48 protein-coding genes and 1 pseudogene (1 of these 49 cut by a window edge) are annotated in these 56,686 nt (G+C 68.2%); 7 read left to right on the forward strand and 42 right to left on the reverse strand.

Features of this window, described 5'->3' with window-relative positions; translation table 11 throughout:
• Nucleotides 1–157: 157 nt before the first annotated feature.
• The 4 genes from AC1RRW_RS06710 to AC1RRW_RS06725 are packed head-to-tail and all read right to left on the reverse strand — an operon-like array spanning nt 158 to nt 4,713.
• Nucleotides 158–1,273: an amino acid ABC transporter permease gene (locus tag AC1RRW_RS06710; RefSeq protein ID WP_492899853.1), complete on the reverse strand. Its 1,116-nt coding sequence runs from the start codon at nt 1,271–1,273 to the stop codon at nt 158–160.
• Nucleotides 1,270–2,409, reverse strand: a complete 1,140-nt coding sequence (locus tag AC1RRW_RS06715; protein WP_492899855.1) for an amino acid ABC transporter permease — start codon at nt 2,407–2,409, stop codon at nt 1,270–1,272. Before AC1RRW_RS06715 ends, AC1RRW_RS06710 begins: the two co-directional genes overlap by 4 nt.
• Nucleotides 2,410–2,464: 55 nt before the next feature.
• On the reverse strand, nt 2,465–3,502 hold the full coding sequence (locus AC1RRW_RS06720; protein ID WP_492899856.1) for an amino acid ABC transporter substrate-binding protein: 1,038 nt from the start codon (nt 3,500–3,502) through the stop codon (nt 2,465–2,467).
• Between the two features lie 29 nt (nt 3,503–3,531).
• Nucleotides 3,532–4,713 (reverse strand): trans-sulfuration enzyme family protein, encoded by a 1,182-nt coding sequence (locus AC1RRW_RS06725; RefSeq protein WP_492899857.1) that lies wholly within the window; start codon nt 4,711–4,713, stop codon nt 3,532–3,534.
• Between the two features lie 98 nt (nt 4,714–4,811).
• Here AC1RRW_RS06725 and AC1RRW_RS06730 point away from each other — a divergent pair, with 98 nt between their 5' ends.
• A complete protein-coding gene (locus AC1RRW_RS06730; RefSeq protein ID WP_492899858.1) occupies nt 4,812–5,696 on the forward strand; it encodes a LysR substrate-binding domain-containing protein in 885 nt (294 codons plus the stop codon).
• Between the two features lie 102 nt (nt 5,697–5,798).
• Here the strand turns inward: AC1RRW_RS06730 and AC1RRW_RS06735 are convergent, their stop codons facing one another.
• The 17 genes from AC1RRW_RS06735 to AC1RRW_RS06815 all read right to left on the reverse strand — a co-directional run bounded on the left by AC1RRW_RS06735 (nt 5,799) and on the right by AC1RRW_RS06815 (nt 23,614).
• Nucleotides 5,799–6,803: a DNA topoisomerase IB gene (locus AC1RRW_RS06735; protein WP_492899859.1), complete on the reverse strand. Its 1,005-nt coding sequence runs from the start codon at nt 6,801–6,803 to the stop codon at nt 5,799–5,801.
• 114 nt (nt 6,804–6,917) lie between these two features.
• Nucleotides 6,918–8,504, reverse strand: coding sequence for a sulfite reductase subunit alpha (locus AC1RRW_RS06740; protein ID WP_492899860.1), 1,587 nt, complete (start codon nt 8,502–8,504; stop codon nt 6,918–6,920).
• Entirely contained in the window at nt 8,501–10,297 is a 1,797-nt protein-coding gene (locus AC1RRW_RS06745; protein ID WP_492899861.1) for a NirA family protein, read from the reverse strand. The genes AC1RRW_RS06740 and AC1RRW_RS06745 overlap by 4 nt, the downstream gene beginning before the upstream one ends.
• Nucleotides 10,298–10,475: 178 nt before the next feature.
• Nucleotides 10,476–11,285, reverse strand: coding sequence for an ABC transporter ATP-binding protein (locus AC1RRW_RS06750; protein ID WP_492899862.1), 810 nt, complete (start codon nt 11,283–11,285; stop codon nt 10,476–10,478).
• Nucleotides 11,286–11,296: 11 nt separating this feature from the next.
• Nucleotides 11,297–12,205, reverse strand: coding sequence for a nitrate ABC transporter permease (ntrB, locus tag AC1RRW_RS06755; protein ID WP_492899864.1), 909 nt, complete (start codon nt 12,203–12,205; stop codon nt 11,297–11,299).
• A 38-nt stretch (nt 12,206–12,243) separates the two neighbouring features.
• The gene (locus AC1RRW_RS06760) at nt 12,244–14,952 is read right to left on the reverse strand and encodes a molybdopterin-dependent oxidoreductase (RefSeq protein ID WP_492899865.1); all 2,709 of its coding nucleotides are present in this window, start codon (nt 14,950–14,952) and stop codon (nt 12,244–12,246) included.
• A 1-nt stretch (nt 14,953) separates the two neighbouring features.
• Nucleotides 14,954–16,168, reverse strand: coding sequence for an NAD(P)/FAD-dependent oxidoreductase (locus AC1RRW_RS06765; protein ID WP_492899866.1), 1,215 nt, complete (start codon nt 16,166–16,168; stop codon nt 14,954–14,956).
• A gap of 183 nt (nt 16,169–16,351) precedes the next feature.
• On the reverse strand, nt 16,352–17,665 hold the full coding sequence (locus AC1RRW_RS06770; protein ID WP_492899867.1) for a CmpA/NrtA family ABC transporter substrate-binding protein: 1,314 nt from the start codon (nt 17,663–17,665) through the stop codon (nt 16,352–16,354).
• A gap of 300 nt (nt 17,666–17,965) precedes the next feature.
• Nucleotides 17,966–19,012, reverse strand: a complete 1,047-nt coding sequence (locus AC1RRW_RS06775) for a CmpA/NrtA family ABC transporter substrate-binding protein (protein WP_492899868.1) — start codon at nt 19,010–19,012, stop codon at nt 17,966–17,968.
• A 31-nt stretch (nt 19,013–19,043) separates the two neighbouring features.
• On the reverse strand, nt 19,044–19,628 hold the full coding sequence (locus AC1RRW_RS06780; protein WP_492899869.1) for an ANTAR domain-containing response regulator: 585 nt from the start codon (nt 19,626–19,628) through the stop codon (nt 19,044–19,046).
• A gap of 27 nt (nt 19,629–19,655) precedes the next feature.
• The gene (locus tag AC1RRW_RS06785; RefSeq protein WP_492899870.1) at nt 19,656–20,237 is read right to left on the reverse strand and encodes a HupE/UreJ family protein; all 582 of its coding nucleotides are present in this window, start codon (nt 20,235–20,237) and stop codon (nt 19,656–19,658) included.
• A 10-nt stretch (nt 20,238–20,247) separates the two neighbouring features.
• Entirely contained in the window at nt 20,248–20,883 is a 636-nt protein-coding gene (gene ureG / locus AC1RRW_RS06790) for an urease accessory protein UreG (RefSeq protein WP_492899871.1), read from the reverse strand.
• Nucleotides 20,880–21,551, reverse strand: a complete 672-nt coding sequence (locus tag AC1RRW_RS06795) for an urease accessory protein UreF (RefSeq protein WP_492899872.1) — start codon at nt 21,549–21,551, stop codon at nt 20,880–20,882. Before AC1RRW_RS06795 ends, ureG begins: the two co-directional genes overlap by 4 nt.
• 8 nt (nt 21,552–21,559) lie before the next feature.
• The gene (locus AC1RRW_RS06800; protein WP_492899873.1) at nt 21,560–22,141 is read right to left on the reverse strand and encodes an urease accessory protein UreE; all 582 of its coding nucleotides are present in this window, start codon (nt 22,139–22,141) and stop codon (nt 21,560–21,562) included.
• A 63-nt stretch (nt 22,142–22,204) separates the two neighbouring features.
• The gene (locus AC1RRW_RS06805; RefSeq protein ID WP_492899874.1) at nt 22,205–22,474 is read right to left on the reverse strand and encodes a putative quinol monooxygenase; all 270 of its coding nucleotides are present in this window, start codon (nt 22,472–22,474) and stop codon (nt 22,205–22,207) included.
• Nucleotides 22,475–22,609: 135 nt separating this feature from the next.
• Nucleotides 22,610–23,065 carry a hypothetical protein gene (locus tag AC1RRW_RS06810; protein WP_492899875.1) on the reverse strand — a complete coding sequence of 152 codons (456 nt, stop codon included), beginning with the start codon at nt 23,063–23,065 and terminating at the stop codon, nt 22,610–22,612.
• Nucleotides 23,066–23,155: 90 nt separating this feature from the next.
• Nucleotides 23,156–23,614: a winged helix-turn-helix transcriptional regulator gene (locus AC1RRW_RS06815; RefSeq protein WP_492899877.1), complete on the reverse strand. Its 459-nt coding sequence runs from the start codon at nt 23,612–23,614 to the stop codon at nt 23,156–23,158.
• A 34-nt stretch (nt 23,615–23,648) separates the two neighbouring features.
• On the opposite strand from AC1RRW_RS06815, the gene AC1RRW_RS06820 reads away from it, so the two are divergent.
• The gene (locus AC1RRW_RS06820; protein ID WP_492899878.1) at nt 23,649–24,272 is read left to right on the forward strand and encodes an FMN-dependent NADH-azoreductase; all 624 of its coding nucleotides are present in this window, start codon (nt 23,649–23,651) and stop codon (nt 24,270–24,272) included.
• Nucleotides 24,273–24,504: 232 nt separating this feature from the next.
• Here the strand turns inward: AC1RRW_RS06820 and AC1RRW_RS06825 are convergent, their stop codons facing one another.
• From AC1RRW_RS06825 to AC1RRW_RS06865, 9 genes are all read right to left on the reverse strand, one after another.
• Nucleotides 24,505–25,542, reverse strand: coding sequence for an ABC transporter substrate-binding protein (locus AC1RRW_RS06825; protein WP_492899879.1), 1,038 nt, complete (start codon nt 25,540–25,542; stop codon nt 24,505–24,507).
• Nucleotides 25,543–25,638: 96 nt separating this feature from the next.
• Nucleotides 25,639–27,375, reverse strand: a complete 1,737-nt coding sequence (gene ureC, locus AC1RRW_RS06830; RefSeq protein WP_492899881.1) for an urease subunit alpha — start codon at nt 27,373–27,375, stop codon at nt 25,639–25,641.
• 10 nt (nt 27,376–27,385) lie between these two features.
• Nucleotides 27,386–27,529, reverse strand: a complete 144-nt coding sequence (locus AC1RRW_RS06835) for a hypothetical protein (RefSeq protein ID WP_492899882.1) — start codon at nt 27,527–27,529, stop codon at nt 27,386–27,388.
• Nucleotides 27,530–27,542: 13 nt separating this feature from the next.
• The gene (locus AC1RRW_RS06840) at nt 27,543–28,433 is read right to left on the reverse strand and encodes a DUF1003 domain-containing protein (RefSeq protein WP_492899883.1); all 891 of its coding nucleotides are present in this window, start codon (nt 28,431–28,433) and stop codon (nt 27,543–27,545) included.
• The gene (locus AC1RRW_RS06845; RefSeq protein ID WP_492899884.1) at nt 28,430–29,050 is read right to left on the reverse strand and encodes an urease subunit gamma; all 621 of its coding nucleotides are present in this window, start codon (nt 29,048–29,050) and stop codon (nt 28,430–28,432) included. The genes AC1RRW_RS06840 and AC1RRW_RS06845 overlap by 4 nt, the downstream gene beginning before the upstream one ends.
• A gap of 82 nt (nt 29,051–29,132) precedes the next feature.
• Nucleotides 29,133–29,987, reverse strand: coding sequence for an urease accessory protein UreD (locus AC1RRW_RS06850; RefSeq protein WP_492899885.1), 855 nt, complete (start codon nt 29,985–29,987; stop codon nt 29,133–29,135).
• A gap of 115 nt (nt 29,988–30,102) precedes the next feature.
• Nucleotides 30,103–30,996 (reverse strand): PfkB family carbohydrate kinase, encoded by an 894-nt coding sequence (locus tag AC1RRW_RS06855; RefSeq protein ID WP_492899886.1) that lies wholly within the window; start codon nt 30,994–30,996, stop codon nt 30,103–30,105.
• Nucleotides 30,993–32,048, reverse strand: coding sequence for an aldose epimerase family protein (locus AC1RRW_RS06860; protein WP_492899887.1), 1,056 nt, complete (start codon nt 32,046–32,048; stop codon nt 30,993–30,995). Before AC1RRW_RS06860 ends, AC1RRW_RS06855 begins: the two co-directional genes overlap by 4 nt.
• Nucleotides 32,049–32,103: 55 nt before the next feature.
• On the reverse strand, nt 32,104–32,553 hold the full coding sequence (locus AC1RRW_RS06865; RefSeq protein ID WP_492899888.1) for a VOC family protein: 450 nt from the start codon (nt 32,551–32,553) through the stop codon (nt 32,104–32,106).
• A gap of 109 nt (nt 32,554–32,662) precedes the next feature.
• Here AC1RRW_RS06865 and AC1RRW_RS06870 point away from each other — a divergent pair, with 109 nt between their 5' ends.
• The 4 genes and pseudogenes from AC1RRW_RS06870 to AC1RRW_RS06885 form a co-directional block, all read left to right on the forward strand.
• On the forward strand, nt 32,663–34,096 hold the full coding sequence (locus AC1RRW_RS06870; protein WP_492899889.1) for a cation-efflux pump: 1,434 nt from the start codon (nt 32,663–32,665) through the stop codon (nt 34,094–34,096).
• A gap of 486 nt (nt 34,097–34,582) precedes the next feature.
• A complete protein-coding gene (locus AC1RRW_RS06875; protein WP_492899890.1) occupies nt 34,583–34,846 on the forward strand; it encodes a hypothetical protein in 264 nt (87 codons plus the stop codon).
• 165 nt (nt 34,847–35,011) lie between these two features.
• Nucleotides 35,012–37,657 carry an aminopeptidase N gene (pepN, locus tag AC1RRW_RS06880; RefSeq protein ID WP_492899891.1) on the forward strand — a complete coding sequence of 882 codons (2,646 nt, stop codon included), beginning with the start codon at nt 35,012–35,014 and terminating at the stop codon, nt 37,655–37,657.
• An 882-nt stretch (nt 37,658–38,539) separates the two neighbouring features.
• Nucleotides 38,540–40,126, forward strand: a pseudogene (locus AC1RRW_RS06885) (PAS domain-containing sensor histidine kinase); the annotation flags it as partial.
• 51 nt (nt 40,127–40,177) lie between these two features.
• Here the strand turns inward: AC1RRW_RS06885 and AC1RRW_RS06890 are convergent.
• The 4 genes from AC1RRW_RS06890 to AC1RRW_RS06905 all read right to left on the reverse strand — a co-directional run bounded on the left by AC1RRW_RS06890 (nt 40,178) and on the right by AC1RRW_RS06905 (nt 46,811).
• Nucleotides 40,178–43,129, reverse strand: coding sequence for a bifunctional [glutamine synthetase] adenylyltransferase/[glutamine synthetase]-adenylyl-L-tyrosine phosphorylase (locus AC1RRW_RS06890; protein WP_492899893.1), 2,952 nt, complete (start codon nt 43,127–43,129; stop codon nt 40,178–40,180).
• 92 nt (nt 43,130–43,221) lie between these two features.
• Complete coding sequence (locus AC1RRW_RS06895) at nt 43,222–44,739, reverse strand: sensor histidine kinase (protein ID WP_492899894.1); 1,518 nt, start codon at nt 44,737–44,739, stop codon at nt 43,222–43,224.
• Nucleotides 44,726–45,406, reverse strand: coding sequence for a winged helix-turn-helix domain-containing protein (locus tag AC1RRW_RS06900; protein ID WP_492899895.1), 681 nt, complete (start codon nt 45,404–45,406; stop codon nt 44,726–44,728). The genes AC1RRW_RS06895 and AC1RRW_RS06900 overlap by 14 nt, the downstream gene beginning before the upstream one ends.
• Before the next feature lie 226 nt (nt 45,407–45,632).
• The gene (locus AC1RRW_RS06905) at nt 45,633–46,811 is read right to left on the reverse strand and encodes a trypsin-like peptidase domain-containing protein (protein WP_492899896.1); all 1,179 of its coding nucleotides are present in this window, start codon (nt 46,809–46,811) and stop codon (nt 45,633–45,635) included.
• A 194-nt stretch (nt 46,812–47,005) separates the two neighbouring features.
• Here AC1RRW_RS06905 and AC1RRW_RS06910 point away from each other — a divergent pair, with 194 nt between their 5' ends.
• The gene (locus AC1RRW_RS06910; RefSeq protein WP_492899897.1) at nt 47,006–47,527 is read left to right on the forward strand and encodes a hypothetical protein; all 522 of its coding nucleotides are present in this window, start codon (nt 47,006–47,008) and stop codon (nt 47,525–47,527) included.
• A gap of 6 nt (nt 47,528–47,533) precedes the next feature.
• Here AC1RRW_RS06910 and AC1RRW_RS06915 read toward each other — a convergent pair whose 3' ends face one another.
• From AC1RRW_RS06915 to AC1RRW_RS06950, 8 genes are all read right to left on the reverse strand, one after another.
• Nucleotides 47,534–48,001, reverse strand: a complete 468-nt coding sequence (locus tag AC1RRW_RS06915) for a cytochrome c-type biogenesis protein (RefSeq protein WP_492899899.1) — start codon at nt 47,999–48,001, stop codon at nt 47,534–47,536.
• A gap of 2 nt (nt 48,002–48,003) precedes the next feature.
• Nucleotides 48,004–49,986 carry a heme lyase CcmF/NrfE family subunit gene (locus tag AC1RRW_RS06920; protein ID WP_492899900.1) on the reverse strand — a complete coding sequence of 661 codons (1,983 nt, stop codon included), beginning with the start codon at nt 49,984–49,986 and terminating at the stop codon, nt 48,004–48,006.
• Between the two features lie 10 nt (nt 49,987–49,996).
• On the reverse strand, nt 49,997–50,467 hold the full coding sequence (ccmE, locus tag AC1RRW_RS06925; protein ID WP_492900216.1) for a cytochrome c maturation protein CcmE: 471 nt from the start codon (nt 50,465–50,467) through the stop codon (nt 49,997–49,999).
• A 38-nt stretch (nt 50,468–50,505) separates the two neighbouring features.
• Nucleotides 50,506–51,609: a c-type cytochrome biogenesis protein CcmI gene (gene ccmI / locus AC1RRW_RS06930; protein WP_492899901.1), complete on the reverse strand. Its 1,104-nt coding sequence runs from the start codon at nt 51,607–51,609 to the stop codon at nt 50,506–50,508.
• Nucleotides 51,610–51,683: 74 nt separating this feature from the next.
• The gene (locus tag AC1RRW_RS06935) at nt 51,684–53,063 is read right to left on the reverse strand and encodes a sensor histidine kinase (RefSeq protein ID WP_492899902.1); all 1,380 of its coding nucleotides are present in this window, start codon (nt 53,061–53,063) and stop codon (nt 51,684–51,686) included.
• 39 nt (nt 53,064–53,102) lie between these two features.
• Nucleotides 53,103–53,771, reverse strand: coding sequence for a response regulator transcription factor (locus AC1RRW_RS06940; protein WP_492899903.1), 669 nt, complete (start codon nt 53,769–53,771; stop codon nt 53,103–53,105).
• Nucleotides 53,772–53,834: 63 nt separating this feature from the next.
• A complete protein-coding gene (locus tag AC1RRW_RS06945) occupies nt 53,835–54,155 on the reverse strand; it encodes a PepSY domain-containing protein (protein ID WP_492899904.1) in 321 nt (106 codons plus the stop codon).
• 80 nt (nt 54,156–54,235) lie between these two features.
• Nucleotides 54,236–56,686, reverse strand: partial view of a baseplate multidomain protein megatron gene (locus AC1RRW_RS06950; protein WP_492899905.1) — the 3' portion only. It continues 1,461 nt past the right edge of the window; 2,451 of the gene's 3,912 nt are visible here — the last part of the coding sequence; its start codon lies off the right edge, out of view; it ends in the stop codon at nt 54,236–54,238.

Raw genomic sequence — 56,686 nt, forward strand, 5'->3', positions numbered from 1 at the left:
TTCTCGCCGCGCGAGACCTTCAGATTGATGTCGCGCAGCACGTGGAACTCGCCATACCACTTGTTGACCCCGATCATTCCCACGACTTCGGGGCCCGTCGACCCGCATTCGCTCATGCTTGTGTTCATCAGAAAATCTCCTAACCGCTTTGCAGCTGTCAGCGTGCGACCCCGGCGCCCGCCCTTCGTTCCAGGAAGGCGCTGTATCGCGAGATCCCAAAGCACATCACGAAGTAGATCGCGGCGATGAAAAGGTAGGTTTCGGTGAAGGGGCTGGGCCAGGCCGGATCGGTGAGCGCCGCCTTGCCGGAGCTGAGCAGGTCGAAAAGTCCGACCACGAGAACCAGAGCGGTGTTCTTGACCATCACAATGATCGTATTGGTAAGGGGCGGGATCACCTTCTGAAGGGCTTGAGGCAGGACGATCAGGCGGATGGCCTGGCTCCAGTTCAACCCTAGCGCCCGGGATGCTTCTTCTTGCCCGGCAGGTACGGCTTGCAAGCCGCCACGCACGATCTCCGCGAGATAGGCCGCCGAGAAAATGGTGAGAGCCACGCCAGCCCGAGCGAGCTTGTCGATCGCCATCCCATCCGGAAGCATGATGGGCAGCATGATCGACGACATGAAGAGCAGGCTGACGAGTGGCAATCCGCGGATGATCTCGATCAGACCGGTTGAGAGGATGTGGGGAACGGCCATCGCAGAACGCCGGCCGAGCGCGAGCACGATGCCCAGCGGGAAGCCGATGCCGAGGGCGGAGACCGCTAGGATCAGCGTCACCGGCAAACCGCCCCAGTAAGCGCTGGGCACCGGAAGTAGACCGAACACCCCACCCTGCATCAGGATGAGGAAGGCCGCCATGGCAGTGGCCCAAAGGACGAGCAGGCTTCGCCCCCAATTGCGAGGCGGCAGACTCCACAGGATGCAAGCGAACAGCATGATCATCGCCAAGAGCGGACGCCATTGCTGATCGGGGGGATAGATCCCGAAGGTGATCTGCCGGAACTTGGCCCGCAGGAAGGCCCAGCACGCTCCCGTAGCTTCGCGGCAAGCCGCGCCGTCGTTTGCGCTCCAGACGCTGTCGATCACGCCCCATTGGATGATGCGTGGCAGCGCGATGATCAGGACCGCACCGAGGGCGATCGTCAGCGCCGCACTGCCGAAGCTGCCGAAGAGCACCGAAAGAGGCGACGCGCGCCGCTCCGGGGGCCTGGCCGACTTTTTGCCGGACCGCGCCGAAGAGGTTTGCTCCAAGGAGAAATCCGCAACCGTCATCGCGTCACCAGCATGACGCGGTTGTTGTATCCGTTCATCAGCACCGAGACCGACAGGCTGATCACCAGGTAGACCGCCATCAGTATCAGCACGCCCTCGATCGCCTGGCCGGTCTGGTTGATCGTCGTGGCCATGACGGAAGCAAAGTCGGGATAGCCCACGGCCAGCGCCAGGGTCGTGTTTTTTACAACATTCAGGAACTGGCTCGTCATCGGCGGCACCATCAGCCGCACGGCCTGAGGGAGAATGACCAGCCAGAGAATCCGCGGCTCCCGCAAGCCCAGCGATCGCGCGGCTTCCCATTGTCCTTTCGGAACGGCGTCGATGCCGCTCCGGACGATCTCGCCGATGAACGCGGATGTGTAGAGCACGAGTCCCAGCATCAACGCCATGAACTCCGGGGTCAGAGTCGCACCGCCAGTGAAGTTGAACCCCTGCAAAGCAGGCCGATCGAAACTCACGCTTGCTCCAACCGTCCAGCCGGAGGCCGCCGCCAGGCCCAATCCTCCGACGGCGATCAGCCGTGGAGGCGGAATCGGGATCCGACCGGCCGTCCGCCCGAAGCAAGCCGCGCAGACCGAGAGAGCGGCCGCAGCGAGCGCAATCCAGGCGGGAATCGCCCATCCGCTTAAAACGGGCCAAGGGAAGAAGAGCCCCCGCAGCGAAAGAAACAGTCCCGGGGCAGGCTCCAACGCCGCACGAGGCGACGGCAACCCGATCGTGAGGACCGCGTACCAGAACAGCAATTGAACCACGAGAGGCGTGTTTCGCATCGCTTCGACGAAGCTTGCGGCAACGCCGCGCACAAGCGGATTGAGGGAGCGACGCGCCAGTCCGATGACGAACCCGATCACCATTGCGGCGGCGATCGCGAGCACTGACACATAGATCGTGTTCAGGAGGCCGACCCCGAATGCCCGCAGATATGTCTGCGTGGGCTCATAAGCGAGAAAGCCTTCCGAAATCGGGAATCGCGCAGGCCTTGTCAGAAAGCCGAAGCCAGTCTGGATTCCACGGCGCGCCAAATTGTCGAGTGTGTTTGCCGTCAGCCAGGCGATCGCCGTCAGGAAAGCCGCAAGGATCGCGGCTTGCCAGACGGCAGAACGAACACGGCGATCGAACCAAAAACGAAGCATGACGCGCCCTCGCGCTCATCGGGAGAGGCGATGCCTCTCCCGATGTCCTGGTGGACTAGTTGAATACGAGCGGGAACATTAGCCCGCCGTCCTTGTGCAGCTTGTTCGGTCCGCGATCGAGCTTGATCGGGCTGTTCTGGCCAATGTGCCTGTCGAAGATCTCGCCGTAATTTCCGAGTTGCTTGACAATGTTGTAAGCCCATTTCTCATCCAGCCCCAGCGCCTGACCGTTCCCCGGCTCGACGCCGAGGAAGCGCTGAACCCGAGGATCGCTCGACTTGAGCTGTTCATCGACATTGGCTTGCGTGACGCCGAGATCCTCCGCCGCGATTAGAGCCTGGAATGACCACTTGACGATATCGTAGAAGCGATCGTCGCCATGCCTGACGGACGGCGCCAAGGCCTCGTAATGGCCGCTGGCCGGGATGATGACGTAATCATCCGGGTTCTTGGTTTGCGTCGCCCGAGCGGACGCGAGCGCCGAGGCATCGGAAATCAACGCATCGCAGCGCCCGCCGAAGAATGCCTGTCGGGTAGCGGGCACGTTGTCGAAGAGAATTGGCTTGAGATCGAGCTTAAATTCACGAGACAGGTCCGCAACGGTGACCTCAGTGGTCGAGCCCGATTGGAGACACACGGATGCGCCCTTCATCTGCTTCGTCTCGGTAACGCCGAGCTTCTTTGAAAGCAAGAACGCGTCGTACTCATAGTAGTTGGGGAACGAGAAGTTGAGGCCGTTCGCATCGCGCCGCAGCGTCCACGTCGTGGTGCGCGGCAACACGTCGATCTCGCCGGTCTGTAGGGCAGTGAGACGCTGGGAGCCCGACAAGGGCACAAAGCGTGCCTTTTCCTTGTCACCGAAGATCGCAACCGCGATTGCGCGGCAAGTATCGACGTCGAGGCCTTTCCAGGCGCCGTTCTGGTCCGGCGCGGAAAAGCCGACATTTCCTTGGCTCGCGCCACAGATTACGTACCCTCGCTGCTTGATCTGCTCGACGGTCTGCTGCGCGTGAGCCGCCGTCGCCATCGAGGTGAGCGAGCCAAGCGCGGCCGCCCAGGCCGCCCAGTTTCGAGCGCTATTCAAGAATTTCATGCTTCTTCCCCTTTTTTGGCGGTTGGTGTTTAGGCGACTTTTGCGTTGGGCAGTTCCAGCGCACCCAGAAGCTTCTCAAGGTCGCTCCAAAGCTCGTCCGGATCCTCGAGGCCGATGCTGATGCGAAGGACTGCTCCCTCGCTCGCCCACACGGTGGCGGTACGTTCGTCTTTGATCGCCGTCGGAGCCACGAGACTGCGCGTCCCACCCCACGAGGCGCCGAGGGCGAACACGCGCATCGCGCTCAGCCCTGTGTCCAGGTTATGCTCGACGCCAGGCTTAAGAACGATGCTGAACACAGCGCTGCCGCCCTTGAAGTCGCGCTTGAACACTTCGTGCCCAGGGCATGACGGCAGCGCGGGATGAAGCACGCGTTCCACGACAGGCTGAGTGTTGAGCCGGCGAGCAAACTCTTCAGCGACACGGCCGGTGTGGGCCATACGCAGACCCATGGTCTCGATGCCACGCAGCGCGAGAGATACCTCGTCGGGCGAAACGCCGATGCCAAGAAGACGCAGGGTATCCTTCAGCTTCAGGCGCAGCCCAAGGTCGGCGACCGTGACCGATCCAAGCAGGAGATCTGAATGACCGCCTACGTATTTGGTGAGGGCTTCGACAACGAAGTCAGCGCCATGAGCCAACGGCTTAAACAGGAGCGGGCTTGCCCAGGTGTTGTCGCAACCGACGAGGACGCCACTGGCCTTCGCCACCCGGCTGATCGCTGCGAGGTCTTGGATTTCCATCGTACCGGAACCCGGCGACTCGACCCAGATCAACCGCGTCTGATCGTCGATGACCGAGGCGATGCCCTCTCCGATGAGAGGATCGTACGCAGTGAACATGATGCCTCTTGGAGCTAGATAGCTGAGGCAAAAATCGCGGACAGGAGGGTAGACCGTGTCGGGGATAAGAACGCGATCGCCAGGCACGAGAACGGCCAACATGACCAGCGCCACAGCTCCTTGGCCCGACGGAGCCAGCACCGTGCGGGCACCGCCGTGCAGGGCAGTAATCTGGGCTTCCAGCGTTCGCGTCGTTGGCGTTCCCTGCAGGCCATAGCTGTAACCGTCGGGACCCCGCTGCTTTCTGCGCGCGAAGGACTCTGCGTCGTCGTAGACGATCGTGGACGCCCGGTACGTCGGAACTGCAAGGCTGGCAAAGCCTTCATGGGAGACGGCCGGGTGATGAACACAGAGCGTTAGATCGTGCATGGGCGTCCTCGAAGTTGGACAAACCGTAGGCGACGATCGTATGAAAACAACTGACTTCCAGACATAGTTCTATGCCTGAATCTGATAGGGTGTTTGCTATGAACTATCGCCAGTTGGAGACCTTCCGGGCGGTGATGTTGAGCGGCTCCGCATCCCGAGCCGCCGAATTGCTCGACATAACTCAGCCTGCCGTGAGCCGGACAATCGCAGAACTCGAAAAGGGAGTCGGCTTCGTCCTCTTCGAGCGGATCAAGGGGCGGCTTGTCCCCACGCCCGAAGCGCAGATGCTGCTAAATGAGGTCGAAAAGAGCTTCGTTGGCCTGGATCGAATCCGGGCAGAAGCGGCTCGCATCAGGGATTTCGGAGCTGGCTCACTCAGGATTGCCAGTTTGGCTGCGCTGGGGGCAACGCTGGTCCCCCGCGCGATTTACAAGTTTCACCAAAAGCAGCCCGAAATTGCCGTCAACCTTCAGATTCATGCCTCTTCGGTGGTCAGGGAACTCGTAAGCACCGGAGGGTTTGATATTGGACTTGCAGCTGACGAGGTCGACCTCACCGGACTCGAACACCAGGCTTTCGCGAGCGTTCGGGCGGTTTGCGCGTTGCCCCCCGGGCACGCGCTGGCAAGCAAATCTGCAATTTCACCGAAGGACTTGGATGGCGTTCGCTTCATCGCCCTAGCGCCAGAGGATCGCGCTCGTCGTCGCCTTGATACGATCCTTCAAGCCGAAGGAGTGGTGCCGAAAATCATCGCCGAGACACCTAGTTCTGGAACGCTGTGCGCGTTGGCTCTCAGCGGCGTCGGGATCGGGATCACAAATCCGGCAGCCGCAGAGGGCTTTGCAATTCGGGGCCTGGTATTTCGCCCCTTCGAACCAGCCGTGTACTTCAAGAGCATCCTTCTATTCCGACCTGACTCGCAGAAAACCAGGCTCGTCAAATCATTTGTCGCCGAAGTGATGCGAGCCCGGTCGTCAGAATAATCCGTCTTCACTCGATAAGAGGCGCCAACCTGAACCGCATCGACGGGATCGACCGCGCCGCGGTCGAGATTATCCCGTTCGACGGGCGCGCGCCGGCGCGCGTCAGGCGGTGAGCAGGCCGAGCGTCCGCTCGATGCGGGAGCAGTTGCCGCGCGCGCGGGCCTTCTCGAAGCAGCGCCTGAGCTTTCCGCTGGCGTAGGACGAGACGACGATGGCGTGGACATAGCTTTTCCGCACCACGGCAGGGGTGTTGACCAGCCGCTCCGAGATCGCGCGCATGATGTCGGCGAGCTGACGCTTGCGGCCCGTCTCGGTCGCGACGATCTCGCCGGCGAGCAGCAGTTCGGCCGCGGCCGCGTTCGCCGCCAGCATGCGCAGGTCCTTGCTGGTGACCGGCAGTCCGGCACAGCGGCCGATATAGGCGTTGATCTCGGCCGCGCGCAAAGCCGCGACCGAGCCGTCCTCGCGCCGGTGCTGGAACAGCCTGCGGCCGGGCAGCTCCTTCAGACGCGTGATCGTGCGCGCGAGCACCGGGTCCTTCGTCTCGCAGGTGATCTCTTTGCCGCTCTTGCCGCGAAACGACAGCGAGACCGTCGTTCCCGAGACCGAGACATGGCGTTTCAGCAAGGTCGAGGCGCCGTAGCTGCCATTGTCCTTCTGGTAGGTCTCGTTGCCGACCCGGATGTGGCAGCGGTCGATCAAGGCGACCGCGCAGGCCAGCGCCTTGTCGCGAGTCAGCCTGCGCCCCTTCAGGTCGCGCGCGACCCCCTCCCTGAGCCGCGGCAGGGCCCCGATCAGGCGGCCCAGTCGCTCGAGCTTGCGCTTCTCGCGAACGCGGTCCCATTCGGGATGATAGCGGTGCTGGACACGGCCGGCCTCGTCGTGGCCGAGCGCCTGGAGATGGGCGTTCGGCACGGCCGCGATGCGAACGTCGCGGTAGGCAGGCGGGATGGCGAGCGAGCGGATGCGGGCCAGCGTCGCCTCGTCGCGGATGGCGGCGCCCTTTTCGTCGAGGTATCGAAAGCCCTTGCCGCGCTTCTCGCGCCTTATCGTCAGATCTTGCGGCTTCGCGCGCTTCAGTCTCACCGCGGCAGCCGGCTTTTCCATCGAACGCACTCCCGTCTTCCGTCACCGTGAGAGAATGCGTATCGGCGCGAAGGGTTCCGGTCGAAAAAGCCGCAGGCCTCTTCGCGCAGATATCGGGATGTCGAACGCGCCTCGTCAGTACACATCCGCCTGATAGCGACCGGCCTTCTTCAAGGCCGCGACATAGGCGACCGCCTCGTCGGCCGAGCGCCTGCCGTGCGCGGCGACGACATCGACCATGACCCGCTCGACATCCTTGGCCATGCGCTTGGCGTCGCCGCAGACGTAGAAATGCGCGCCCTCCTCCAGCCAGGCGAAGAGTTCCGCGCCGCGCTCGCGCATCCGGTCCTGCACATAGATCTTCTCGCTGCCGTCGCGCGACCAGGCGAGGGTGAGGTTGGTCAGGACCCCCTCCTCCTTCATGGCCGCGAGCTCGTCTTCGTAGAAGAAATCGCTGGCGCGGCGCTGATGACCGAAGAAGAGCCAGTTCTTGCCCGGCGACTTCGTCGCCCTGCGGTCGTGCAGGAAGGCGCGGAAGGGCGCGACGCCCGTGCCGGGGCCGCACATGATGACGGCAGTCTCCGGCGTTGCGGGCAGGCAGAAGCCATGGGCGCGCTGGACATAGACCGGCACCTTGTCGCCGGGCCGGACGCGCTCGCCGAGGAATGTGGACGCAACGCCCCAGCGCGGGCGCGTGCCGACCTTGTAGCGCACCGCATCGACCGTCAGCGTGATCTTGCCGGGCGTCGCGACATGCGAGGAGGAGATCGAATAGAGCCGCGGCTGCAGCGGGTCGAGCGCCTCGACGAAGGCCTCGGCCGAGAGCCTGGCCTGCGAGAACTTGTGCAGACAGCCCAGCACGTCGAGCCGGTCGAGATCGCCGTCGGGATCCTCGCCCGCCGCCAGCCGCTTGGCCGTGGCGCGGGTCTCGCCGCCGGTGACGTATGAGACGAGCTGGAACAGCGCGTCCGGCGCCGGACCGAGCGCGCGATCCCTGACGAGGATGTCGCGCAGCGTCTTGCCGCCGATATCGGCATCGGGCCGCGCGCCGAGCAGCGCGATGACGGCGTCGGCGAGGCGCGGATCGTTCTGCGCGACGATGCCGAAGGCGTCGCCGACGATGTAGTCGAGCCCGCATTCCGACAGGTCGAACTCGATGTGCCAGGTCTCCTTCTCGGAGCCCGCGCCGTTGAGCCTGCGGCGCGACAGGAAGGTGGCGAGCGCCGGGTTCTCGCGGCAGCGGCCGAGCGGGCCGGCCGGCGCCGCGGGCGCGACCTCCGAAGAAGCCGCCGCGGGCTGCGCGCCGCTCGCCTCGATCAGCGCCTTGACCTGCCGCAGCGTGTCCTTGCCGCCCGGCGCGCAAAGATTGGGCCGACCTTCCGCACCCGAGGCGATCGCGGCCGCATAGGTCTCGCAGACATAGCCGCACTGGCCGCAATCCTGCTGCGCCATCGCCGCGAAGAGCTTGCGCGGCAGCGGCTTGCCCTCGGCCAGCTTCATGCGCTCCGGCAACTCCATCGCCGGGTCGTGCCAGGGCGCGCCGTCATCCTCGGCCTGCCCCATCACGGCGGCGTTCTCCTCGGCCGAGAGCGCCGTGACGCCGGCATTGTCGAGCGACAGCAGGCCGGCGAAGAAGCCGTTCAGCCAGGAGCGCTGCTCCTCGCTGAAGGGCGCGGTCTCGGGCAGAACCTGGACGAGCGGGGATGACGTCTGCACGGTCATGCCGCGCCTCCGGTGCTGGCGACCAGCGCCCTGAAAGCGTCCATGTCGTGCCGACGCACGAAGGCGACGAAGCTCTCATCGGGCGCGGCGCGATGCGTCGCCCAACTGCGCAGGATCGCCTCGACCAGCGCGGGAGCCTCCTCGGCCCTGACCTTCTCGCGGAAGGGCCGCGCCATGCCGCCCTCGACGCCATAGCCGCCGCCGACCAGCACGTCGTAACCCGGCACGGTGTCGCCATCCTCGTTGACCGGGACCTTCGCCCCGATCAGCCCGAGATCGCCAATATAGTGCTGGGCGCAGGAATGGTGGCAGCCGGTCAGGTGGATGTTGACCGGGGCGTCGAGCGCGATGCGCGGCTCGCAGTGGGCGGCGATGGCGAGCGCATCCTCCTTGGTGTGGGCGGCGGCGAACTTGCAGCCGGTCGCGCCGGTGCAGGCGATCAGCCCGGCGCGCAGGATCGAGGTCTCGGCCGAGAGCCCGATCGCCTGAAGGTTGGCGACGACGTCGTCGACCTTGGCGTCGGGCGCGCCCGAGATCAGCAAATTCTGCCAGACCGTCAGGCGGATATCGCCGTCGCCGCATTTTTGAGAGATCTCCGCGATGGTGCGCATCTGGCCAACGGTGAGCTTGCCCACGGGCAGCGCGACGCCAATCCAGTTCAGGCCCGGCTGCATCTGCGGATGCACGCCGATATGGGCGAGCCGGTCGTAGATCGGGCGCGGCTTGACGAAGCTCGCATCGAGCCGGATCAACTTGTGACCGAGCCTGTCCTCGACGGCGGCGAGGAATTTTTCGAATCCCCAGGCGTCGAGCACGTATTTGAGCCGCGACTTGTTGCGGTCGGTGCGGTTTCCGTTGGCGATGAAGACGCGCACGATCGCATCCGCCACCGAAACCGTATCCGAGGGCGCGACGATGACGCCGGTGTCGCGGGCGAGGTCGTGATGGCCGGTGATGCCGCCGAGCGCAAGGCGATACCAGATGCCGGGTGCGATCGCCTGCCCCGCGAAGGACGCTCCCTCCCCGACCTCGATTGCCTGAAAGCCGATGTCGTTGGTGTCCTCAAGCGTCGCGATCGAGCCGGCGCCGTCGAAGGCGACGTTGAATTTTCGCGGCAGCCCGTAGAGCGAGCGGTCGTTCAGGATGTGGTGGTGCCAGGCGCGGGCGTGCGGGCGCGTATCGAGCAGTTCGAGCGGGTCGATCCCGGCGGTCGCGGAGCCCGTGACGTTGCGGATGTTGTCGGCGCCGGAACCCTTCGCGGTCAGGCCGAGATCGGCCAGCCCCTCGATCAGCGCCGGCGCGTTCTCGGCGGGAATCTCACGGACCTGCAGGTTGGCGCGCGTGGTGACATGCGCGTAGGGGCCGCAAAGCCGCTCGGCGAGATCGGCGACGCCGGCGAACTGCCAGGCCTTGAGGATGCCGTTGGGAATGCGCAGCCGGCACATATAGCTGTTCTGGGCCGGGGCGACGTAGAACAGGCCATGATAGCGCCAGCGGAAATTGTCGTCGGGCTTGGGATAGGTCCCGGCCTCGGCCTGCGCCTTGAAGCGGGCATAGGCGTCGAAGGGGTGTCCGGCCGCCTTCCACTTCTCCTGGTCGACGAGCTTGCCCCCGGCCGCGACGGTCTTCGCCTGCGCCTCGGCATGTTCGCGATCCGGGCCTGACGGCACGGACGAGCCGCCACCCGAGGCGCCACCGAGCGGGCCGAGGCCACGCGCGACGCGCGCGGACTGCATGCCGCTCATGAAGCCTTCGAGATAGCGCTTCTGGTCGGGGGTGAAGTCGTCGCTCATGACGTGCTCCCCTTCTCCCCTCGGGGGAGAAGGTGGCCCGGCGCAGCCGGGTCGGATGAGGAAAGGACGGCGCAGGTCTCACCCGGTCGAGGCTCATCCGTCAGCGCTACGCGCTGCCACCGTCTCCCCCGAGGGAAGAAGGACGCGCGCCGCGCTTCGCCCTTCGCCAAGCCCGCCATTAGGCTGCCTCCACGAACCTGTGGCGCTCGTAGAGGAACTTCAGCACCGCCTCGCGGGCGGCGATGTAGGTCCGCTCGGCGACGAGATCGAGGCGCTTCCTCGGCCGCTCCAGGCGCACGTCGAGCACCTCGCCGATGCGGGCGGATGGGCCGTTCGTCATCATCACGATGCGGTCCGACAGCAGCACCGCCTCGTCGACGTCATGGGTGATCATGATCATGGTGTTTCCAAGCGTGGCGTGGATCTTCATGATCGAATCCTGCAGATGCGCGCGGGTCAGCGCGTCGAGCGCGCCGAAGGGCTCGTCGAGCAGCAGGATCTTCGGCTCCATGGCGAGGCCGCGCGCGATGCCGACGCGCTGCTTCATGCCGCCCGAGATCTCGGCCGGGCGCTTGTCCTTGGCGTGGCCCATCTGGACGAGGTCGAGATTGTGCATGATCCAGTCGTGCCGCTCGGCCTTGCTCTTGGTGGAGCCGAAGACCTTGTTCACGGCGAGCGCGACATTGCCGTAGACGGTCAGCCAGGGCAGCAGGGAGTGGTTCTGGAAGACCACGGCGCGCTCCGGACCGGGCTCGGAGACCTCGCGGTTCTCCAGCAGCACCGCGCCGGCGCTGACCGGGGTCAGCCCCGCGACGATGTTGAGCAAGGTCGACTTGCCGCAGCCGGAATGGCCGATGACCGAGACGTATTCGCCCTTGTCGATGACGAGGCTGACATCCTTCAGGACATGCGTGGTCGAGCCGCCGCGCCGGAAGGTTTTGTCGACATGGTCGATCTTGAGATAGGCGTCGGAGGATGGGGTGGACATGAGCGAGCTCCTCAGTTGACCACCGTGCCGCGGGTGACGACGGCGCCGAGGAAGGCGACGAACTTGTCGAGCACGAAGCCGACGACGCCGATGTAGACGAGCGCCACGATGATGTCGGACAGGCGCGACGAGTTCCACGCGTCCCAGATGAAGAAGCCGATGCCGACGCCGCCGGTCAGCATCTCGGCCGCGACGATGGCGAGCCAGGACAGGCCGACCCCGATGCGAAGCCCGGTGAAGATATAGGGCGCGGCCGAGGGCACCATCACCTTGAAGAAGAACTCGACCTGGTTCAGCCGCAGCACCTGCGCGACGTTGCGGTAGTCCTGCGGGATGTTGCGGATGCCGACCGCCGTGTTGATGATCACCGGCCAGATCGCGGTGATGAAGATCACGAAGATCGCCGAGGGCTGGCTGTCGCGGAAGGCGGCGAGCGAGAGCGGCAGCCAGGCAAGCGGCGGCACGGTGCGCAGCACCTGGAAGACCGGATCGAGACCGCGCATCGCCCAGACCGACTGGCCGATCACCGCGCCGATCAGCACGCCGACGATCGCCGCGAGGCTGAAGCCGATGGCGACGCGCTGAAGCGAGACCAGGATGCGCCAGCCGAGCCCGATATCCTGCGAGCCGGCCCAGAAGAACGGCTCGACGATCAGGTCCTTCGCCTCGGTCCAGATCTTGGACGGCGGCGGCAGCGAGGACTTCGGACCAGACGCCGCGATCTCCCAGAACAGGAGCATCAGCGCGACCGTCACCAGAGGCGGCAGGACGTTGACGAGGATCTCCCGCGGCCAGGGCGCGAGCTTCGCCGCGACGGGCTTGGCGGCCGCGGCCGGCAACGCGACCACCTCGGCGTTGATCGCCGGCAGGGCGACGACCTTGGCGCCCGCCGTCGATGTCTTCAGGACAGCCTGACCCATCTCGGATCTCCTCTGGTTGGCATCGTCGAAGGCGATGCTCATGCCGCCACCGTCTCGCGGGCCTGAGCGCCGAGCCGCCGGATTTCCGGCAGGCAGGAACCACAATTCGTGCCAGCCCTGAGCTGGCGGCCGATGTCTTCCGCACTCAAAGCGCCGCCGCTCGCGAAGGCCGCGCGGATGACGTTGAGGCCGACGCCGAAGCAGGCGCAGACGGTCGGACCGGGATCGGCGGCGCCGTCGAGAGCCCGGCCGGCGAGCAGCGTCAGCCGGCTCTCCGGCATCGCCGCCCCGTCGGCGAAGCCCGCCTTGACCGTGTCCCAGAGCGGCGCGCGGCCGGCCGGCGCGAGGAAAAGCGCGGCGATCAGTCGGCCGCCCTGCGTCACCGCGCAGCGATAGAGCCCGGCCCTCCTGTCGATCATCTCGGCGAGGCCGTCCGTGCCGAAGGCAGCGCGGACCTGCTCCATCCAGCGTTCAATCGATGTGTCGGCGGCGAAAAGCCGGCCCTCGCCGCCCTCGATCGCGACCCTGGCCCACCAGCTATCCTCAGGCAGGGCGAAGCTCCCGCGCGAGATGACGAAGCCCTGAAAGGCATAGGTCACGGGCGCGATCGCGGACGGCGTCGCCTTCATCTCGGGCTGGCCCGAGAACGGATCGCAGGCCGGCTGCACGGCCGCGCCCACGCGTGCATGCGAGGCCGTTTCGGCCGACCAGTGGATCGGCGCGAAGAGCGAGCCGGGCTGGAGGCCGGCGTCCAGCGCGACCTTGAGCACGACCGCGCCATGGACGTTCGAGACGCGGGCGAACCCGCCCTCGACCAGATCGAAGCGGGCGGCATCGGTGGGATGCAGATGGACGGTCGGCTCGCTGACATGCGCCGAGAGGCGCGGGCTCAGGCCGGTGCGCGTCATGCTGTGCCAGTGGTCGCGGACACGGCCGGTGTTGAGCAGCAGCGGGAAGGCCTCGCTGGTCGCGGCCGCCAGCGCCGGCATGGCGAGCGGCTTCATCCGGGCCCGGGCGTCGGCGGTGAAGAAGCCGCCATCGGCGAAGAGGCGCGGCGTGCCGGCCGGACGGCCGGACGGGACCGGCCATTGCACGGGCTTCAGCGAGTCGTAGGACCGCTTCGGCAAGGCGGCATGGGCGCCGATGTCGAAATCGCGGGTTCCGGCGTTCTCGAAGGCCGAGAGCGCGGCATGCTCGGCATAGATCTGCGAGGCGTGCGCATAGCCGAAGCCCTGCCCGAAGCCGAGGCGACGGGCGACCTCGCTGACGATCCACCAATCCGGCCTGACCTCACCGGGCAGCGGCAGGAAGGCGCGCTGGCGCGAGATGCGACGCTCGGAATTGGTGACGGTGCCGTCCTTCTCGCCCCACGCCGCAGCCGGGAGGATGACGTCCGGGCCGGCTGCGAGCGTATCGTTGGAGAGCACGTTCTCCGAGACGACGAAGAGTTCGAGCCCGCGCAGCGCCGCCTTGACGTGATCGGCGCGCGGCAAAGAGACCGCCGGATTCGTCGCCATCACCCAGAACGCCTTGACGCGCTTATCGGCCACGGCATCGAGCATGGCGACGGCCTTGAGGCCTTCGCTTCGCGCCATGTTGGGCGCGTTCCAGAAGCGGCGCACGCGGTCGATCTCGCTGGCCGAATAGCCCATATGGGCGGCGAGCATGTTGGCGAGCCCCCCGACCTCGCGCCCTCCCATCGCGTTGGGCTGGCCGGTCAGCGAGAACGGCCCGAGGCCCGGCCGGCCGATGCGGCCGGTGGCGAGGTGGCAATGCAGTATCGCCGCGACCTTGTCGGTGCCCTGCGCCGACTGGTTGACGCCCTGGCTCCAGGCCGTGACGACATTGGGCGTGCCGGCCCAGAGCGCGTAGAAGGCCGTGATCTCGGCGGTGGTGAGCCCGGTGCGCCGCGCGATGGTGGCTGGGTCGGGCGCGATGGCGCGGGCGTTGGCCAGCGTCTCGTCGAAGCCTGCGACATGGCGGGCGAGATAGGTCTGGTCGGTCAGGCCGGCTTCGGTCAGATGCACCAGCAGCCCGGCGAAGAGCACGCTGTCCGAACCCGGCTTCAGCGGCAGCACCATGTCGGCGTCCTCGGCGGTGGCCGTGACGCGCGGATCGATGACGACGAGTTTTGCGCCGCGCTCGGTCCTGTTCCGCCGCATGCGGCGAAACAGCACCGGGTGGCACCAGGCGGTGTTGGAGCCGACCAGCACGATCAGGTCGGCGCAATCAAGGTCTTGATAACTGCCGGGCACGGTGTCGGAGCCGAGCACGCGCCTGTGGCCCGCGACCGTGGACGACATGCACAGCCGCGAATTGGTGTCGACATGGGGCGAGCCGATGAAACCCTTCATCAGCTTGTTGGCGACGTAGTAGTCCTCGGTCAGGAGCTGGCCCGAAAGGTAGAAGGCGACCGCCTCGGGGCCGTCCTTCGCGATGATCGCCTTCAAGCCATCGGCGACGGCGTCGAGCGCGACATCCCAGGACACGCGGTCGTAGGCGCCCGCCGCGTTGCGCATCAGCGGGTGCAGCACGCGCGCGCCGAGGCCGAGCGTCTCGCCCAGCGCCGAACCCTTGGAGCAAAGTCTTCCGAAATTGGCCGGGTGGGCCGGATCGCCCGCGATCGCGGCGCCGCCCTTGCCGTCGGGCGTCGCCAGCACGCCGCAGCCGACCCCGCAATAGGGGCAGGTCGTGCGGACGGCGGCGTCGGGCATGCCGGGGCCGGGGAGCGCGCCGTCGATGCGCATGTCAGGCGGCCTCCCTGATGCACCAGGGCTCGCCGAAGGGCAGGTCGGCGCGGATCGCCGAGATGTCCTGGCCGGAGCGGATCAGGCCGAGATAGAACAGCGCGCCGCGGGTATCGCCGACGAGCACGCAGCCGGCGAGCCGGCCGTCGCGGAGCACGAACTTGCGGTAGACGCCGCCGGCGGGGTCGCGCAGGAGGACCGTCTCGGCGTCCTCGCCGGCCTCGAACTCGCCGGCCGAGAAGACGCCGACGCCGGAGACCTTCAGGTTGGTCGAGAGCAGCGAGCCTTGATAGGAAGCGGGCTTGCCGGCGAGCCGCGTCGCCAGCACGCGGGCCTGCTCATAGGCCGGCTCGACCAGCCCGTAGACGCTGCCGCGATGCTCGGCGCATTCGCCGATCGCGAAGATGTCGGGATCGGCGCTCGCCATGCCGTCATCGACGACGATGCCGCGATCCACTGCGACGCCGGCTGCCTTGGCCAGCCCGGCGTTCGGCCGGACGCCGATGGCGATGACGACGAGGTCGGCCGCGACGATCGCGCCGTCGGCGAGTTCGACACCCTCGACCTTGTCCGTGCCGACGAAGCCCTTGGTGGCGCTGTTCAGCCGCACCGCGATGCCGCGTTCGGCCATCGCGGAAGCGAGCAGGCCCGCGCCCTCGGCGTCGAGCTGGCGCTCCATCAGGCGATCGACGAGGTGCAGCAGCGTCACTTTCCCGCCGGCCCGGGAGAGCCCGTAGGCCGCTTCCAGCCCGAGCAGGCCGCCGCCGATGACGACGATGCGCGCGCCGCGATCGGCGTAGGATCGCATCGTCTCGACATCGCGCGTATCGCGGAAGGTCGCGACGCCTTGCAGGTCGCCGCCGGGGAAAGGCGGCTTCAGCGGCCTCGAGCCGGTGGCGAGGACGAGCTTGCCGTAAGGCAGGCTCAGGCCGTCGCTGAGCGTGACCGTCCTGGCGGCGCGGTCGATGCTCTCGACCGCGCGGCCGTATATCGTCGAGACGCCGCGCGCCTTCCACCAGGCGGCGGGCTTCAGCTCGATCTCGGTCGCTGCGATCTCGCCGGCCAGAAGCGGCGAGAGCAGCACGCGGTTATAGGCGAGCCTGCCCTCCTCGCCGATCACCGCGACGGAATAGCGGCCGAGCGCGCGCTGGCTGAGTTCGTCGACCAGCCGCGTCGCGGCCATGCCCTTCCCGACGATGATCAGCGGCTCGGCCACTACTCCCTCCCCCCGGTTGCGGGGAGGGTCGGGGTGGGGAAGAGAGTGCAGGACGTTTCGAGCCGGTCGCAGGTCGAGCCTCTTCCTGCACGCCCCCCCATCCCTAACCCTTCCCCACCGCAAGCGGGGGGAAGGGGACAGGGGCGGCGCTGCCTGAGATCGCTGGAGCGAGCGAGCATCGCCTTACGACACCCGCTTGATCTTGAGCGCCTTGAGGTAGTCCATCGGGGCCGCCGGATCGAACTTCACGCCGTCGAAGAAGGTCTCGACGCCGCGGGAGTCGCCGGTGGGAGCGCCCGCGACGCCGAGCGTCTTGGCCGCCTCGCGCCAGAGATCGGCGCGGTTGGTCTTGTCGACCAGCGCCTTGATGTCGGTCGAGGTGTCGAACTTGCCCCAGCGGATGTTCTCGGTGACGAACCAGGTGTCGAGCGATTTCCAGGGATATGAGGTCGAACCGCCTTCGCCCCAGAACTTCATTTGGAGATTTGTGCCTTTCACCTCACGGCCATTGCCGTAGTTAATGTCGCCGAGCAGGCGCTTGTTGATGTCGCTCGTCGGAACGTTGAACCACTGCCGCTTGCCGACGATCTCGGCCAGCTCCTGCCGGTTCTCGCGCTTTTCGGCCCACATCTGCGCCTCCATCACGGCCATCAGGATGGCCTGGGTCGCCTTCGGGTTGGCGTCGACGAAATCGGCGCGCATGCCGAGGATCTTTTCGGGATGTCGCGACCAGAGCTCGCCGGTGGTCAGGGCGGTGTAGCCGATGTTCTGGTTGACGAGCTGCTCGTTCCAGGGCTCGCCGACGCAGAAGCAGTCCATGTTGCCGACCTTCATGTTCGCCACCATCTGCGGCGGCGGCACGACGATGACCTTGATGTCGGTATCTGGGTCGATGCCGCCGGCGGCGAGCCAATAGCGGATCCAGAGGTCGTGGGTGCCGCCCGGGAAGGTCATCGCGGCGGTCAATTCCTTGCCGGCGGCCTTCTTGCGTTCGAAGGCCTGCTTCAGCGGCGAGGCGTCCTTCTGGACGTCGAGGTCCTTGTATTCGTTGGAGACCGAGATCGCCTGCCCGTCCTCGTTGAGATTGAGGAGCGTGTACATCGGCAGCGGCTGGCTGTTCTGCATGACCTTGCCGGTGGAGTAGAGATGCGTCTTCGGGCGCAGGATGTGGCCGCCGTCGATGCCGTTGGCCTTGAAGCCGAGCGCCATGTTGTCGCGCGTCGCGCCCCAGGACGCCTGCTTGGCGATGTCCATGTCGGGCAGGCCGTATTTGGCGAAGAGGCCCTTTTCCCTGGCGATGACCAGCGGAGCGGCGTCGGTGAGCGCGATGTAGCCGAGGCGCGTGCCCTTGACCTCGGGACCGGGAGCTTGCGCGAAAGCCCCGGCGGGGAGCGCCATCTTCGCCGCCTGGAACAGGGCGGCAGCGCCTGAAAGCCGCAACAGCCGGCGGCGGCTCGCGCCCATCTTCGTGGCCCCGGTCTCGATAGCCTGCGTCATCGATGCCTCTCGCTCAGTTGAAGTCCGGCCGCCCGCCGAAACAAAAACGCCGCGCGAAACGCGCCCGGAGGCGCCTTTCGACAGCGACGTTGCTGTGATTGTCGGTTCGGAAAATGGCGCGGGCAGCGTTGGCCGCGCTGCAACAATCCTTACAAGGATCGTGCCAACGGCCGGCTTTTCCTCGGATCGTGGAATTGCAACAGCTTGGATGAGAACGGGACGGCGGACATTGGAGGCGAATCCGATGCTGCGGCGCACAAATCGGCCGCATCCGCTTAAAAAATGCGCAACTTCCGATGTTCAGGCGTCGCCGCCCGGAAATAAGGCAGGACGGAAGACCGCCCTCGCCTGCTCCGTCATCCCGGCGGTCCGGACGAGCTGCCCCGCCTGCTCCATCCCAGCCAGGATCCACTCGGCATGGTCGGGGTCGGGCCGCAAAGCGGCGCGGTCGAAGCGGATGAAGCGATCGACCTGACGCGGCGGGCGGCCCGCGCCCTGGCGCAGTTCGAAGCGCAGGACGGGTTCGACAATCCCGACGGGAAGCGCGAGACGGCCGGGCGAGGCGAGATGCCGGGCGAAGCGTTCGGTGTTCGCCGGATCGCAAGCCCAGTCGCTCGCGCGCAGGATCGCGGCGTTGAGCTTGCCAACGGCGGTCATCCGATTCTCGGCGTCGTCGGCGCGCCAGGCCAGGACCTTGTCGGGGCGGCCGCTACCCAGATCGAGGCTCGTCAGAACCATGGCGCCGACGCCGGCGGCGACCGCGGCCGCGTTCCAGGGCGCGCCGGCGCAGAAGCCGTCGACCCGGCCGCTGCTCAGCGCCTCGACCGTCTGCGGCGGCGGCACGACCTCGAAGCGCACGTCCTCGCCGAGCCTGAGGCCGCCCTTGGCCAGCCATTCGCAGAGCAGATAGGTGTGGCTGGAGAAGGGGAACACGGCGGCGAAGGTCAGTGGCGGCAGGCCCGACGCCCTGCGGCGCGCGACCATCGCCGCCAGCGCCTGCGCCGAGACGGTGGCGTCGGCCATGTCGCCATGGCTAAGTCGCGCCATCTCCTCGAAGCGCCGGACCGAGACCGTGATCGCCGCGCCGTCGAGATTGAGCGCGATCGGCGCCGCCATCGGCGCGCGCACGCCGCCGATGCCGAGCGTGGCCGCGACCGCGGCGGGTCCCAGCATATGGGCGGCGTCGAGCAGGCGGACATTGAGCTTGTCGCGCAGGTTCGACCAGGAGACCTCGCGCACGAGTTCGAGATCGAGCCCCTCGGCCTCGGCGAAACCCTCGTCCCTGGCCAGGACGACGAGGGCGCAGTCGATCAGCGGCATGAAGCCGACCCGGAGGCGCAACGTCATCTGACGACCTTTGTCGGATCAGACCATCGGGTCATTTCAACACCTCGGCGGCCGTGATGATGGAGCGGGCGATATCGGCGAGCTTGCGCTTCTCGTTCATGGCGGTGCGCCGCATCAGGGCGTAGGCCTCGCCCTCCGGCAGGTCCTTCAGCCGCATCACGATCGCCTTGGCGCGGTCGATCGTCACGCGGTCGTCGAGGCGCGAGCGGGCGTCGTCGAGTTCCTCGCGCAGCTTGCGGAAGGCGTTGAAGCGGCTGATGCAGGTCTGCAGAATCGGCTGCATGCGCTCCTTCTTCAGCCCGTCGACGATGTAGGCCGAGACGCCAGCCTCGACCGCGGCCTCGATCGAGGCGGAATCCGACTGGTCGACGAACATCGTGATCGGCCGCCTGACATGCCGGCTGACCAGGAACATGTCGGCGAGCGCGTCGCGGCTCGGATCCTCGAGGTCGATCACGACGACATCGGGATCATGCCGCTCGATTTCGGCGACGAGCCCATGCGTCGCGCCGATGCGCACGAGATCGGTGAAGCCGGCCTCGCGCAGGCCCTCGTCGATGATGGCCGCCCGCACCGGATTGGCGTCGACGATCAGGATCTTCAGGTCCGACCTCATAGGCGGCCGCGGCGCCCCTCCGCCACGTCATCCGGCCAGGATGGCGACGCCGGCCAGCACCAGCCCGCCGCCCGCCGCGCGGGCGACCAGCGGGGCGTGACGGGCAAGCTGCGTCGCCAGAAGCAGGCCCGCGAGGTGGAGGCCGGCAGTGGTGATGACGAAGCCCGCCGCATAGCCGAACGCGCTGGCGCCAACGGGGAGTTCAGCGCCATGGGCATGGCCGTGGAAGATCGCGAAGATGGCGCAGGCCGCCGCGCCGGCCGCGAGCGGCGGCGTCGCGCGGAAGGCGATGGCGAGGCCGAGGATGACGATCGACACGGCGATGCCGGTCTCGACGCCGGGCAGGCTCGCGCCCGTCATGCCCCACCAGCCGGCGACGAGCATCATCGCGACGAAAGCGGCGGGCCAGGCGAACCGGGCCTGGCCGCCGACGAGCCCGGCCCAGAGGCCGACCGCGACCATGGCGAGCAGATGGTCGAGCCCGGTCAGGGGATGCAGCAGCCCGGCGCCGAGGCCCTGCACGGCGCCCACGCCAGTATGAGCAAGCGCCGGGCCGGCCAGCGTCAGGCCCGCAAGCGCCAATCCGGCCGGCATCGCCTTCGTCGTCATCGCCATCTCCTCAGGCCGCGGGGCGCGCGGACTTCAGTCCGCCCGTCGTCTCGATGAAGTCCACCACCACGTCGACGCCGTCGCCTTCCCGCGTATTGGCGAAGACGAAGGGACGCTTGCCGCGCATCAGCTTCGAATCCCTGTCCATCACTGCAAGATCCGCGCCGACATAGGGGGCAAGATCGGTCTTGTTGATGACCAGAAGGTCGGAACGGGTGATGCCGGGCCCGCCCTTGCGCGGGATCTTTTCGCCGGCCGCGACGTCGATGACGTAGATCGTCAGGTCGGCGAGTTCGGGCGAGAAGGTCGCGGCGAGGTTGTCGCCGCCGGATTCGATCAGGATCAGGTCGAGATCGGGGAATTTGCCGCGCATCTCCTCGACGGCGGCGAGGTTGATCGAGCAGTCCTCGCGGATCGCGGTGTGCGGACAGCCGCCGGTCTCGACGCCCATGATCCGCTCCTGCGGCAGCGCGCCGGCGACCGTCAGCAGCCGCGCATCCTCCTTGGTGTAGATGTCGTTGGTGATGGCGCAGAGGTCGTAGCGCTCGCGCATGCGCTTGCAGAGCGCCTCCATCAGCGCGGTCTTGCCGGAGCCGACCGGGCCGCCGATGCCGACGCGGAGCGGGCCGTGGGGAGAATGCGTCATGAGCGGAACAGCCTCGAATACTGGGTTTCGTGCCGCAGCGCGGCGATGTCGGAACGCAGGCAGCAGCCGCCGAGATCGTCCAGCGTCGCTGTCTCGGCGGCCAGGGCGGCCGCATGCAAGGCCGGCACCAACCCCGCCGTGATGCGCTGTCCATCGGTCTGGCCGACGATCCCTAGCCTGACCGAGGCCGAGACCAGATTGGCGACGAAGGCAAGGCCATAGGCCTCCAGAGACGGCCGCAGCGGCAGTCCGTGGCCGGCGCTGGCGACGCCGACGGCGAGCGGATAGGCGACATCGCCCGGCCAGACAGCGCGCAGCCGCTCGATCGCCTCGCAGGGCCAGGCGGCGCGCAGGGCGGCGACGAAGGCGTTGCCCTGCGTGACCGTCTCGAGCCGCCGCTCGGCCGAGTTGGCGAGCGCCAGCGCGAGCTCGGCGATCTCCGGCAGGTCGGCCCTGCCCTCGGCAACCGAACGATGGGCGCAGGCGAACAGGATCAGGTCGTTGCGCAGTGAGCCGTGGCCCACCAGCGCATCGAGCCAGTCCTGAAGCGTAGCGGCATCGGTCAGGTCGCCGGCCTCGAAGCCCCATTCGAGACCGTGCGAATAGGCGAAGGCGCCGACCGGGAAGGACGGCGACAGCCAGACCATCAGGGGCAGATGGGCGGCCATCGCCCGGCTCAGTGATCGTGCGTGTGGCCCTTATGGCCGTGGGCCGCGCCATGCTTGTGGCCGTGGTCATGCGCGTGATGATCGTGACCGCAGCCGCAGTCGTCGCCATGGGCGTGGTGGTCATGCGCGTGGCGGTCGTGACCGGCATGGTCGTGGCCGTGATCATAGGCGCCGCGCTCGGGCTGGAACGGCCGTTCGACAACCGTCATGGCACAGCCCTGGCCGCGCACCATTTCGGCCAGGACATGGTCGTTCTCGATATAGATCGCGTCGGCCGTGATCTCGGCCGGGGTGTGGCGGTTGCCGATATGCCAGGCGACGCGCATCAGCCGCAACGGGTTGTCGGACCTGATCTCGAGCAGGCTCTGCGCGGCCGCCCTGATCAGCACGAGCCGGCCGTCCTCCAGCTTGACCGCATCGCCATCGTTCAGCGCCGTCGGCTTGTCGAGATCGAGCAGGATCTCGAGCCCGGCGTCGCCCTTCAGCGCGAGGCGGCGGCGGCCGCGATCCTCATGGTCGAGGGTCAGGGTCTCGATGACGCGGTCCGCCTTGACCGCGGCTTTGCGAAGGACGGAGGTGGCGCGCAGCATGATGGTGCAACCCGGATGTCTGTGACCAGAGGCGATCGACCGATCGCGGCTCGATCACTTCGATCACCGGAGGCGCCGTGACGCAAGCCCCGCGACCTTCGGGAAGGCGGGAAGATGCGGCTTGCGCATATGAGTATCGGCACGCCCGCGCTGCTCACAGCTTGCGACGGAGACGAAATGGCCGGGCTGGCTGACGCTCTCATGCATGTCGCAGGCGAGGCAGCCATGCTCGCGGCGGATCTCGGCGACGCTATCCTGGGCGGCGGCGCGGAAGAGGGCGCGGGCGTCCGGTCGCATTTGCGCGCGGGCGATGACGAGAAGCGGATCTGACATGAGGCAGCCGTCTCCTGGCAATCGGGGATTCAGGTAACCCCCGATTACAGGGCGAGAGCCCTTCGGATGCGATGCGCCGTCCCGGCCGGTTCAAGGATCGTCGACGCGATCCGCTGATCCGGCAGGTTCGGGCGCTCAGATGCGCCTGCGCAACTGTTCGTAGATCAGGCCGAGGCCGAGCCCGAATGCGCCCGCGATCAGCGCGCTGATCAGCATGCGCTGCGGCGCGAAACCGGCGAAGTAAGCGCCGCCCTTGATCAACGGGATCAGGATCCAGTTGCCGAGCAGCATCGGGCCGAGCCAGCCGAAAACCAGGCCCCTGAGCCAGAAATCGCGCCCCGGCAGATATGGCCAGACGAGCGAGAACAATGCCCCCCAAAGCCCGCCCCAGAACATCTGGTTGATCAGGGTCGGCACGCCGAGCGGCCCGGTGGGCGCAAGGTTCCATGGCCTGGCCGACAGCAGGTTGAGCAGATTCAGGATCAGGAACATGCCCTGGTGAAAGACGACCACGGAGATCGCGGCGGCGATGAAGCCGGCGAGCAGGCCTTTCGCCGAGAGGCCGGAATCGACGGATTTGAAGGTCGCCATGGAGTGCTTTCGCTACAGGGGGTCGTCGCGTCCGCGAGACTTGCACGGTTCCGGAGACTTGCACGCGGCTCTCACCGCGGCAATCGGCGATCAGCGCCGTTCCATGCCGACGGCCGCGATGAGGCGCGGCGGCGCATCGGCGGCCTGCTTCCGGTCGAAGGCGGCCTGCGCCTTGCCGATCGCCTCGCGATGCTTGAAGGCCCAGATACCGAGCGCCTGCACCGGCTCCCAGAGCGAGCGGCCGAGATCGGTGAGCTCATAGTCGACGCGGGGCGGGACCGTCGGGAAGACGGTGCGCGTGACCAGCCCGTCACGCTCCAGCCCGCGCAAGGTCAGCGTCAGCATGCGCTGCGAGATGCCGTCGACCATGCGCTTGATCTCGTTGAAGCGGCGCGGGCCGTCGCCGAGCAGGCGCACGATCTGGATGCTCCATTTGTCGCCGACGCGGGCGAGGACCGGCGACACCACACGGCAGCTCTCGGTCACATGGCTGTGCCTCTGTTCCAAAATTGTGCCTCCTTGCAGGGCGTTAGATGGGCTTATATCCATCCTTGGTATCAAATGTATACCAAGGAAACCAGCCATGAAACTGCTTCATCTCGATTCCAGCATCCTCGCCGACAACTCCGCCAGCCGCGAGGTCTCGGCTGCGGTCGTGGCCCGGCTGCGCGAAGCCGACCCGACGGCGCAGGTGATCTATCGTGACCTTGCCGCCGATCCGCTTCCGCATCTTTCGGGCGCGCACCTCGCCGCCGCCGCCGGCGCTCCCGTCGGCGAGACGGCCAAGGCCGAGACCGCAGCGAGCGCCGCGGTTCTGGATGAGTTTCTCTCCGCCGACATCGTCGTCATAGGCGCGCCCATGTATAATTTCTCGATCCCGACGCAGCTCAAGGCCTGGATCGACCGCATCTGCGTCGCCGGCAAGACCTTCCGCTACACCGAGACGGGGCCGGAGGGCCTGGCCGGCGGCAAACGCCTGATCGTCGCGATCGCGCGCGGCAACGTCTATTCGGCGGGCGCGCCCGCGGCGCCGAACGATTTTCAGGAGCCCTATCTGCGCGCCGTCTTCGGATTTCTCGGGATCACGGCCATCGAGTTCGTCCGGGCCGAGGGCATCACCTTCGGGCCGGAGCAACGCGATGCGGCGCTGAAGGGCGCACGCGAGGCCGCGTCCGGCTTGTCGGCTATCCTGCCCAAGGCGGCCTGACCAGCCGTTGCGGACCTTTCCCGCCGATCGCTCCGGAAACGCTCGCGGCGGCCTGCCCTGCTCGACGTGCGGCAAGATAAACTTGCGCGGGGGGCAGGCTTGCTGCGGCGATTGGGTCGGGACTGATCGTGAAGCCGGCTCAACGGATCGGCGAACGGAACGGGGGAACTCCCCGATGCGTAACTCCAAGGCAGTTCCGATCCGTTGAACAACCGGCGCGGCGCGCCGCCGCTCAGCGCGGCAGCGCCTTGACCTCGACGTCGAAGCGCTTGAGCAGGCGCGACCGCTCGGCCGGACTGCCCCATTTCGGCGTGTCGTAGTCGATCAGCCTGATCTCCTCGAATTTCGGCGCGTCCGGCGAGAGCTTGGCGGTCCGGTTCGAGGGGATCGAGTTGATCCTGAGCTTGGCGTTGATGTCCTGCGCCTCGGGCGACAGCGTGAAATCGACGAAGCGGCGCGCGGCCTCGCCATTCTTGCCGCCCTTGATCACCGAGACCGAGCCGGTCTCGTAGCCGGTGCCCTCGCAGGGCGCGACCGTCTTGATCGGCGCGCCCTGCAACTGCTGCGTCAGCATGTCGTGGATGAAGGCGATGCCGACCGTCGTCTCGCCGAGCGCGGTCGCCTTCACCGGCGCGATGCCGGATTTGGTGTACTGGTTGATGTTCTTGTGCAGGGCCTTGAGATAGTCGAAGCCCTTCTCCTCGCCGAGCCGCTGCACGGTCGTCGCGAGGAAGACATAGGCCGTGCCCGACGAGTTGGGGTCGGCGATCTGGACCTCGTCGCGATATTTCGCGTCGAGCAGATCGGCCCAGCATTTCGGCTCGGGCAGGCCCTTCTTCTTCAGCAGTTCGGTGTTGTAGCCGACCCCGAGCGCGCCGAGATAGATTCCCGAGGTGCGGAATTTCGACTGCTCGGCGTGGCGGCGGGCCCAGTCATGAAGCTCGGGCAGCCTCGGCGAGCGATACTCGTCGAGCAGGCCCTCCTCGGCCGCCTGCAGATGCGGCTCGCCGGGACCGCCCCACCAGACATCGCCGCGCGGATTGCCGGCCTCGGCCTTGACCTGGGCATAGACCTCGCCGGTGCTCTTGCGCACCATCGAAACCTTGATGCCGGTCGCCTTCTCGAACATCGTCGCGCCCTCGCGGCACTGCTCCTCGAGGATCGAGCAGTAGACCGTGACCTGGCCCTGGGCCGAGGCCGGCATGGCGGCGAGGAGCGCCGCGCCTGTGAGAAGCGCGGAGGCGGACAAGCGGACCAGAGTGGACGGCATCGGCTTCCTCCCGGAACGATTTTTATTTGCCGGCAAGGAAATCGGAGGGCGCGAGGCGTGTCAATGTCGGTCGGCGAAGAGTTGCCTCAGCAGCGATCAGAACAGAAAATACCGCTGCGCCAGCGGCAGTTCCTTCGCCGGTTCGCAGACCAGCAATTCGCCATCGGCCACCACCGCATAGGTCTCCGGATCGATCCGGATATCGGGCGTGGCGTCGTTGTGGATCATGCTCTTCTTCGAGATGCCGCCACGGGTGTTCTCGACCGCGACCATCTCCTTCTCCGTGCCGAGCCGGTTCTTGAGCCCGTTCGCCATCGCCGCCTGCGAGACGAAGACGAGCGAGGTCGAGGTCACGGCCTTGCCGAAGGCGCCGAACATCGGCCGGTAATGCACCGGCTGCGGCGTCGGGATCGAGGCGTTGGGATCGCCCATCGGGGCTGCCGCGATCATGCCGCCCTTGATCACGAGATCGGGCTTGGCGGCGAAGAAGGCCGGCGACCAGATCACGAGATCGGCGAGCTTGCCGATCTCGACCGATCCGATATGGCGCGAGACGCCGTGCGCGATCGCCGGATTGATCGTGTATTTCGCGACATAGCGCCTGGCGCGGAAATTGTCGGCGCCGGTGCCGGCGTCCCGCGCCAGCGAGCCGCGCTGGACCTTCATCTTGTGCGCGGTCTGCCAGGTGCGGGTGATCACCTCGCCGATGCGGCCCATGGCTTGGGAATCCGACGACATCATCGAGAGCGCGCCGAGATCGTGCAGGATGTCCTCGGCCGCGATCGTCTCCTTGCGGATGCGGCTCTCGGCGAAGGCGAGATCCTCCGGGATCGAGGGCGACAGGTGATGGCAGACCATCAGCATGTCGAGATGCTCGTCGAGCGTGTTGACGGTGAAGGGCCGGGTCGGGTTGGTCGAGGACGGCAGCACGTTCGGGAGCCCCGCCACCTTCATGATGTCGGGCGCATGGCCGCCGCCGGCGCCCTCCGTATGGAAGGCGTGGATGGTGCGGTTCCTGAAGGCCGCGATCGTGTCCTCGACGAAGCCCGACTCGTTCAGCGTGTCGGTGTGGATCATCACCTGGACGTCGTAGTCGTCGGCGACGGAGAGGCAGTTGTCGATCGCGGCCGGCGTCGTGCCCCAGTCCTCGTGCAGCTTCATCGCGCAGGCGCCGGCTTCGATCATCTCGATCAGCGCGCCGGGCAGCGCGGCATTGCCCTTGCCGGCGAAGGCGAGGTTCATCGGGAAGGCGTCGGCGGCCTTGATCATCTGGCCGATATGCCAGGGGCCGGGCGTGCAGGTCGTCGCCAGCGTGCCATGGGCCGGGCCGGTGCCGCCGCCCAGCATGGTGGTCAACCCGCTCATCAGCGCGTCCTCGATCTGCTGCGGGCAGATGTAGTGGATGTGGCTGTCGAAGCCGCCGGCGGTGACGATCTTGCCCTCGCCGGCGATGACCTCGGTGCCGGGGCCGACGATGATCGTCTCGGACGGGTCGAAATTGCCGAAGCCCGACTGGATGTCGGGGTTGCCGGCCTTGCCGATGGCGACGATGCGCCCGCCGACGATGCCGATATCGGCTTTCACGATCCCCCAATGGTCGAGGATCAGCGCATTGGTGATGACGGTGTCGACCGCGCCTTCGCCGTTCCTGACCTGCGACTGGCCCATGCCGTCGCGGATGACCTTTCCGCCGCCGAACTTCACCTCCTCGCCATAGGTGGTGAAATCGCGCTCGACCTTGATGACGAGATCGGTGTCGCCGAGGCGCACCGTGTCGCCGGTGGTGGGGCCGAACATCGCGGCATAGGCGTTGCGGGGGTAGTTGAAGGGCATGGGCGGGGCCTCAGGTCGACAAGGGTGTGAAACCGGCTTCGGCTGGAGCCGCCCGGTCAAATGTGAAGGTCTCACGCCAGCCGGCGCGGCCATTCAACAAGCCGAGGAGCGCGTCGGCGAATCCGGATCGACCGTCCTCCGCGATCGCCAGCACGAATAAGAATTCTTCAGCTCTCGCCGCCTCGCGCCGCATCGTCAGTCGACGCCTCGCCGCCAGCGGCGCCCGCAACCGATTTCGCCTTCGGCTTGGGTTTCTTCTTGGCCTTCCGGACCACGACCTTGGGCCGCTTCGGCTTGGTCGCCTGCTGATCCTGGAGAAGCTCGAGCTGGACCTGCTGGATTTCGGCCAGGCGCTGCCATTGCCGGGTGATGAGATGGTCGATCTTCTCATGGAGATGCCTGATCTCGAGCTCGGCCTTGAGGTTGACCTGGTAGTCGTTCGATGAGCGCAGGCGATCCTTCGCCTCCAGGCGTTTCTGGCTCATCATGATGATCGGCGCCTGGATCGCGGCGAGGCAGGACAGGACGAGGTTGAGCAGGATGAAGGGATAGGGATCGAAGGCCTTCGGCTCGCCGACGAACGCGTTGATCGCCATCCAGACGGTCAGCACGAGGAAGAAGCTGAGCAGGAAGGCCCAGGAGCCGCCGAAGCTCGCGAGCCCGTCGGACAGCCGCTCGCCGAGCGTCCTGTGCTCGGCGAAATCGTCCTCGATGTTCTCGGCGATCGTCTCTTGCCGGGCGATGCTCTCGGCGACCTCGCGGTCGAGGTCGGAGTATTCGCCGTGCTCCTCGCGCAGGATCTCCTCGACATAGCGGGTGCGGTAGCGCGCCAGCTCCTTCACGCTGATCAGCGCGTCGTCCTCGATGTCGGGAAAATCGCGCCGGATGTGCTCGACCAGGGTCGGGCGCAGGCTGTCGAGCACGACGAGGTTCTTGCGCGCCATCTCCTGGCCCGAGAGGGCGCAGACCCCCCGCTTCTTACGCAGCTGGGCGGCGGTCTCGGCCGGGCTCGCGCCACCCTCGCCGATCGATTCCGTGATCGTTGTCGCCTCGCTCACAGCTTGCCCATCACGTCCTGGCGGAAGCCGTAGACCTCGCGCTTGCCGGCGAGCGCGACGAGGCGGACCTCCCGCGTCTGGCCGGGCTCGAAGCGCACCGCCGTGCCTGCGGGTATGTCGAGGCGGAAGCCCCGCGCCCGGTCGCGCTCGAAGGCGAGCGCCGGGTTGGCTTCGCAGAAATGATAATGCGAGCCGATCTGGATCGGCCGGTCGCCGGTATTGGCGACGGTGAGCGTCAGGCTCTCGCGCCCCTCGTTCATGATCAGGTCGCCAGGCAGCGTCGTGACCTCGCCCGGCCTCATCGCGTCCGACGCCCCCCGGATCGGCTCGTGCACGGTGACGAGCTTGGTGCCGTCGGGAAAGGTCGCCTCGACCTGGACGTCGTGGATCAACGCGGCGATGCCGTCCATGACCTGGCCGGCGGAAACGACATGAGCGCCCGCCTCCATCAGATCGGCGACGGACCTGCCGTCGCGCGCGCCCTCGACGACGAAGTCGGTGATCAGCGCGACGGCCTCCGGGTAATTGAGCTTGACGCCGCGCTCGAGCCGTCTGCGCGCCACCATGGCGGCCATGGCGACGAGCAGCTTGTCCTTTTCGCGCGGCGTCAGATTCATGCGTGCACCTTCCTGTCGTCCTCGCCCCGCGGGGCTTCATGAGTGTAGGCCGAACCTCGGATCGCCACCACCGCACTCTTTTTCAAGTCGACCAGGTGCGCGGCAGCGCACGGCCGGTCACTTGCCCGATCAGCGTGACGAGGGCGCGACGAAGCGCCTGCGCCTCGGGGGAGAGGAGACGGATGACGAGGAGTTCCGACACGATGCCGGCGCCGGCCCCGACATCGGAAAAGGCCGGAGTGGCGATGGTCTCGCGGATTCCGTCGAGCTTTTCGAGCGTCTCCGGACCCGTCGCGACAAGCGTGGCGGCGGCACGCGCCCCCGCGCCGATGGCGGGCCGTGCGAGATGGCTGGCGATCGCGCCTTCCAGCCGCAGATCGTCCGCGAAGACCAGCCTGCCGTCGCGGCGGATTCGCCAGCGGTCGCGCAGCGAGCCGCGCCGCAGGCTCTCGCCCATGGCGGAGCGGCCGAAGAACACGCTTTCGCAGGCGACCAGCGTGGCGGAGGGCGCAAGATCGATCGTCAGGCCGCGGGCGAGCCGCGCGCCCGAGAACAGGATGCTCTCCTGCGGCAGCCAGTGCAGCGTCGCGCCCGTCCCAACCGAGAGCGTCGTCTCGATGCGGGTGTCGGCGCCCTGGCTGCGATAGATTTTCTCCGCCGCCTGCGTGGTGATGACGGCATGGCCGGCGGCGTCGAGCGCGGCCTCGACACGCATCGCATCGCCGCCGGCCATGCCCCCGCCGGTGTTGATCAGAACCGCCTCGCAGGTCTGGTCGTAAGCCGTCGGGAAGCGGACGCGATAGCCGCCGGACTCGGCGACCTCCCGGCGGTGCGTCCTCCCGTCCCCGACGCCGAAGCGCAGGCGCACGCCGCCCGCGGCCCGGATCGAGACGGGCAGGAGCGGATCATGGGTTGCCGGAATGGGCGGCGCGAACATCGGCGCTCCGGACGAAAGCAAGCCGACAATCTTCCGCGCGCAACTGTGCCGGGCAAGGGGGTGGGCGGAAAAAGCCGCCTCAATTTTAGGCAGCGCCGGTCGCGCGGCGAGGCGCTCACGCGCTGGCGGCCAGAAAGCGCTCGATCTCGTCGCGGCGCGGCGCGCCGAGGCGTCCGCCGAATCTCGTGCATTTCAGCGCGGCGGCCGCCGAGGCGAAGCGGATCGCGGCTTGCTCGCCTTGCCCTTCCGCCAGCGCAAGCGCGAAAGCGCCATGCCAGACATCGCCGGCGCCGAGCGTATCGACGGTCTCGACCATGAAGGCCGGGATATGGACGACCGCACCGTCCTCGACGAACAGCACGCCCTCCTTGCCGAGCGTCACGGCGAGCCAGGTCGAAGCGCCCCGCGCGACCCTGGCCAGGCCGGCGCGGGGATCCTCCTCGCCGGACACCTCGCGCAGGGCCTGCTGGCTGAAGGCGACATGGCTCGCGGTCGCGACGAGATCGGGATGCGGCGGCTTGCGGTCCGCGTCGAGCACGCCCGCAACGCCGGCCTCGCGCGCAAGCCGCAGGGCGGCCAGCGTGCCCTCGCCCCAGCGCGTATCGGCGAGAACCGCGTCGGCTCCCTTCGGCAGCTCCCGCGGCAGCCAGCCCGCTTCCTCCGGCATGGCCGGGTCGGAATAGGACACCACCATGCGCTCGCCATCCGCGTCGACCAGGATGGCCGAGACCGGCGAGCGCAGGCCGGGCGCGCGCAGGGACAGCGAGGCGTCGACGCTTTCGGCCGCGAGGTCGGCGACGATCCTGTCGCCCGTCAGGTCGTCGGCAAGCCGCGTCGCCAGCCAGGAGCGGGCGCCGAGGCGGGCGATCGCGACCGAGGCGTTGCCGGCGCAGCCGCCGCCGACCACGACGAGATCGCGCGAGCGGTATTTCTCGCCGCGCGTCGGCAAGGTTTCGACGCTGTAGACATAGTCGAGCGTCGCGATTCCGAGGCAGAAGACGCCGCTCACGTTGCATCGGCTCCGAAACGATACTCGCTGACCTGCCGGTAGACCTCGCCCGGCCGCAGCACGGTCGACGGGAAATGCGGCAGGTTCGGCGAATCCGGCACGTGCTGCGGCTCCAGCGCGATGCCGGCATTGGAGCCATAGGGCGCGCCGTCGAGACCGGGCACGGGCGTGCTCAACTTGGCGCCGTCATAGATTTGCAAGGCCGGCTCCGTGGTCCAGAGCTGCATCGCAAGCCCGCTCTTGCCCGAGCGCAGCGTCGCGGCATGCGCCAGTTGGAGGCCTCCAGCGGCGCCCGGCTCGCAGCGATCGCGCCGCAGCATGTAGTTGTGATCGTAGCGGATGCGCGCGCCGTCGGGCCCCGCCAGCCGGATCGGGCGCATCTTGCGGAAATCAAAGGCGGTGCCTTCGACATCGGCGAGCGAGCCGTCCGGAATCAGATCGGCGTCGACAGGCGTCATCAGATGGCTGCGGACTTCCAGCTCGTGGGCGAGGATGTCGGGGCTTCCATCCAGATTGAAATAGGAGTGATGCGCGAGATTGACCACGGTCGCCGCATCGGTCGTCGCCGAGAGCTCGATACGCAAAGCGGCCTCGGCTCGCAGGCTGTAGCGGCACCAGACGCGGAGCGTGCCGGGATAGCCGGCGTCGCCATCGGGAGAGACCAGCGCCAGCGTGACGCTCGCCTCGTCGTGATCGACGATCGTCCAGGGCCGCACGCCAAAACCCTTGCCGCCGCCATGCAGCGAATGACGGCCGTTCTGGTTCAGCGGCAGCTGATAGCTCATGCCGTCGAGCGTGAAGCGCCCCGCGCCGATCCGGTTGGCATAGCGCCCCGCGATCGCGCCCATATGCTGCGAATGGGCGACATAGTCGGCGAGATCGCCGAAGCCGAGCACGACGCGCCGCTGGCCGCCGCCGGGCGTGGGAACGACGAGATCGCGCAGCACCGCGCCCCATTCCATGATCGTCGCCCGCGCGCCGGAGGCTGAGCGCAGGGCGACTTCGTGGATCGTCGTGCGGTCGGCGAGCACGCCGAGGATCGATTTGGTCAAAGGCCTGCCGTCCCTAGCCTGTCATCCGCCGAGCCATAGTCCGGCCAGCCTCCGCTCACCACTCTCCGGTGTTCGCCATGCTCGCCCAGGGCTCGGCCGGAGCCTTCGGTTCGCCCTTCTGCAGCAATTCGATCGAGATGTTGTCGGGCGAGCGGATGAAGGCCATGTTGCCGTCGCGCGGCGGGCGGTTGATGGTGACGCCGGCCTTCATCAGCGTGTCGCAGGTGGCGTAGATGTCGTCGACCTCATAGGCGAGATGGCCGAAATTCCGGCCGCCCGTATAGACCTCCGGATCCCAGTTCCAGGTCAGCTCCAGCGTCGGGCGGCCACGAGACCCGGTCGCCTTGACGGCGTCGAGGTCATCCGGCGCGGCGAGGAAGACCAGGGTGAAGCGGCCCTTCTCGCTCTCGATGCGGCGCGTCTCGACCAGGCCGAACCTGGTCACGTAGAAATCCAGCGCGGCGTCCAGATCGGTCACGCGGACCATGGTGTGGAGATAGCGCATCGGGTCTTGCCTCTTGTTTCGAGCGGCGACGGGTTGATCTCGCCACTAGATCGGGCGACACCCTGTCCATTCAAGGGGGCCCGTCCAAGAGGGCCGGCGAGAGAGAACCATGACACACTTCCATGACGGCGGGCCTTCGCGCCTCGATGCGGCGACAATCTCCGGCATGAAGCAGCGCGCCGCCATCCTCTCGGTGATGGCGACGCTGCTCTTGACGCTCGCCAAGGGGGTCGCCGCCGTGCTCTCGGGCTCGCTCGCGCTACTGGCCGACGCGCTGCAGGGGCTGATCGACATCGGCTCGACGCTGTTCACCTGGTTCGCGGTGCGCGCCGCCGACAAGCCGGCCGACGACGGGCATCACTACGGCCATGGCAAAGTCGAGGCGCTGGCCGCGCTGGTCGAGACCGCGATCCTGTGCACGCTCGGGGGCGCGATCCTGTGGGAGGCCGGCTCGCGGCTATGGACCGGCGCGCTCAGCGCGGTTTCGGTGACGCCGGTGGTGGTCGGCGTGATCCTGCTCTCGATGGTGGTCGACGCGGTGCGCTGGCGCTCGCTGACCCTGGTGGGGCGAGAGACCGGCAGCGAGGCGCTCGCCGCCGAGTCGACGCATTTCTCGGCCGATTTCGTCGGCTCCGCGCTGGTGCTGGCCGGGCTCGTCGCCTCCTGGCTCGGCTTCGCCCGGGCCGACACGGTCGCCGCGCTCGCCATCGCCGCCTTCATGGCGCTGTCGGCTTTCAAGCTCGGGCGGCGCACCATCGACACGCTGCTCGACGCCGCGCCGGAAGGGGTCACCGAGCGGCTGCGCAACGCCGTCTCCCAGGTCTCGGGCGTGGTCGCGGTCGACTCGATCAAGGTCAGGCCCGCGGGCGGGCGCGTTTTCGGCGAGATCAGCATCCTGGTCTCGCGCACCTTGCCGCTCGACCGCGTCGTGGCGATCAAGCAGGCGCTGCTCGACGCCGTCGAGAAGGAGCAGCCCGGCGCCGATATGACCATCGCCGCCAACCCGATCCAGGTCGACGACGAGACGGCGCTGGAGCGCGTGCTGCTGATCGCGCTGAAGCTCAGGATCCCGGTCCACCATGTCAGCGTCCATTCGATCGGAGAGCGGCTCTCGGTCAGCCTCGACATGGAGGTCGACGCGAAACTGCCGCTCGGCGAGGCGCATGACGTGGCGACGCGGCTCGAAAGCGCGATCCGGGCCGAGTTCGGCGGTGAAACCGAGGTCGAGACCCATATCGAGCCGATGGAGACCGGCCTGCCCGCCAGCCACAACGTCGCCTGGGAGACGGTCGAGGACATCGGCAAGGCGCTCGCCGGAGAAGCCGCGGGCCTGGGCGGCCCGGTCCACGACATCCACAGCGTGCGCGTGCGCCAGACCGTCAACGGGCTGGTGGTGAACTACCATTGCCGCGTCGATCCGGCGCTCGACGTCGCGGCCGTGCATGCGGCGGTCGATGCGATCGAGCGCGCGGTCAGGCTGGCGCGGCCGCAGGTCTGCCGGCTGGTCAGCCATGCCGAGCCGGGGCGGCTGGCGGTCTCGTGACGATCCGGCTCAAGGATCGCGACCAGGGTCCGTGCGAAATTGTCAGGCCGGACCAGCCATTCATAGGGCGGTATCCGGAGATGGCCCCCGGGCCTGGCCTCCCCACGGCTCCTGGCGTCCGCGCGCGGTGACGTCGCGATAGCTCCAGGGGTTTCCATCCGCTCATCGCCGCGGCCGGCGACGAAACAGGTCCGAAACGCGTTGCCGCCGTCCCGGATGAAGGCGTGGGGCCGCGCCATACGCTCGAACTGGCGTCGATCCGGTCGTCGGCCCATGCGCCCGTTGGCGAGCCGGATGCGCGCATGGATCGCGGTTTACCGCCATAGGCCGGACGGCAGCCACGGCTTCCGCATCCGTCCTGGCGGATCCCGCTTGGGTGCGGATCGCGGTTCACGCGCGGCTCACGCGCTGTCCATGCGGTGGTGAGAGCGTGCGCCGCATGCCGCCTAAGCCATCTCGGCGGCGTTCGCCTTGGGGGATAAGACGATGAAGACAATCCTGTTCGCGACCGCCTGCATGGTCGCCCTGCTGGCCGGGCCTGCCGCGCGCGCCCAGTCCGCCGACGACGCCAAATGGGTCGGCCAGTGCCTGATCGACAATGCCGGCGGCGCTGCCGAGCCGGTCGTGCGCAAATATTGCGTCTGCATGAACAACAAGATGAGCGACAACGAGACCCGCTCGATCACGCAATGGGAGAAGAGCAACCCGCAGGCGCGCGCCGCCTGCGACAAGGAAGCCGGCTGGCGCTGAGCGCTGCCGGCGCGGGGGCAATCGACCAGGCCCGCGCCGGCGCTCTTCCGGCAGGGGAACGCCAAGCAAGCATCGGGCGGGCATGGCTGCGCCCGAAAGCGGGTTCCCACTTTTCGGCGCCATGCCTTACAGACGAGGCGAGAGACCACTCGCCTCAGGGTTCCCATGCGCGCCGAAGACACCCCTCTGATCCGCCTCGAGGATTATCGCCCGTCCGACTGGCTGATCGACACGGTCGACCTCGACATCGCGCTCGACGCCCACAAGACGCGGGTGCGGGCGCTGCTCGCACTCAGGCCGAACCCCGCCGGACGGCCGGGCGCGCCTCTGGTGCTCGACGGCGACGAACTGGTCCTGAGCGGGATCGCGCTCGACGGCGCGCCGCTTCCGGCCGCGGCCTACGACGCCACGGCGCAGGCGCTGACGATCCCCGCCCCGCCGCGACGGCCTTTCACGCTGACGCTGGAGACGGTGCTCGACCCCTCCGCCAACACAAGGCTGATGGGGCTATACCGCTCCTCCAACGTCTACTGCACGCAGTGCGAGGCGGACGGCTTCCGCCGGATCAGCTATTTCCTCGACCGGCCCGACGTGATGAGCGTCTATACTGTCAGGCTGGAGGCCGCGAAGGCCGAGGCTCCGGTGCTGCTCTCAAACGGCAATCTGGCGGCGGCCGGCGAAGTGCCCGGAACGGACAGGCATTTCGCGGTCTGGCACGATCCGCATCCCAAGCCCGCCTATCTCTTCGCGCTGGTCGGCGGCGCGCTCGACCATGTCCGCGAAGCCTATGTCACGACAGACGGGCGCAAGGTCGAGCTCGCCGTCCATGTCGAGCCCGGCAAGGCGGGACGGGCCGGCTGGGCGCTGGATTCGCTCAAGCGCTGCATGCGCTGGGACGAGCGCGTCTTCGGGCGCAACTACGATCTCGACGTGTTCAACGTCGTCGCCGTGTCGGATTTCAACATGGGCGCGATGGAGAACAAGGGCCTCAACATCTTCAACGACAAATATATCCTCGCCGATCCGCAGACCGCGAGCGACGGCGACTACGCCTCGATCGAGGCGATCATCGCGCATGAGTACTTCCACAACTGGACCGGCAACCGCATCACCTGCCGCGACTGGTTCCAGCTCTGTCTCAAGGAGGGCCTGACCGTCTTCCGCGACCAGGAGTTCTCCTCCGACGAGCGCTCGCGTCCGGTGAAGCGTATCGCCGACGTGCGGACGTTGCGCGCGACGCAGTTCTCCGAGGATGCCGGGCCGCTCGCCCATCCGGTCAGGCCGCGCGCCTACAGGGAGATCAACAACTTCTACACGCCCACGGTCTACGAGAAAGGCGCGGAGGTGATCCGCATGCTCAAGGTCCTGATCGGCGACGAGGCCTTCAAGGCCGGCATGGATTTGTATTTCTCGCGCTGCGACGGCACGGCCGCGACGATCGAGGATTTCCTCGCCTGCTTCGCCGAGAGCTCCGGCCGCGACCTGAGCCATTTCGCGCGCTGGTACGAGCAGGCCGGCACGCCGACCATCGTGGCGTCCGGCCGCCACGATGCCGAGGCAAAGCGTTACACGCTCGACCTCGCCCAGACCACGCCGCCGACGCCCGGCCAGCCCGACAAGCAGCCGGTCGTGCTGCCCGTGGCGCTCGGGCTCGTCGGCAAAAGCGGCGATATCGCGCTCGTCACCGACGCGCCCGCCTATGCCGGCGATGGCGTGGTCGTGCTCGACCGGGCATCGCTCTCGGTGACGTTCGACGATGTCGACGAACCGCCGATTCCCTCGCTGCTGCGCGGCTTCTCGGCACCGGCGCGGCTCGAGCTCGATCTCGGTGACGCCGAGCTGCTGCGGCTGTTCGCGGCCGACAGCGATTCCTTCAATCGCTGGCAGGCGCTGCAGAGCGTTGCGACGCGCGCGCTCGTCGCGGCGGGACAGTCGAAAGGCGGTGACGCCGCGCTGGCCAGCCGGATCGGCGAGATCGCGGCCGCGCTCGACGGCTTCCTGGCCGAGCGGGCCTTGGCCGATCCGGCCTTCGCGGCGCAGGTGCTGCGCCTGCCGCCGCCGGCCGACATCGCCCGCGAGATCGGCCGCGACGTCGACCCCGACGCGATCCATGGAGCCCACCGGGCGCTGGCGACCGGGCTCGGCCAGGCCCTGCAGCCCCGCTTGCTGAGTCTGCGCGACGCGCTCGTCCAGACCGGGGCCTATTCGCCGGACGCCGATGCGGCCGGCCGGCGCTCCTTGCGCAACGAGGCGCTCGGGCTCATCGCAATGGCCGATCCTGACGCCGCGACGGGGCTTTGCGCCGCCCAGTTCGAAAATGGCGACAATCTGACCGACCGGCTCGCGGCGCTGGCCGCCATGACCCTGGTCCCCGGCGCGGCCCGCGAGGGGCTGATCGAGCGTTTCGCGGCGAGCTATTCCGAAGAGCCGCTCGTGCTCGACAAATGGCTGATGGCGCAGGCGCTGATCGCCGAACCCGGCACGCTCGACCGGGTCAAGGAGCTGATGCGCCACAAGGCCTTCTCGCTCGGCAACCCCAACCGCGTGCGCGCGCTGATCGGCGGCTTCGCGGCGAACCTGACGCAGTTCAACCGGCCGGACGGCGCGGGCTACGGTTTCGTCGCCGACATCGTGATCGCGCTCGACCGGACCAATCCGCAGGTCGCCTCCAGGCTGATGGGCGCCTTCAAGAGCTGGCGCATGCTGGAGCCGGCGCGGCGCGGTTTCGCGGAGAACGCGCTCGGCATGGTGGCGAATACGCCGAACCTCTCCCGCGACGTCGCCGACATCGCGGAACGGGCGCTGGCGTGAACCGCCCCAGCCGTCGCCATAGAGATTAACGAGGCATTACGCGCGCAGGATTCATCCCACGGGACAACGCAACCCCAAGATGAATTCCGACGTCTTGATTCAACTCAGGGCTGGACAAATCGATTCACTGGGATTCAACTCGAAGTGATTCGAGGGGATGCGGCACGTCTCCCGATCTTGCTGACGGTACTGATTTTCCGAAGGGGGACGGGTATGACGCGTGCGAACGCGGGCTGCGCCACCATGCGCGCGGCTCCGATTCTGGGGGTCGCGAGATCGCTGACACACCCGCTCTATCGCAGATTTGAAAGGCTGGAGCCTACCTTTCGCAAAGTCATCCCCGCGCTCGTCGGGCTCTTCATCGCCATCCTCGGCGCCGGCGCGTTCGTCCAGACCATGAACCTGCGCGACGATGCCTTGAAAGATGCGGTCGGCGATCTCGAAACTCTCGCATCCCTGATCGCGCTCGAACTGGACAATGCCTCGCGGGCCGAAATCGGGCCTTCGGCCGTTCTTTCCAGCCTGGCGGCGCGCAATCTCGCAGCCTATGGCCGCATCGTCCACGTCGCCACCGCGACCGGCGACGTCATCGCCAGCGAGCCCGCGGTCGGCAAGGCTGCCGAAAGCACCCTGGTCGACCTGCTGGGCCAGACCCAGTTGCTCACGACCTTCGGCGACAAGGCCGGCGTGATGCGCATCACGCTGCCGAGCAACGAAGAGGCGCTGGCGACCGTTCGCAACCTCGCGGCGCCTCTCGGCCAGATCGCCCTGATCCAGCCGACGGCGCGCGTGCTCTGGGGCTGGCAGCAGCGTCGCGGCGCGCTGCTGGCGCTGTTTGCGGCGGCCGGCGTCGTGCTCGGCGCGATCACGCTCGCCTTCCTGATGCAGTCGCGACGTGCGCGCGCCGCCGACGACGATTGCGACTGCGTTCGCGAGCGCATCGACACCGCGCTGAACCGGGGGCATTGCGGCCTGTGGGACTGGGATCTGGCGCGCGGACGGATCTACTGGTCGGACTCGATGTACGCCATGCTGGGCTACGACCGCGCCGGCGACTACATGTCCTTCGGCGAGGTTTCGAGCTTCATCAATCCAGAGGACGCCGATCTCTATGCGCTCGCCGACGCGATCAGCCGCGGCGAGGCCAACCATCTCGACCAGGAGTTCCGTGTCCGTGACGCCAAGGGCGAATGGGTCTGGCTCAAGGCCCGCGCCGAGCTGGTGATCGACCGGCGCACCGGCTCGCAGCATCTCGTCGGGATCGCGGCCGACATCTCGGAGCAGCGCAGCATGGCCGAGCGCACCGCGACGGCCGACGCCCGCCTGCGCGACGCCGTCGAGGCTATCTCGGAGGCCTTCGTGCTCTGGGACGCGTCGAACCGCCTCGTGCTCTGCAACGCTAAATATCAGCAACTGCATCAGCTTCCGGCCGAGGCGCTTCGCGACGGCATCACCCACGAGGAGGTCATGGCGCTCAGCGCCCAGCCGAACATCGACCGCGAGCCGCTTCGCTCGACGCGCGGCACGGTCGGCGCGACCTCCTACGAGGCCAAGCTGTCCGACGGGCGCTGGCTCCAGATCAACGGCCGCCGCACCAAGGACGGAGGCTCGGTCTCGGTCGGCACCGACATCACCACGCTGAAGCAGCAGGAGGAGCGGCTGACGCAATCCGAGCATCAGCTCCTGATGAACGTCACCGATCTCAAGGCTTCGCGTCAGGAGCTGGAGGCGCAGGCCCAGCAGCTCGCCGACATGGCCGAGCGCTACCTCGAGCAGAAAGCCGCCGCCGAGAGCGCCAACCGCGCCAAATCAGAGTTCCTCGCCAATATGAGCCATGAGCTGCGCACGCCGCTCAACGCCATCATCGGCTTCTCCGAGATCATGGAGAACGGGCTTTTCGGCAGCCTCGGCAGCGACCGCTATCTCGACTATGCCCGCGACATCCGCTCCAGCGGCGGCTATCTGCTCGGCGTCATCAACGACATCCTCGACATGTCGCGGATCGAATCCGGCCGGATGCAGCTCGAGAAGACCAGCGTCTCGGTCGGGCTGGTGATCGCGGAGGCGGTGCGCCGCTCGCGCGACGAGATCGAGCGCAAGCGCATCGAACTCACCGTCGACGGCGCGATCGACCTGCAGCTGAACGCCGATCCGCACGCGCTCTATCAGGTCGTCGGCAATCTGGTCGACAACGCCACCAAGTTCACGCCCGAGGGCGGCAAGATCGCGATCCGGCTGCGCCAGGCGTCCAATGCGCTGAACATCTATGTCGAGGATACCGGCATCGGCATCCCGAAAGAGAAGATCGCGCGGATCGGCCGGCCCTTCGAGCAGGTCGAGGGCGACATGACCCGCAGCTACAAGGGCTCGGGGCTGGGCTTCGCCATCGCCCGCTCGCTCGTCGAGCTGCATGGCGGCTCGCTGCGCCTGCGCTCGGCGATCGGCGCCGGCACCATCGTCATGGTGCATCTGCCGCTCGACGGCGGCGCCAGCCGCGTCGCGGACCGGATGGCGCGGGTCTCAGGCAACAGCTTCGCCGAGCAGCCGGTCGAACAGGCCCCGCGTCCGGGCGCGCAGATCGTCCAGTTCGGCGCGCAGCACCCTGGCGTCCGGCCGGCCGAGCGCGGCGGCGATGCGGCTCAGGAGACGGTCCGGCGGCGGACCCGCCTCAAGCGACTCTTCGAGAGCGAAGCGCTGCCAGAGCTGGACATCGCTGAACAGACGCTGAGCCTCCCCCAGCGCGTCCGCGTCCACTGAGGCGATGAGGCCCGCGTCGCGGGCGGCCGCGAAGACGCCGCCGGTCTCGCGCCGGAGCAGGCCGGGGCGCCCGCTCGAATGGGCCAGCACCAGGAACTGCGCGAGGAAGTCGAGATCGGTCAAACCGCCGGCCGCGAGCTTGAGATCCCAGGGATCGCGCTCGCCCTTCTCCTTGGCGATCAGCGCGCGCATCGACTTCACCGCCTTGGCGACCGCGGCCGGATCGCGCCGACGGGTCAGGATCGCACGGATCGTCGCCTCGGCGCGCGCGGCCAGACCGGCATCGCCGGCCACGACGCGGGCCCGGGTCAGGGCCATCTCCTCCCAGATATCGGCCTCGCCCGCATGGTACGCCTCGAAGCCGGCGAACTGCGTCGCCGCCGGACTCTTGTTGCCGGTCGGGCGCAGCCGCATGTCGACCTGGTAGAGCGAGCCGCGCCGCGTCGGCACCGTCAGCGCCGCGACCAGCCGCTGGGTGAAGCGGACGTGCCAGGTGACGGGATCGAGCGCCTTGCGGCCGTCGCTGGCGTGCGAATCCTCCGGACGGTCGTAGAGCAGGATCAGGTCGAGGTCGGATGTCGGCGTCAGTTCGCCGGAGCCGAGCCTCCCTAAGCCGAGCACCACGGTCTGCGCCCCGGCGACGACGCCGTGATCGGCGGCGAAGGCGGCGCGCGTGTCCTCGAAGGCGACGCGCAGGCAGCCTTCCGCCACGGCGCACCAGGCCTCGCCGGCCCGGCGGGGCGAATAGACGCCAGAAAGCAGGCGCGCGCCGACGAGGAAATTCTCCTGCCGGGCGGCGTCGCGCAGACGATCGAGCCCGTCCTCGACGCTCGGCGGGGGCGTTCCGACGGCGGACCTGATGCGCCGCGCCAGCGCCGGCGCATCGACGGCGGCGACCGCGAAGGCCGGATCGATGACGCCGTCGAGCACATGCGGGTGGAGCGCCGCAACCTTGGCCAGCCGCGGCGCGCTGCCGAGGATCTCGGCGAACAGCGTCAGCAGCGACGCGTGCGAGCGCAGCAGCGTCAAAAGCTCGACGGCCGCCGGCATGCGCACGAAGGCGTTGTCGAGATGGGCGAGCGCGCCGTCCGGGTCGGCGGTGCGGCCGAGCGCGACGAGCAGAGCCGGCGTCAGCTCGGTCAGCACCTCGCGTGCGCGCGCGCTGGTGACGGCGGCGCGGCGGCCGAAATGCCAGCCGCGCACGGTCTCGGCCGCATTCTTCCGGTCGCGGAAACCGAGCTTGCGCAGGGTCGCGAGCGTGTCTGGATCGAGTTCGGTCCCGGTGAAGCTCAGCGTGCCGGCCTCGCTCGCCAGGCTCGGCCCCTCCTCGAAGAGCAGCGCGTAGTGGCCCTCGACCCGCTTCGCGTGAAAGGTCAGCGCCTTGCCGAAGGCGGCCGTCGAGGCAAAGCCGCAGAAGCGGGCGAAGGCTTCGAGATCGGCCTTGTCGGTCGGCAGGGTCTGCGTCTGCTCGTCATGGCGCATCTGCAGGCGGTGCTCGATCGTGCGCAGGAAGCGATAGGACTCCGCCAGCTCGTCGCGCGCCTTCGGCGTGATCCAGCCCTCCTGCGTCAGCTCTCCGAGCATGCCGATCGTGCGCGGCCCGCGCAGGGCCGGCCGTCTTCCGCCGAAGACGAGCTGCTGGGTCTGCACGAAGAACTCGATCTCGCGGATGCCGCCGCGCCCGAGCTTCACGTTATGGCCGGCGACCGCGATCGTCTCATGGCCCTTGACCGTCTGGATCTGGCGCTTCATCGCGTGGATGTCGGCGATCGCTGCGAAGTCGAAATATTTGCGCCAGATGAAGGGCGCGAGATCGGCGACGAAGCGTTCTCCCAGCGCGATGTCGCCGGCGACGGGCCGGGCCTTGATCATCGCGGCGCGCTCCCAGTTCTGGCCGACCGTCTCGTAATAGGTATAGGCGCTTGGCAGCGCGACGGCGACATGGGTCGAGGCCGGGTCCGGCCGCAGGCGCAGGTCGACGCGGAAGACGTAGCCGTCCGGCGTGCGCTCCTGGATGATGCGGGCGAGCTGCTGCGTCAGCTTGACGTAGAGGCTGGCCGGTTCGGCAACGCCCGCGGCTTCGGCCGTCTCGGGATCGAAGAAGACGACGATGTCGATGTCGGAGGAGTAGTTCAGCTCGCCGGCGCCGTGCTTGCCAAGCGCCAGCACGACGAGGCCGGAGCCGTCGCCCGGCCTCGCCGGGTCCGGCAGCCTGATCCGCCCGAGATCGGCCGCCTGGCGCAGGACGTGATGCGTGGCGAGCCGGACCGCGGCGTCGGCGGTGGCGGTGAGCGCTTGCGTGACCGTCTCCACGTCCCAGACGCCGCCGATGTCGGCGAGCGCGATCAGGAGCGCCATTCCCTGCCTGAATCGGCGCAAGGCGCGCATCAGCTCGGGCGTCTCGACGCCGTCGCGATCCTGCGCCATCACCCCGGCCAGCAGCGCGTCTCGCCGTGTGTCGGGCGCGGTCACCAGGCTGGCGAGCAGCGCTTGCGGATCGAAGCGCATGATCTGCGTCAGAAAGGGCGAATGCGCCACGACGCCGGCGACGAGCGCGGCGGAGGCGGGATGTTCGGCGAAATGCTTGGTCAGCGCGGCGGCCGCCTCCTCATCGCGCAGGCGCTCGATCAGGTCGCGGGCGAGCAGCGTTTCGGGCTTGGCGCGCGCCGGCAGGACCGGGGCTGTCGTCAGCCGTTCGCAGAGCCGCACCGCCATTACTCGTTCCCGCGACATTCCGTCAGCCCTCATCCTTCGAGACGCCGCCGACGCGGCTCCTCACGATGAGGGCCGAGGTTCTCCAGGCAGACTCATGCGGATTGCAGGCCAGCAGGCTTGGGCTCGCCTGTCGAGTGCCGCGCGGCTTCGGGCGGCTTCATGTCCACAGGCCTGGGCAGCCGCTCGGGCAGCGCCATCACGACGCGCAGGCCGGGCGCATTGTCCTCCAGCCGGAGCTGGCCGCCGTGCAGCCGCACGACGCCGGCTGCGAGCGAGAGGCCGAGCCCGAAGCCCGGCTTACTGCGGCTCTGGTCGAGCCTGACGAAGCGCTCCAGCACCCGGCCGCGATCGGCCTCGGGAATGCCCTGGCCATTATCGGCGACCGACAATTCCACGGTCGAACCGACCTGGGCGGCGGCGACGCGGACGCTCGCCGGCGCGCCGTCGATCGACTGACCGTATTTCAGGGCGTTGTCGATCAGGTTGGCCAGCGCCTGCCCGATCAGCTCGCGGTTGCCGGCGATGCGCAGGCCGGGCGCGATCTCCGTGACGAGCGAAAGGCCGGCCTCTTCCGCCAGCGGCTCGTAGAGTTCGGCCATGCCGGAGACGATCTCGGAGAGATCGAGTTCGTCCATGCCGTCCTGGATGCGGCCGGCCTCGAGCCGGGCGATCATCAAAAGCGCGTTGAAGACGCGGATCAGGTTGTCGGCCTCGTCGATCGTGCCATCGAGCGCGCCGCGCAGTTCGTCCGGCGATTTCGCGGTGCGCAGCGACTCCTCGGCGCGGTTGCGCAGGCGGGTCAGCGGCGTCTTGAGGTCGTGGGCGATGTTGTCGGAAACCTGCTGCATGCCGGCCATCAGCTCGCCGATCCGGTCCAGCATCGCGTTCAGCGCCAGCGCCAGACGGTCGAGCTCGTCGCCGGTGCCTGAGATCACCAGCCTGCCCTTGAGATCGCCCGCCATGATGACGCGAGCGGTGTCGGTCATGCCGTCGACCCGCTTCAGGACGCGCCTTGCGACGAACCAGCTCGCGACGCAGCCGAGCACGAAGACCAGCAGCAGCGACCACGCCGCCGCGCGCCGGATCACCACGCCGAGCCGCTCGCGCTCCTCGACGTCCCGGCCGACGAGCAGCCTGAATCCCGCCGGCAGCATGAAGACGCGCACGATGGCGTGGCCGGGGGCATCGAGCGCCTCGCTGGTGCGCGCATACTCGATTTCGCTCTCGCCCGGCTTGTCGAGCGCGCCCGGCGGCAGCGCTTCGATATTGCCGACGATGCGCTCGCCGAGCGGCGTCGTGACGAGGTAGAGCGAGGCGCCGGGCGCGCGCGAGCGGCGCTCGATGATGCTGACCAGCCGCCTGATGCCGCCGAGCCGCTGCTGCTCGGCCAGCCCTTGGATCTCGGCGTCGATGGTCGAGCGGATCTGGTCGTCGAGCAGGCGCTTGGCGTTCCAGGCGACATAGCCGAGCACCATGCCGGCGAAGACCGTGAAGACGAGCAGATAGACCGCCGTCAGCTTGAACGCGGTCGTCCGAAACAGATTCGGCAGCAGGCTCTGGCGCGGCCGCGCGGCCGGCTCGGCCCGGCGCGTCTCGTCAGCCTGCGTCACGGACCATGTATCCGGCGCCGCGAATGGTATGGATCATCGGCTTGTCGAAGCCCTTGTCGATCTTGCCGCGCAGGCGGCTGACATGCACGTCGATGACGTTGGTCTGCGGGTCGAAATGATAGTCCCAGACGTTTTCCAGTAGCATGGTGCGCGTCACCACCTGACCGGCATGCTTCATTAGATATTCCAGCAGCCGGAACTCGCGCGGCTGCAGCACGATCTCGCCCTCGCCGCGCGTGACGCGATGGGCGAGCCGGTCGAGCTGGAGATCGCCGACCCGATAGACGATCGGCTCGGCGGCGGCCGCGCCGCGCCGGCGAGACAGCACCTCGACGCGGGCGAGCAACTCGGAAAAGGCATAGGGCTTGGGCAGATAGTCGTCGCCGCCGGCGCGCAGGCCCTTCACGCGGTCGTCGACCTGCGCCAGCGCCGAGAGGATCAGCGCGGGCGTCGTGTCGTTCTGCTCGCGCAGGGAACGGATCAGCGAGAGCCCGTCGAGACGCGGCAGCATGCGGTCGACGACGAGCACGTCGTAGCCGCCGCCCTCGGCCATGCCGTAGCCTTCCAGCCCGTCGGCGGCGTGGTCGGCGAGGTGGCCGGCCTCGCGAAAGGCCTTGGTCAGATACGCCGCGGCCTCGGCATCATCTTCGACGATCAGCAAACGCATGGCGTCACGCTATCCTATCGAACGGAAAAACGGCAGGCCGGATGAAACCATCCGGCCTGCCGCGGTGAAGGCTGGGCCCCGGCGGGGGCGACAGGATACCGGGAAACCAACCCTGCCTCAGAATGATGCCGAAAAGTGCGAAGCGGTTTTCGGAAGAACATCATGCTTCATGCGGGAGAGCGCGATTCGCGCCTCATGTCGAACGGCCCGGGGCGATCGGGCTCTCTCAGCCAGCCGGCTGGCGGCCGACCTCGAAGCTGAGCTGGCGCTCCTTGCCGTCGCGGAAGACCGTGATCGTCGTCTTCGCGCCGGGCGCGAAGGTCGCGATCCTGCGCGAGAGCTCGCGGGCGTCCTTCACGGGCTCGCCATTGACGGCGAGGATGGTGTCGCCCCGACGAATGCCGGCCCTGGCGGCGGGACCGCCTGACTGCGCCTCGGCCACCAGCGCGCCGCGCGGGTCCTTGAGGCCGATCGCCTCGGCGACCTCGGCGGTGACCGGCTGGATCTGCACGCCGATGAAGCCGCGCGCCACCGAACCGTCCTTCTTCAGCGACTCGACGACCTGGCTGACGGTCGTGGCCGGGATCGCGAAGGCGATGCCGACATTGCCGCCGGAGGGAGAGTAGATCGCGGTATTGACGCCGACGACCTCGCCATTCTGGTTGAAGGTCGGCCCGCCGGAATTGCCGCGGTTCACCGCCGCGTCGATCTGGATGAAGTCGTCATAGGGGCCCGAGCCGATGTCGCGCCCCTGCGCCGAGACGATGCCGGCCGTGACGGTGCCGCCGAGACCGAACGGGTTGCCGACCGCCAGGACCCAGTCGCCGATGCGCGGCTTGGCCGGAGCGAGCTGCACGAAGGGGTAGCTGCCGCTTTCGTTGACCTTGAGCAAGGCGAGATCGGTGCGCGGATCGGTGCCGACGACCTTGGCGCTGAGCGTCTTGCCGTCCTCGGTGACGAGCTGGACCTCGGCCGCGTTCTGGACGACGTGGTTGTTGGTGACGGCATAGCCGTCCTGGCTGACGAAGAAGCCCGAGCCCTGCGACTGGCCCTGACGAGGCTGCGGCCGGCCGGGACGCTCGCCCGGCTGCTGGTCCTCGAACTCGCGGAAGAAGCGGCGCAGGCCGGGCGGGAGGTCTTCGAGGCCGTCGGCGCCGCGCTCGGCGACGGCCTGCGTCCTGACGCGGACGGAGACGACGGCCGGCTTCACCTTCTCGATCATGTCGGCGAAGGACGGCAGCGCGGGCTGCACGCCCGAAAGCTGGATCGGCTGGGCGAAGGCGTTGTGATTGGGGGCGAGCACGCCATCGGCCAGACCGGCGGCAAGGCCGATCGCCAGGGTGGCGGCGCCGGCGAACAACGCGCCGCGCTTGAGGACGGATTTCTTGGTCGTCGAAGTGGTCATGGCGAAAACCTCGGAAACTGCAGGGCCCTTCCCTGTCTGTGCGAGGGACCATGCGGCCGGCCGCCTTACGCCGCTTTCGCGCGGACATGACGATTTCGTAAGGTTGGGCGATTTCGGGGCCGCCTTCGCGCTGGACGACAGGCGGTCATGATCCGCACACTCATGACGAGAACCAAGGGGCTGGGGACCATCCGATGATGTTGCGTGCCGCCGGCCTCGTCGCCGGGTTGTCGACGCTGGCCGGCGATGCGGCGCTGGCGCAGTCGATGAGCGCCTATCAGGTCGGTCTCGGCATCGCCCAGCAGCGCGGCTACGCCAATACCGGCTGCTATGCCGAGGTCTTCGCCAAATATGCCGTCGTGGTCGAGCGCCCTGACGGCCGCCGAGGCTGGCATGCGGCCTCGACGCCGGCCTACAACGCCGAGCAGCAAAGGCGCTGCGGCGTCGACCGGCTGGCGGATATGGAACAGCGACGGCAGGCCAGCTCTAGCCCTTTCGCGGCTCCGCGAGCCGCCGGGAACATCAACAGCGCCGGCTTGCGCGTCGCCGCGAAGCGAGGCTACGAGGGCGAGAAGGCCGCATGCTTCGCGCGGACCTACGCGGTATTCGCATCGCCTCAGCCAACCGGCGGCGGCAAGGTCGGCTACGCCATTGCGGGCCGTAGCATGCCTTCGTATTCGGCGGAACTCTACCGCGCCTGCGGCATCAGCCGCTGAGGCGTGTTACCCATCGCCGGATTTCAGCAGCCGGTCGAGCCTCGCCTGCTCTTCCGCCGTCAGCGGAGCCGTGGCCGCGACCGGCTCCCGCATCCCCCGAGTGCGCTGGCCGATATAGGCAAGGCTCGTCGCCAGGATCAGGAAGGGCGCGGCCCAGAGCAGGATCGTGCGCCAGTTCAGCGGCGGCCTGAGCAGCACGAAATCGCCATAGCGCGCCACGACGAAATCGCGCACAACCGTATCGCTGTCGCCCGCGACCAGCCGCTCGCGCACGAGGATGCGCAGATCGCGGGCGAGCGGCGCGTCGGACTCGTCGATCGACTGGTTCTGGCAAACGAGGCAGCGCAACCCGCCGGAGATCTGCCGGGCGCGCTGCTCGAGCGCGGCATTGGGCAATACCTCGTCGGGCTGCACCGCCTGCGCCGGGGCGGCAAGCCCAAGCGACAGGACCAGGGTTGCGAGCAGCGCGCGCATGCTCACTCCGCCGGCTGGACTGCGACGCGGGCGGGCGCGACGCGGCTTGGGGCCGCGAGCCGGAAACGGCGGTCCGTCAGCGAAAGCGCGCCGCCCAGCGCCATCACGATCGGGCCGATCCAGATCAGCAGGATCAGCGGCTTGTCGTGGAGCCGCACAGCGATGCCGCCGTCGCCCTGCGGGTCGCCGAGGCTGATATAGGCCTGGCTCAGTCCGTCGGTGCGAATGCCGGCCTCGGTGGTCGGCGTGTTGCGGGCGATATAGACGCGTTTTCCCGCCTCGACCACGCCGAGCGGCCTGTCGCCGGAGGCGAGCTGGAAACGCGCCGTCTCCTCGCGGAAATTCGGGCCATTGCGCGGCGAAATCGCCTCCAGCGTGATGGTGTAGCGCCCGCTGGTCAGGCTCTCGCCGGGCTTCAGCGCGCCGATCTCCTCGGTGCTCCAGGCGGCGGCCGCGATGCCGATGACGCAGACGCCGACGCCGGCATGGGCCAGCGCCGTGCCCCAGGCCGAGCGCGGCAGGCCGACGGCGCGCGACCAGATCGCGGCGGCTCCGCTGGCTCGCGCCACGACGCGCTCGCCCAGATCGAAAGCCGCGCCCGCAACCAGGAAGACGCCGAGCCCGATGCCGAGCGGCGCCACCACAGGCCCGCCGCGAAAGATGGCGAGCAGCACGACGCTGGCCAGGATGCCGAGCCCGAAAGCCCAGATCGTGCGCTGGGCCGCGCCGAGCAGGTCGCCACGCTTCCAGGCCAGCGACTGGCCAAGCGGCAGCAGCAGAAGCAGCGGCACCACCACCGGAACGAAGGTGGCGTTGAAGAAGGGCGGGCCGACGGAAATCTTGTCGCCCGTGACCATTTCCAGCGCCAGCGGGTAGAGCGTGCCGATGAAAACGGTCGCGCAGGACGTCGCGATGAAGACGTTGTTGACGACGAGCGCGCTCTCGCGTGAGACCGGCGCGAACAGACCGCCCTGACGCAGCAGCGGCGCGCGCCAGGCGAAGAGCGCCAGCGAGCCTCCGACGAAGAACACCAGAATGCCGAGGATGAAGAGCCCGCGCTGCGGGTCGCTGGCGAAGGTATGCACCGAGGTCAGCACGCCGGAGCGGACGAGGAAGGTGCCGAGCAGCGAGAGCGAGAAGGTCAGGATCGCGAGCAGGATCGTCCAGACCTTGAGCGCATCGCGCTTCTCCATCACCACGGTGGAATGGATCAGCGCCGTGCCGGCGAGCCAGGGCATCAGCGAGGCGTTCTCGACGGGGTCCCAGAACCACCAGCCGCCCCAGCCGAGCTCGTAATAGGCCCAGTAGGAGCCCATCGCGATGCCGAGCGTCAGGAAGACCCAGGCGAGCAGCGTCCAGGGCCGGACCGCGCGCGCCCAGACCGCGTCGATGCGGCCGTCGATCAGGGCCGCGACCGCGAACGCATAGGTGATCGAGAAGCCGACATAGCCGACATAAAGCAGCGGCGGATGGATCGCGAGGCCGAGATCCTGCAGGATCGGATTGAGGTCCTTGCCCTCGGCGGGCGCCGGAATCATGCGCCTGAACGGGTTCGAGGTGAACAGCATGAAGGCGATAAAGGCGACGGTGACCCACCCTTGAGCCGCCAGCGCGCCGGCGCGCAGTCGAACGGGCAGCGAGCGCCGCGACAGCGCCACGAGCGCCCCGAACAGCGTCAGGATCAGCACCCAGAGCAGCAGCGAGCCTTCGTGATTGCCCCAGGTCGCGGTCAGCCTGTAGATCAGCGGCTGGGTGGAATGGGAGTTGGCGACGACGTTCTCGACCGAGAAATCCGAGCGCACATAGGACACCATCAGCGCCGCGAAGGAAAGCGCCACCAGCAGGAAGCAGGTGATCGCGGCGGCCGGGCCGACCGAGGCCAGCGTCCGGTCCCCGCGCGCCACGCCCCAGAGCGGCACCAGCGCCTGCACGACGGCGACTCCGAGCGCGAGCGCCAGCGAGAAATGACCTATCTCGACGATCATCGCATGGCCCTCATGGTTTTGCCGATGTCGGATCGGCCCCCGGCGCGCCGCCCGGCTGCCAGTGGCCCTGTTTCTTCAGCGTGTCGGCAACCTCGCGCGGCATATAGGTCTCGTCATGCTTGGCGAGCACGGAATCCGCCTTGAAGCGCCCCACCCCCTCGAAGACGCCTTCGGTGACGACGCCCTGCCCCTCGCGGAACAGGTCCGGCAGCAGACCGTCATAGCTGATCGTCATCGTCGTCTTGCTGTCGGTCACGGCAAAGACGACACGCTGACCTGGACCGCGTGCGACAGAGCCCTTCTCGACCAGCCCGCCGAGGCGCATGCGGGTGCCTGGCGCCAGGCCCTTTTCGACGATCTCGGTCGGCCCGTAGAAGAACACGATCGAGTCGCGCATCGCAAACAGCACGAGGCCTGCCGCGACGCAGAGCACGAGCCCGGCCGCCGCGATCAGTATCAGCCGGCGCTGCTTGCGCGTCATTCTCCGGCGGGCGGCGGGAAGCGGCTGCTGCGCCGCCGTCATGGCGCGGCGTCCTTCAGGCCGAGCTCGTCGGCGAGCGCATCGAGCCGGGATGGAGCCGAGGCGTCGCCGGCAAGGCGCTGGCGCGCCGTGGCGAGCGCGGCCCTTGCCGCCGGCCGGTTGCCGAGCACGGTTTGCGAGCGGATCAGCCGCGTCCATTCGGCCAGGCTGCCGCCGCCTTCGGCAAGGCGCGTGGCAAGCCCCTCGACCATGCCGCGAATGGCGGCCTGCTGGTCCTGCGCCGGCAACGCGACGATCGCGCCCCGCGCCGCCTCGCCTTCCAGCCGCGCGAGCCGCTCGCGCACGACGGACACCCAGCCCGCCTCGCCCGGCGCGTCGGCGATGAGCGCGCGCAAGGTCTCGATCGCGCCCGCATTGTCGCCGTCCTGCTCCTGGCCGATAGCGAGGAAATAGCGAGCGCGCGCGTTCTTCGGGTCACGGGAAACGGCCTTGCTCAGGCTTTCGCGCGCGGCGGCGGTAACGACGCCGCCCGCCGCCAGGATCTGCGCCTCGCCCTGCCCCGCCAGCAAATCGGCATCGGGTTCCCCAAGGCGCACGGCGTTGGCGAAGGCGCGCGCCGCGTCCTCGCCCCGGCCCTGACGCAGATAGACCGGCGCGATCACCGCCCAGCCGCGCGCGTCGGCGGGATTGGCGGCGAGATGACTCTCGATCCGTGCGAGCGCGACGGAGAAATCCTGCTGGTTGGGATCGGCCTTGAGGCGAGCCGCCAGCGGCAGGTCGGGCTGGGCGGGAGAGCCGAAGGCGCCATAGACGACGAGCGCGAGCAGCGGCACGCAGGACAGCGCCAGCGCCGATGAGGCGCGGCGGCGGCGCAGCGAGGACTCGGTCTCGGCCGCCGGACTTGCCTCGTCGCCTGCCGCCCGGAGCAGACGCCGGGCGGCCTCGGCGCGGGCGGCCTCTGCCTCCTGCGGGCCGATCAGGCGGCGCGCGACATCGCGCTCGATCTCGGCGAGCTGGTCGCGGTAGAGGCTGGCGGCATCGGCGACATCCGCGAAGGCGGCCGTGCGCCGTCGGCCGAGCGGCCAGAGCAGCGCGAAGACCGCCGCGCCCGTCATGACCGCGAAGATGATCCAGATCAGCATGGCGCTGTCTTATCGAATTCCAGGCTTCGCTTCATGTCCCATGAGGGCGACAAAGGGTCACGCGGGGTCATGTCTTACACCGACGGTAGAACGAGACGGGCGCGCAGTCCGCCGAGCGGCGACGGATGCAGCGAGAGCTCGCCGCCATAGAGCTTGGCGAGGTCGCCGACGATCGAGAGGCCGAGCCCCGAGCCGGGCGTCGTCTCGTCGAGCCTGCGGCCACGCTTGATGACGTCGGCCATCGCCTCGGGCGGCAGTCCCGGCCCGTCATCGTCGATCACCAGCACGATGCGCTCCGGCTGGTCGCGCATGACCGGCTCGACGCCGACCTCGACGCGAGATTCGGCCCATTTGAAGGCGTTGTCGAGCAGATTGCCGAGCATTTCCTCCAGATCCTGCTTCTCGCCGCGAAAGCGCAGATTGGCCGGCACGGCATGCTTGCCGGTGATGCCGCGTCCCTGGGAGATCTTGCTGAAGGTCCGGATCAGCGCATCGAGCGACGGCGCTATCTCGGTGACGCCGCCGAGCGCGCCCGACAACGCGGCGGCCCGCGCCCGGTCGAGATAATACTGGACCTGATCGCGCATGATCGCGGCCTGGGTCTTCACCGTCTCCGACAGCACGCCCTCGCCGGCCTCGGCCTCGTTGATCATGACGCTGAGCGGCGTCTTCAGCGCATGCGCCAGATTGCCGACCTGGGTGCGCGCCCGTTCGAGAATCTCGCGATTGGCGTCGATCAGCTGGTTGAGTTCGCCCGCGAGCGGGTCGAGATCGGGGGGGTAGCGGCCGGCGATGCGCGGCGCTTCGCCGGTGCGCACCAGTCCGACCGCGTTGCCGAGACGAACGAGCGGTCGCAGGCCGAAGCGGACCTGGATGATGGTGGAGGCGACGAGCGCCAGCCCCAGCAGCACGAAGGTCATGGTCAGCGCGAAGCGGAAATCGCGGATGTCGCCGTCGATCTCGTCGGCGGGGGCCGCGACCGCGACCGTGAAGCGTCCCTCCTCGCCGACATCGATCTCGCGTTCGAGAATGCGCAGCCAGCGGTCGTCGGGTCCGGAGATGTAGCTTTCGCGCAAGCCCCGCGCGTTCGGCGTCAGTTGCTGCTGGTCGAGCAGCTTCGGCAATTGTCCGCCGACGATCGAGCGCGAGGTCCGCACCACCTGGCGCTCGCCGTCGAGCCTGACGATCTGCCAGTACCAGCCGGACAGCGGCAGGTCGAAGCGCGGCTCGCCGAGATCGCCGATCGCCTGGCGCTCGGCCTCGGGCGGCGAGGCGACGTCGGCGGCCAGTTCCTTGATGTAGACGCTCAGCCGCTCGTCGAAGCCGCGCTCGGCCGAGCGGCGATAGAACGTCGTCAGGCCGAAGCCCGCGAGGATCAGCACCAGCGCGCAGCAGACCGCCGCCGAGACGAACAGCCGCGCGCCGAGGGAATAGCGATGCGGCTTCAGCGGCATCGCGCAGGACTAGAAGCTGTCGGGGAGCATGGAGAGCCTCTACACCTTTTCCGGCGCGGCCGCGATATAACCCAGCCCCCGAACCGTCTCGATGACGTCGACGCCGAGCTTCTTGCGCAGGCGGCCGACGAAGACCTCGATCGTATTGGAGTCGCGGTCGAAATCCTGGTCGTAGAGATGCTCGACAAGTTCGGTGCGCGAAACGACCCGGCCCTGATGGTGCATCAGATAGGCGAGCAGTCGGTATTCATGCGAGGTCAGCTTGATCGGATTGCCGTCGACGACGACACGGCTCGCGCGCGTGTCGAGGCGCACCGGCCCGCAGGTCAGTTCCGAGGTGGCATGGCCGGTGGCGCGGCGAAGCAGCGCACGCACCCGCGCCAGCAGTTCCTCGATATGAAATGGCTTGACGACGTAGTCGTCGGCGCCGGCGTCGAATCCGGCGACCTTCTCGCTCCAGCGGTCGCGCGCGGTCAGGATCAGCACCGGCATGATCTTCGCCGCGCGGCGCCAGCCCTGGAGCACGGCGACGCCGTCGAGCTTGGGCAGGCCGAGATCGAGGATCACGGCGTCATAGGGCTCGGTCTCTCCGAGAAAGGAGCCTTCCTCGCCGTCGAACGCCTTGTCGACGGCATAGCCGGCATTCTCCAGCGCGGTGACGATCTGGCGGTTGAGGTCCTTGTCGTCCTCGACGACGAGCAGTCTCACGGTCGGCAAGCTCCTGTTGGCGCTCCGGCGGAGCGGCGCATCGTCGATTCAATAGCAGAAAAATCAGCGGACGGTCTCGACCTTGCCGGACTGGCCCTCGAGCGTGACGCGCGCCACGCGGCCATCGCGCTTCAGCGTCGTCACCACATAGATCAGTTCGTCGCCCTGGCGACAGAGCCTGATGCGCAAAACCTCGCCCGGCGCCGCGTCGCGGGCGTGGCGGGAGGCCTGCACGGGCTGGATCACGCGGCCGTCGGCGATCGTCTCGCGCATCTCCTCGGCCGACAGGCAGGTGATCGGCTGCGGATCGTCGACGCGCAGGATCGGCAGCGGCGCCGCCAGCAAGGCGAGAGCGAAGAGGTTTTCGACGGGCATCATCGACATGCGCTAACCCCGGGCGACTGAACGCGTCATGAATGCGGCGGCATGCAACTCAAGGACGAGCAATCGACGGAGAGGATAAGTCAGCGCACCTCGATCAGTCCACGCCATTCGCGACCTTTTCCGACCACGGCGCCGATCTGCGCGATCACGAATTCGATCCCGCTCTGGACCGCGCCGAAATCGGCGATCTCCTGCGCGGCCGGATAGAGCCAGGAGGGTTGCGCCGCCATGACCGTCCTGACGGGCACGCCGGCGGCGAGCACGCCGATCTCGTAGCGCTCGCCATCCTCGCCTAGCGGCGCCTCGGCGATGTCCCAGCCATCGCCGTCGAGCCGCGTCCGGCGGATCCAGCTCAGGGCGACGCCGTCCGGACTTCTCCGCGCCCTGGGCCGCACCGGCGCGAGCGGAACCAGCGCGGCGGCGCTCGCGGCGGCGACGAATTCCGCCATGGCCGGATCGCCGACATCGCGCCGCGCCGGCCCGATGCGATAGCGCCGCGCGACGCCGATCTCGGCGATGTCCGTGGTCAGCGAGACGGCGGCGCCGTCGAGCACGACGACCCGCGCGCCGGCCGGCAGGCTGCGCGCCGCGGCGGCCTCCGAGCCGCCGATGCCGCGCACCAGCCGCGACAGCCTGAACCGGCGCGGACCGATCAGCTCAACGCGGGCCGCGGTCAAAATCTCGATCTCGCCATCGGCCGCGATCAGCGCCAGCGCATTGGCTCCAGCCAGCGCGGCCTCGTCCGAAACGGAGGCCAGGATGCCGCCGCGCAGCCCGACATCAAGTACGGCGCGGTCGTCGCTGCGCCAGAGCGGACCCGGCGGCAGGACGGTCAGCGTCTCGCCGACGATGGACGGGGCCTCGACCAGCCGCAGCAGCGCGAAATCCCCTGTCCCTTCCGCCCGCCAGACCGCGAGCGCGCCCGGCCAGGGCGAGGCGAATGCGGCGAGCGACAAGAGCGGCGGCGTGGCGCCGCGCGCGATCGGCAGCGCCATCGGCACCGCCAGCGGCCGGCCAGGAAGCGCCGGCGCGGCGCGAGGCGGCATCGGCCCGGCTGGGGCGCCGGCGCTGGCATAGATCGCGGGCTCGACGGCGCGGGCGCTCGCCTTGCGCGTCGGGCCGTCGCTTATCCGCGTCAGCCGGAACAGGCGCTCGGCCCCGTCGACCGGCAGCGCCACGACATCGCCGGGCTCCAGATCGATCCGGCGCGGCGAGAGCTCGAACTCGGCGGTCTCGCGGCCGGACCAGACCTCCTGCAGGCGCTGGTCGGCGAGGCGCTGCCCTTCGGCAAGACGGGTGACGATCGCGATCTCGACCGCGCTTTCGCGCCGAGCCGCGCCGGCGAGGCGGCGCGACGAGGCCGCGGCCCGGCGATAGGTCGCATCTGCGTCGCTGAAGCCGAGGCGCAGTTCGCGCGGCAATTCGCTTTCCTGGGCGCGGCGCAATTCATAGGGGCTGCCGTCGCGGCCGGGCAGCCAGTCGTCGCTGCCCAGCACGCGCGCGACCTTGCCTCCGCGCCCGCGGAAGACGAGCCGGCCGCCGCTCATGATCGCGTCGAAGCCAAAGGCCTGCGCCAACGGCTCCAGGGCCTGGCGCGCCGACATCGGCCGGTCGAGCACATAGCCGTCGACGAAACCGTCGACGGCGATTTCGTCTGCCGCCGGCAAGCCGAGATCGGCCAGCACCGCCCTGATGAGGCGGTCGACCGGCGCGCCCTCGATGCGGCCGTTGATCCAGTGTCCGGTCTGCCAGTTCGCGCCGTCGGCCCAGGCTCCCGTCAGCTCCGGAAAAGCCGGGAACGGCCGCGCATCCCAGCTCCAGACGAAGACGGAGGCCGGATCGACCATGCGCAGACCGCTCGTCGGGTGCACCGGGTTCCGGCTCGCCTCGAACCCCGGCTGGGTCGGATCGAAGCCGGACAGAATCGCCTCCAGGGCACGGTTCTGAACGAGGTCGTCGCGCGCGCCGCTGGAGAAATAGGGCCGGCCGCTATCGGCCGATTTCGGATCGGGGAAGAAACTCGGCCCGTTTCCGCCCTTGTCGATGGCGGGAACGCCGACCTCCGTCAGCCAGATCGGCTTGGCGGCCGGCGCATAGGCCGTCGTCGCGACCTCGACGCCGCCGCTGCGCGCGACATGGGGCTGGCTCCACCAGTTCCAGAGATCCTTCGGCCGGAAAACCCACGGCTTGCCGTAGGCCCCGTCCGTGATCGGCAGGCGTTGCTGCAGGGCACGGCCGTCCGGTCCGGCATAATACCAGTCATAGCCCTCGCCGGAGTTCAGGCGACCGCGCAGATAGCCGAGATCGCTCGGCCCGCGCGCGATCGCGGCGTCGGCATGGGCGCTCGCATCGCGCCAGTCGGACAGCGGCGCGTAGAAATCGATTCCGATGGCGTCGATCGCCGGCGCGGCCCAGAGCGGATCGAGCGGAAAGTCGACGTCCAGCCCGGCATTGCGGACATGCGCGCCGTATTCGGTCCAGTCGGCGGCATAGGTCAGCCTGGCGGCGGGCAGCATCGCCTTGACGTCGCC

Source organism: Allobosea sp. GW821-FHT12C12 (genome assembly GCF_058807355.1).

Excerpts from the sequence above, each read along its gene's own strand:
- AC1RRW_RS06710 (WP_492899853.1), bottom strand. The coding sequence starts at position 1,273 with ATGACGGTTGCGGATTTCTCCTTGGAGCAAACCTCTTCGGCGCGGTCC.
- AC1RRW_RS06715 (WP_492899855.1), bottom strand. The coding sequence starts at position 2,409 with ATGCTTCGTTTTTGGTTCGATCGCCGTGTTCGTTCTGCCGTCTGGCAA.
- AC1RRW_RS06720 (WP_492899856.1), bottom strand. The coding sequence starts at position 3,502 with ATGAAATTCTTGAATAGCGCTCGAAACTGGGCGGCCTGGGCGGCCGCG.
- AC1RRW_RS06725 (WP_492899857.1), bottom strand. The coding sequence starts at position 4,713 with ATGCACGATCTAACGCTCTGTGTTCATCACCCGGCCGTCTCCCATGAA.
- AC1RRW_RS06730 (WP_492899858.1), top strand. The coding sequence starts at position 4,812 with ATGAACTATCGCCAGTTGGAGACCTTCCGGGCGGTGATGTTGAGCGGC.
- AC1RRW_RS06735 (WP_492899859.1), bottom strand. The coding sequence starts at position 6,803 with ATGGAAAAGCCGGCTGCCGCGGTGAGACTGAAGCGCGCGAAGCCGCAA.
- AC1RRW_RS06740 (WP_492899860.1), bottom strand. The coding sequence starts at position 8,504 with ATGACCGTGCAGACGTCATCCCCGCTCGTCCAGGTTCTGCCCGAGACC.
- AC1RRW_RS06745 (WP_492899861.1), bottom strand. The coding sequence starts at position 10,297 with ATGAGCGACGACTTCACCCCCGACCAGAAGCGCTATCTCGAAGGCTTC.
- AC1RRW_RS06750 (WP_492899862.1), bottom strand. The coding sequence starts at position 11,285 with ATGTCCACCCCATCCTCCGACGCCTATCTCAAGATCGACCATGTCGAC.
- ntrB (WP_492899864.1), bottom strand. The coding sequence starts at position 12,205 with ATGGGTCAGGCTGTCCTGAAGACATCGACGGCGGGCGCCAAGGTCGTC.
- AC1RRW_RS06760 (WP_492899865.1), bottom strand. The coding sequence starts at position 14,952 with ATGCGCATCGACGGCGCGCTCCCCGGCCCCGGCATGCCCGACGCCGCC.
- AC1RRW_RS06770 (WP_492899867.1), bottom strand. The coding sequence starts at position 17,665 with ATGACGCAGGCTATCGAGACCGGGGCCACGAAGATGGGCGCGAGCCGC.
- AC1RRW_RS06775 (WP_492899868.1), bottom strand. The coding sequence starts at position 19,012 with ATGACGTTGCGCCTCCGGGTCGGCTTCATGCCGCTGATCGACTGCGCC.
- AC1RRW_RS06780 (WP_492899869.1), bottom strand. The coding sequence starts at position 19,628 with ATGAGGTCGGACCTGAAGATCCTGATCGTCGACGCCAATCCGGTGCGG.
- AC1RRW_RS06785 (WP_492899870.1), bottom strand. The coding sequence starts at position 20,237 with ATGACGACGAAGGCGATGCCGGCCGGATTGGCGCTTGCGGGCCTGACG.
- ureG (WP_492899871.1), bottom strand. The coding sequence starts at position 20,883 with ATGACGCATTCTCCCCACGGCCCGCTCCGCGTCGGCATCGGCGGCCCG.
- AC1RRW_RS06795 (WP_492899872.1), bottom strand. The coding sequence starts at position 21,551 with ATGGCCGCCCATCTGCCCCTGATGGTCTGGCTGTCGCCGTCCTTCCCG.
- AC1RRW_RS06800 (WP_492899873.1), bottom strand. The coding sequence starts at position 22,141 with ATGCTGCGCGCCACCTCCGTCCTTCGCAAAGCCGCGGTCAAGGCGGAC.
- AC1RRW_RS06805 (WP_492899874.1), bottom strand. The coding sequence starts at position 22,474 with ATGTCAGATCCGCTTCTCGTCATCGCCCGCGCGCAAATGCGACCGGAC.
- AC1RRW_RS06810 (WP_492899875.1), bottom strand. The coding sequence starts at position 23,065 with ATGGCGACCTTCAAATCCGTCGATTCCGGCCTCTCGGCGAAAGGCCTG.
- AC1RRW_RS06815 (WP_492899877.1), bottom strand. The coding sequence starts at position 23,614 with ATGGATATAAGCCCATCTAACGCCCTGCAAGGAGGCACAATTTTGGAA.
- AC1RRW_RS06820 (WP_492899878.1), top strand. The coding sequence starts at position 23,649 with ATGAAACTGCTTCATCTCGATTCCAGCATCCTCGCCGACAACTCCGCC.
- AC1RRW_RS06825 (WP_492899879.1), bottom strand. The coding sequence starts at position 25,542 with ATGCCGTCCACTCTGGTCCGCTTGTCCGCCTCCGCGCTTCTCACAGGC.
- ureC (WP_492899881.1), bottom strand. The coding sequence starts at position 27,375 with ATGCCCTTCAACTACCCCCGCAACGCCTATGCCGCGATGTTCGGCCCC.
- AC1RRW_RS06845 (WP_492899884.1), bottom strand. The coding sequence starts at position 29,050 with ATGAATCTGACGCCGCGCGAAAAGGACAAGCTGCTCGTCGCCATGGCC.
- AC1RRW_RS06850 (WP_492899885.1), bottom strand. The coding sequence starts at position 29,987 with ATGTTCGCGCCGCCCATTCCGGCAACCCATGATCCGCTCCTGCCCGTC.
- AC1RRW_RS06865 (WP_492899888.1), bottom strand. The coding sequence starts at position 32,553 with ATGCGCTATCTCCACACCATGGTCCGCGTGACCGATCTGGACGCCGCG.
- AC1RRW_RS06870 (WP_492899889.1), top strand. The coding sequence starts at position 32,663 with ATGACACACTTCCATGACGGCGGGCCTTCGCGCCTCGATGCGGCGACA.
- AC1RRW_RS06875 (WP_492899890.1), top strand. The coding sequence starts at position 34,583 with ATGAAGACAATCCTGTTCGCGACCGCCTGCATGGTCGCCCTGCTGGCC.
- pepN (WP_492899891.1), top strand. The coding sequence starts at position 35,012 with ATGCGCGCCGAAGACACCCCTCTGATCCGCCTCGAGGATTATCGCCCG.
- AC1RRW_RS06890 (WP_492899893.1), bottom strand. The coding sequence starts at position 43,129 with ATGGCGGTGCGGCTCTGCGAACGGCTGACGACAGCCCCGGTCCTGCCG.
- AC1RRW_RS06900 (WP_492899895.1), bottom strand. The coding sequence starts at position 45,406 with ATGCGTTTGCTGATCGTCGAAGATGATGCCGAGGCCGCGGCGTATCTG.
- AC1RRW_RS06905 (WP_492899896.1), bottom strand. The coding sequence starts at position 46,811 with ATGACCACTTCGACGACCAAGAAATCCGTCCTCAAGCGCGGCGCGTTG.
- AC1RRW_RS06910 (WP_492899897.1), top strand. The coding sequence starts at position 47,006 with ATGATGTTGCGTGCCGCCGGCCTCGTCGCCGGGTTGTCGACGCTGGCC.
- AC1RRW_RS06915 (WP_492899899.1), bottom strand. The coding sequence starts at position 48,001 with ATGCGCGCGCTGCTCGCAACCCTGGTCCTGTCGCTTGGGCTTGCCGCC.
- AC1RRW_RS06920 (WP_492899900.1), bottom strand. The coding sequence starts at position 49,986 with ATGATCGTCGAGATAGGTCATTTCTCGCTGGCGCTCGCGCTCGGAGTC.
- ccmE (WP_492900216.1), bottom strand. The coding sequence starts at position 50,467 with ATGACGCGCAAGCAGCGCCGGCTGATACTGATCGCGGCGGCCGGGCTC.
- ccmI (WP_492899901.1), bottom strand. The coding sequence starts at position 51,609 with ATGCTGATCTGGATCATCTTCGCGGTCATGACGGGCGCGGCGGTCTTC.
- AC1RRW_RS06935 (WP_492899902.1), bottom strand. The coding sequence starts at position 53,063 with ATGCCGCTGAAGCCGCATCGCTATTCCCTCGGCGCGCGGCTGTTCGTC.
- AC1RRW_RS06945 (WP_492899904.1), bottom strand. The coding sequence starts at position 54,155 with ATGTCGATGATGCCCGTCGAAAACCTCTTCGCTCTCGCCTTGCTGGCG.